Annotated in this window: 54 protein-coding genes and 1 pseudogene (1 of these 55 running past the window's edge); 22 read left to right on the forward strand and 33 right to left on the reverse strand. The window is 71.7% G+C overall.

The features are described from left to right. Both BM430_RS23380 and BM430_RS23385 read right to left on the reverse strand, forming a co-directional pair. Positions 1 to 228: pseudogene (locus tag BM430_RS23380) on the reverse strand (IS110 family transposase); the annotation flags it as partial. Between the two features lie 242 nt (positions 229 to 470). Then, positions 471 to 1,604, reverse strand: a complete 1,134-nt coding sequence (locus BM430_RS23385) for a glycosyltransferase family 61 protein (RefSeq protein ID WP_093569650.1) — start codon at positions 1,602 to 1,604, stop codon at positions 471 to 473. A gap of 108 nt (positions 1,605 to 1,712) precedes the next feature. On the opposite strand from BM430_RS23385, the gene uvrC reads away from it, so the two are divergent. The 4 genes from uvrC (at position 1,713) to BM430_RS23405 (ending at position 6,030) form a co-directional block, all read left to right on the forward strand. Continuing rightward, on the forward strand, positions 1,713 to 3,764 hold the full coding sequence (gene uvrC, locus BM430_RS23390) for an excinuclease ABC subunit UvrC (RefSeq protein ID WP_093569651.1): 2,052 nt from the start codon (positions 1,713 to 1,715) through the stop codon (positions 3,762 to 3,764). A gap of 79 nt (positions 3,765 to 3,843) precedes the next feature. Beyond that, positions 3,844 to 4,443, forward strand: a complete 600-nt coding sequence (pgsA, locus tag BM430_RS23395) for a CDP-diacylglycerol--glycerol-3-phosphate 3-phosphatidyltransferase (RefSeq protein ID WP_177303149.1) — start codon at positions 3,844 to 3,846, stop codon at positions 4,441 to 4,443. 8 nt (positions 4,444 to 4,451) lie between these two features. Next, complete coding sequence (gene moaD, locus BM430_RS23400; RefSeq protein WP_093569652.1) at positions 4,452 to 4,703, forward strand: molybdopterin converting factor subunit 1; 252 nt, start codon at positions 4,452 to 4,454, stop codon at positions 4,701 to 4,703. A gap of 280 nt (positions 4,704 to 4,983) precedes the next feature. Beyond that, positions 4,984 to 6,030: a DUF3616 domain-containing protein gene (locus tag BM430_RS23405; protein WP_143132108.1), complete on the forward strand. Its 1,047-nt coding sequence runs from the start codon at positions 4,984 to 4,986 to the stop codon at positions 6,028 to 6,030. An 8-nt stretch (positions 6,031 to 6,038) separates the two neighbouring features. On the opposite strand, the gene BM430_RS23410 is transcribed toward BM430_RS23405, so the two are convergent. The 8 genes from BM430_RS23410 to BM430_RS23445 form a co-directional block, all read right to left on the reverse strand. After that, positions 6,039 to 6,968 (reverse strand): metal ABC transporter solute-binding protein, Zn/Mn family, encoded by a 930-nt coding sequence (locus BM430_RS23410; protein ID WP_093569653.1) that lies wholly within the window; start codon positions 6,966 to 6,968, stop codon positions 6,039 to 6,041. Between the two features lie 442 nt (positions 6,969 to 7,410). Continuing rightward, positions 7,411 to 10,158 carry a phosphoenolpyruvate carboxylase gene (locus tag BM430_RS23415; protein ID WP_093569654.1) on the reverse strand — a complete coding sequence of 916 codons (2,748 nt, stop codon included), beginning with the start codon at positions 10,156 to 10,158 and terminating at the stop codon, positions 7,411 to 7,413. Positions 10,159 to 10,260: 102 nt separating this feature from the next. Continuing rightward, positions 10,261 to 11,160 carry a succinate--CoA ligase subunit alpha gene (gene sucD / locus BM430_RS23420; RefSeq protein WP_093569655.1) on the reverse strand — a complete coding sequence of 300 codons (900 nt, stop codon included), beginning with the start codon at positions 11,158 to 11,160 and terminating at the stop codon, positions 10,261 to 10,263. Between the two features lie 13 nt (positions 11,161 to 11,173). After that, on the reverse strand, positions 11,174 to 12,343 hold the full coding sequence (locus tag BM430_RS23425) for a malate--CoA ligase subunit beta (protein WP_093569656.1): 1,170 nt from the start codon (positions 12,341 to 12,343) through the stop codon (positions 11,174 to 11,176). A 219-nt stretch (positions 12,344 to 12,562) separates the two neighbouring features. Then, positions 12,563 to 13,192 carry a methenyltetrahydrofolate cyclohydrolase gene (fchA, locus tag BM430_RS23430; protein WP_093569657.1) on the reverse strand — a complete coding sequence of 210 codons (630 nt, stop codon included), beginning with the start codon at positions 13,190 to 13,192 and terminating at the stop codon, positions 12,563 to 12,565. After that, the gene (locus BM430_RS23435; protein WP_093569658.1) at positions 13,192 to 14,052 is read right to left on the reverse strand and encodes an NADP-dependent methylenetetrahydromethanopterin/methylenetetrahydrofolate dehydrogenase; all 861 of its coding nucleotides are present in this window, start codon (positions 14,050 to 14,052) and stop codon (positions 13,192 to 13,194) included. Before BM430_RS23435 ends, fchA begins: the two co-directional genes overlap by 1 nt. An 80-nt stretch (positions 14,053 to 14,132) precedes the next feature. Next, positions 14,133 to 15,071, reverse strand: coding sequence for a D-2-hydroxyacid dehydrogenase (locus BM430_RS23440; protein ID WP_093569659.1), 939 nt, complete (start codon positions 15,069 to 15,071; stop codon positions 14,133 to 14,135). A 277-nt stretch (positions 15,072 to 15,348) separates the two neighbouring features. Beyond that, positions 15,349 to 16,539, reverse strand: a complete 1,191-nt coding sequence (locus BM430_RS23445; RefSeq protein WP_093569660.1) for an aminotransferase class V-fold PLP-dependent enzyme — start codon at positions 16,537 to 16,539, stop codon at positions 15,349 to 15,351. A 446-nt stretch (positions 16,540 to 16,985) separates the two neighbouring features. Here BM430_RS23445 and BM430_RS23450 point away from each other — a divergent pair, with 446 nt between their 5' ends. Further along, a complete protein-coding gene (locus BM430_RS23450; RefSeq protein WP_244539633.1) occupies positions 16,986 to 17,300 on the forward strand; it encodes a hypothetical protein in 315 nt (104 codons plus the stop codon). A gap of 89 nt (positions 17,301 to 17,389) precedes the next feature. Next, positions 17,390 to 17,680, forward strand: coding sequence for a hypothetical protein (locus BM430_RS23455; protein ID WP_093569746.1), 291 nt, complete (start codon positions 17,390 to 17,392; stop codon positions 17,678 to 17,680). Positions 17,681 to 17,850: 170 nt separating this feature from the next. Here the strand turns inward: BM430_RS23455 and BM430_RS23460 are convergent, their stop codons facing one another. The 6 genes from BM430_RS23460 to BM430_RS23485 form a co-directional block, all read right to left on the reverse strand. Next, positions 17,851 to 18,639 (reverse strand): ATP12 family chaperone protein, encoded by a 789-nt coding sequence (locus tag BM430_RS23460; protein WP_093569661.1) that lies wholly within the window; start codon positions 18,637 to 18,639, stop codon positions 17,851 to 17,853. 145 nt (positions 18,640 to 18,784) lie between these two features. After that, positions 18,785 to 19,447, reverse strand: a complete 663-nt coding sequence (locus BM430_RS23465; RefSeq protein ID WP_093569662.1) for an HAD-IA family hydrolase — start codon at positions 19,445 to 19,447, stop codon at positions 18,785 to 18,787. Between the two features lie 51 nt (positions 19,448 to 19,498). After that, positions 19,499 to 19,927 carry a hypothetical protein gene (locus tag BM430_RS23470; protein WP_093569663.1) on the reverse strand — a complete coding sequence of 143 codons (429 nt, stop codon included), beginning with the start codon at positions 19,925 to 19,927 and terminating at the stop codon, positions 19,499 to 19,501. Between the two features lie 142 nt (positions 19,928 to 20,069). Then, positions 20,070 to 21,626 (reverse strand): RluA family pseudouridine synthase, encoded by a 1,557-nt coding sequence (locus BM430_RS23475; protein ID WP_093569664.1) that lies wholly within the window; start codon positions 21,624 to 21,626, stop codon positions 20,070 to 20,072. Between the two features lie 79 nt (positions 21,627 to 21,705). Further along, a complete protein-coding gene (locus BM430_RS23480) occupies positions 21,706 to 22,536 on the reverse strand; it encodes a ParA family protein (protein ID WP_093569665.1) in 831 nt (276 codons plus the stop codon). A 104-nt stretch (positions 22,537 to 22,640) separates the two neighbouring features. Continuing rightward, positions 22,641 to 23,957 carry a replication-associated recombination protein A gene (locus BM430_RS23485; RefSeq protein ID WP_093569666.1) on the reverse strand — a complete coding sequence of 439 codons (1,317 nt, stop codon included), beginning with the start codon at positions 23,955 to 23,957 and terminating at the stop codon, positions 22,641 to 22,643. Between the two features lie 162 nt (positions 23,958 to 24,119). Here BM430_RS23485 and BM430_RS23490 point away from each other — a divergent pair, with 162 nt between their 5' ends. Next, positions 24,120 to 25,169, forward strand: a complete 1,050-nt coding sequence (locus BM430_RS23490) for a hypothetical protein (RefSeq protein WP_143132109.1) — start codon at positions 24,120 to 24,122, stop codon at positions 25,167 to 25,169. 335 nt (positions 25,170 to 25,504) lie between these two features. Here BM430_RS23490 and BM430_RS23495 read toward each other — a convergent pair whose 3' ends face one another. Then, entirely contained in the window at positions 25,505 to 25,867 is a 363-nt protein-coding gene (locus BM430_RS23495; RefSeq protein ID WP_093569668.1) for a winged helix-turn-helix transcriptional regulator, read from the reverse strand. A 135-nt stretch (positions 25,868 to 26,002) separates the two neighbouring features. On the opposite strand from BM430_RS23495, the gene BM430_RS23500 reads away from it, so the two are divergent. Then, on the forward strand, positions 26,003 to 26,611 hold the full coding sequence (locus tag BM430_RS23500) for an NAD(P)-dependent oxidoreductase (protein WP_093569669.1): 609 nt from the start codon (positions 26,003 to 26,005) through the stop codon (positions 26,609 to 26,611). A gap of 299 nt (positions 26,612 to 26,910) precedes the next feature. Here the strand turns inward: BM430_RS23500 and meaB are convergent, their stop codons facing one another. Beyond that, positions 26,911 to 27,888 (reverse strand): methylmalonyl Co-A mutase-associated GTPase MeaB, encoded by a 978-nt coding sequence (meaB, locus tag BM430_RS23505; RefSeq protein ID WP_093569670.1) that lies wholly within the window; start codon positions 27,886 to 27,888, stop codon positions 26,911 to 26,913. Positions 27,889 to 28,102: 214 nt separating this feature from the next. On the opposite strand from meaB, the gene BM430_RS23510 reads away from it, so the two are divergent. Further along, a complete protein-coding gene (locus BM430_RS23510; protein ID WP_093569671.1) occupies positions 28,103 to 29,125 on the forward strand; it encodes an alpha/beta hydrolase in 1,023 nt (340 codons plus the stop codon). Positions 29,126 to 29,419: 294 nt separating this feature from the next. Here BM430_RS23510 and BM430_RS34850 read toward each other — a convergent pair whose 3' ends face one another. From BM430_RS34850 to BM430_RS23570, 13 genes are all read right to left on the reverse strand, one after another. After that, the gene (locus BM430_RS34850; RefSeq protein WP_177303150.1) at positions 29,420 to 29,596 is read right to left on the reverse strand and encodes a hypothetical protein; all 177 of its coding nucleotides are present in this window, start codon (positions 29,594 to 29,596) and stop codon (positions 29,420 to 29,422) included. 278 nt (positions 29,597 to 29,874) lie between these two features. Beyond that, entirely contained in the window at positions 29,875 to 30,921 is a 1,047-nt protein-coding gene (gene pufC, locus BM430_RS23515; protein WP_093569672.1) for a photosynthetic reaction center cytochrome PufC, read from the reverse strand. Next, positions 30,918 to 31,898: a photosynthetic reaction center subunit M gene (gene pufM, locus BM430_RS23520; protein WP_093569673.1), complete on the reverse strand. Its 981-nt coding sequence runs from the start codon at positions 31,896 to 31,898 to the stop codon at positions 30,918 to 30,920. Before pufM ends, pufC begins: the two co-directional genes overlap by 4 nt. Positions 31,899 to 31,947: 49 nt before the next feature. After that, entirely contained in the window at positions 31,948 to 32,772 is an 825-nt protein-coding gene (gene pufL / locus BM430_RS23525; RefSeq protein ID WP_093569674.1) for a photosynthetic reaction center subunit L, read from the reverse strand. A 107-nt stretch (positions 32,773 to 32,879) separates the two neighbouring features. Next, complete coding sequence (pufA, locus tag BM430_RS23530; RefSeq protein ID WP_093569675.1) at positions 32,880 to 33,062, reverse strand: light-harvesting antenna LH1, alpha subunit; 183 nt, start codon at positions 33,060 to 33,062, stop codon at positions 32,880 to 32,882. 16 nt (positions 33,063 to 33,078) lie between these two features. Further along, positions 33,079 to 33,309: a light-harvesting antenna LH1, beta subunit gene (pufB, locus tag BM430_RS23535; RefSeq protein ID WP_093569676.1), complete on the reverse strand. Its 231-nt coding sequence runs from the start codon at positions 33,307 to 33,309 to the stop codon at positions 33,079 to 33,081. Between the two features lie 151 nt (positions 33,310 to 33,460). Then, entirely contained in the window at positions 33,461 to 33,670 is a 210-nt protein-coding gene (locus BM430_RS23540; protein ID WP_093569677.1) for a hypothetical protein, read from the reverse strand. A gap of 89 nt (positions 33,671 to 33,759) precedes the next feature. Continuing rightward, the gene (gene bchZ, locus BM430_RS23545; protein ID WP_093569678.1) at positions 33,760 to 35,220 is read right to left on the reverse strand and encodes a chlorophyllide a reductase subunit Z; all 1,461 of its coding nucleotides are present in this window, start codon (positions 35,218 to 35,220) and stop codon (positions 33,760 to 33,762) included. After that, entirely contained in the window at positions 35,220 to 36,752 is a 1,533-nt protein-coding gene (gene bchY, locus BM430_RS23550) for a chlorophyllide a reductase subunit Y (RefSeq protein ID WP_093569679.1), read from the reverse strand. Before bchY ends, bchZ begins: the two co-directional genes overlap by 1 nt. Before the next feature lie 2 nt (positions 36,753 to 36,754). Beyond that, positions 36,755 to 37,759, reverse strand: coding sequence for a chlorophyllide a reductase iron protein subunit X (locus BM430_RS23555; protein WP_093569680.1), 1,005 nt, complete (start codon positions 37,757 to 37,759; stop codon positions 36,755 to 36,757). After that, positions 37,756 to 38,691 (reverse strand): chlorophyll synthesis pathway protein BchC, encoded by a 936-nt coding sequence (bchC, locus tag BM430_RS23560; protein ID WP_093569681.1) that lies wholly within the window; start codon positions 38,689 to 38,691, stop codon positions 37,756 to 37,758. Before bchC ends, BM430_RS23555 begins: the two co-directional genes overlap by 4 nt. A gap of 85 nt (positions 38,692 to 38,776) precedes the next feature. Beyond that, positions 38,777 to 39,955 carry a methyltransferase gene (locus BM430_RS23565; RefSeq protein ID WP_093569682.1) on the reverse strand — a complete coding sequence of 393 codons (1,179 nt, stop codon included), beginning with the start codon at positions 39,953 to 39,955 and terminating at the stop codon, positions 38,777 to 38,779. A gap of 217 nt (positions 39,956 to 40,172) precedes the next feature. Continuing rightward, positions 40,173 to 41,048 (reverse strand): polyprenyl synthetase family protein, encoded by an 876-nt coding sequence (locus BM430_RS23570; RefSeq protein ID WP_093569747.1) that lies wholly within the window; start codon positions 41,046 to 41,048, stop codon positions 40,173 to 40,175. A gap of 113 nt (positions 41,049 to 41,161) precedes the next feature. Here BM430_RS23570 and crtD point away from each other — a divergent pair, with 113 nt between their 5' ends. The 13 genes from crtD to BM430_RS23630 all read left to right on the forward strand — a co-directional run bounded on the left by crtD (position 41,162) and on the right by BM430_RS23630 (position 53,425). After that, positions 41,162 to 42,733 carry a 1-hydroxycarotenoid 3,4-desaturase CrtD gene (crtD, locus tag BM430_RS23575; protein ID WP_093569748.1) on the forward strand — a complete coding sequence of 524 codons (1,572 nt, stop codon included), beginning with the start codon at positions 41,162 to 41,164 and terminating at the stop codon, positions 42,731 to 42,733. Then, the gene (locus BM430_RS23580) at positions 42,730 to 43,554 is read left to right on the forward strand and encodes a carotenoid 1,2-hydratase (protein WP_244539634.1); all 825 of its coding nucleotides are present in this window, start codon (positions 42,730 to 42,732) and stop codon (positions 43,552 to 43,554) included. Before crtD ends, BM430_RS23580 begins: the two co-directional genes overlap by 4 nt. Before the next feature lie 48 nt (positions 43,555 to 43,602). Further along, entirely contained in the window at positions 43,603 to 44,130 is a 528-nt protein-coding gene (locus BM430_RS23585; protein ID WP_093569683.1) for a phosphate-starvation-inducible PsiE family protein, read from the forward strand. A 431-nt stretch (positions 44,131 to 44,561) separates the two neighbouring features. After that, the gene (locus tag BM430_RS23590; protein WP_093569684.1) at positions 44,562 to 44,894 is read left to right on the forward strand and encodes a hypothetical protein; all 333 of its coding nucleotides are present in this window, start codon (positions 44,562 to 44,564) and stop codon (positions 44,892 to 44,894) included. Then, the gene (locus tag BM430_RS23595; protein ID WP_093569685.1) at positions 44,891 to 45,208 is read left to right on the forward strand and encodes a cell wall-binding protein; all 318 of its coding nucleotides are present in this window, start codon (positions 44,891 to 44,893) and stop codon (positions 45,206 to 45,208) included. The genes BM430_RS23590 and BM430_RS23595 overlap by 4 nt, the downstream gene beginning before the upstream one ends. A 470-nt stretch (positions 45,209 to 45,678) precedes the next feature. Continuing rightward, complete coding sequence (locus tag BM430_RS23600) at positions 45,679 to 46,296, forward strand: glutathione S-transferase family protein (protein WP_093569686.1); 618 nt, start codon at positions 45,679 to 45,681, stop codon at positions 46,294 to 46,296. A 60-nt stretch (positions 46,297 to 46,356) separates the two neighbouring features. Continuing rightward, positions 46,357 to 48,429 (forward strand): pyridoxamine 5'-phosphate oxidase family protein, encoded by a 2,073-nt coding sequence (locus tag BM430_RS23605; RefSeq protein WP_093569687.1) that lies wholly within the window; start codon positions 46,357 to 46,359, stop codon positions 48,427 to 48,429. A gap of 91 nt (positions 48,430 to 48,520) precedes the next feature. Next, complete coding sequence (locus tag BM430_RS23610) at positions 48,521 to 48,856, forward strand: hypothetical protein (protein ID WP_093569688.1); 336 nt, start codon at positions 48,521 to 48,523, stop codon at positions 48,854 to 48,856. A gap of 306 nt (positions 48,857 to 49,162) precedes the next feature. Then, entirely contained in the window at positions 49,163 to 49,453 is a 291-nt protein-coding gene (locus BM430_RS23615; RefSeq protein ID WP_093569689.1) for a co-chaperone GroES, read from the forward strand. Positions 49,454 to 49,484: 31 nt separating this feature from the next. Continuing rightward, the gene (gene groL, locus BM430_RS23620; RefSeq protein WP_093569690.1) at positions 49,485 to 51,107 is read left to right on the forward strand and encodes a chaperonin GroEL; all 1,623 of its coding nucleotides are present in this window, start codon (positions 49,485 to 49,487) and stop codon (positions 51,105 to 51,107) included. 62 nt (positions 51,108 to 51,169) lie between these two features. After that, the gene (locus BM430_RS35590) at positions 51,170 to 51,295 is read left to right on the forward strand and encodes a hypothetical protein (protein ID WP_280142288.1); all 126 of its coding nucleotides are present in this window, start codon (positions 51,170 to 51,172) and stop codon (positions 51,293 to 51,295) included. Between the two features lie 12 nt (positions 51,296 to 51,307). Next, positions 51,308 to 52,687, forward strand: a complete 1,380-nt coding sequence (locus BM430_RS23625; protein ID WP_093569691.1) for an FAD/NAD(P)-binding protein — start codon at positions 51,308 to 51,310, stop codon at positions 52,685 to 52,687. Between the two features lie 132 nt (positions 52,688 to 52,819). Next, positions 52,820 to 53,425, forward strand: coding sequence for a TetR/AcrR family transcriptional regulator (locus BM430_RS23630; protein WP_093569692.1), 606 nt, complete (start codon positions 52,820 to 52,822; stop codon positions 53,423 to 53,425). A gap of 334 nt (positions 53,426 to 53,759) precedes the next feature. On the opposite strand, the gene BM430_RS23635 is transcribed toward BM430_RS23630, so the two are convergent. Both BM430_RS23635 and BM430_RS23640 read right to left on the reverse strand, forming a co-directional pair. Next, positions 53,760 to 54,038 (reverse strand): PqqD family peptide modification chaperone, encoded by a 279-nt coding sequence (locus tag BM430_RS23635; protein ID WP_093569693.1) that lies wholly within the window; start codon positions 54,036 to 54,038, stop codon positions 53,760 to 53,762. A 20-nt stretch (positions 54,039 to 54,058) separates the two neighbouring features. Continuing rightward, positions 54,059 to 54,323, reverse strand: partial view of a GNAT family N-acetyltransferase gene (locus BM430_RS23640; RefSeq protein ID WP_093569694.1) — the 3' end only. Its footprint extends 311 nt past the window's final position; only the last 265 of its 576 coding nucleotides appear in the window; its start codon lies off the right edge, out of view; the stop codon is at positions 54,059 to 54,061.

Raw genomic sequence — 54,323 nt, forward strand, 5'->3', positions numbered from 1 at the left:
CGGCAGCAGGCGCACCTCGTGGCCCAGAGCCCGGATCTGGCGCGCCCAGTGATGGGCGGTGGCGCAGGCCTCCATCGCCACGATGGTGGCGGGGATCTTCTTGAGCGCCGGCAGCAGCTTGTCGCGCGAGACGCGCTCGGTGCTCACCACGGCGCCCTGCGCGTCCTGGGCCTCGAACTGGAAGACGGACTTGGCGATGTCCAGGCCGATGATGCTAATCTGCGTCACGGACGGTCTCCTCGGTTGGGTGTCAGACGACCTCAACCTGGCACTTATGATGCCGGCGGGGGCCGTCCACCCCAACATCCCGGGGCTCGCCGAAGGCGAGAATCCGGGATCCATAACCGCTGACGTTCCAAGATTAAGGCTACAAGCGTTCCACCTCATCCGGCGCCGTCGGCGGTTATGGATCCCGGGTTCCGCTGTCGCGGCCCCGGGATGACTCGGAGGGGTGGGGATCGTCGCCAGAATTACGCAGTCCAGCGCCCGGCCATCCACCCGAGCCGCGACCACGCCGCCGACAGTACGCCCGGCCCCTGATCCGGCATGGCCGCCATCCTGGCGATCCCCCGCAGCAGCCCGTCCGCGGCGGCGCGCGGGTCGGCGAGGGCCTGCTGGCTGCCGAAGGCGCCCGGCTCCGCCTCCGCCGTGCCGGGCTGATGGAGGTAGGTCACCGCGTTGCCGCAGAGCGCGTCGACGAGCAGGAAGGTCGGGTTGATCACCGGGCCGGGGCTCAGCGCCAGCACCCGCCGGCCGGGCGGCGCGAACAGAGCGGTGTGCAGGGCCGAACCGAGCGAGCCGGCGACGACCCGCCGGCGGGCGAAGAGCCGGACCTGCTCGGCAAAACTCATCGCCTCCGGGTGCAGGATCTCGACGCCCTCCCGGGCCAGGATCTCGGTCACCGCCTCCTCGTTGGCGAAGCGGCGCACCCCGCCGGCGAGCCGCGTCTTGGCGAGGTAGGCCGGGCGGTCGTCGACATCGATCTCGTCCGGGGCGTAGCAGCCCGCCCCGATCTCCCGGCACAGGTCGCGAAACACCGTGTGGGCGAAGCCCTCCTCCTGGAAGGCGGGAGCCGGCACGATCGCGCGGCTCAGGCGCATCGGCGCCTCGAAGGCGTGGATGTCGCGGACCTCGAGGCCGAGCCGCGCCAGGATGTCGACGGCGAAGCGGTAGGGCTGCCACAGGCTCTCATGGGCCGGGGCGTAGCACAGGATCGGCGCTTGGGCCGGGATAGGCGCTTGGGCCGGGATCGGCATCTGGGCCCGCGCCCGCAGCAGCGGCCAGAACCGCGGCAGGGTGGTGACAAGGAAGTGCCCGTAATGCAGGTGGGCGCCGCCGAGGAACAGGTAGGTCTCCTCCGGCGCGTGCGGGACGATCGCCGGCAGATCCTGCGGCCAGTCGGTGCGCTGCCAGGACGGCGTGGTCCCGGGACCCCGGTAATCCACGCTCTCGGGGATGAAGCGGCGCGCGGCGTCGAACAGGGAAGAGGGTTGGCCCCGCGCCTCGCTGTGCGGCAGGTAGAGGACGTCCTCGACGATCCGCACCGCCGGCAGGTCGGTCCGGAGACGCGGGATCCGGGGCGTTCGGCAGGCGCGGAGCGTCATGCGGGGCGGGGTGTCACGGGGGCGGTCCTTCGGCGCGGGCGTCGGGTAAGCCTTTTAGCGCCCGGACGCGGTCTTTCCAGCGGCGGGAAGGCCGCCTACATCGCCCCTATGAGCCGACAGCCTGGGAACGACGTGCCGCCCGACGCCCTCGACACGATCGAGGACGACGACGAGGCGGTGGACGCCCTCGACACCGCCCCCGAGATCGACTTCGATCTCGATGCCGGCGCCGGCGCGATCCAGGCCGGCACCGCGGTGATCCGCCGGTTCTGGACCACACTGCCGACCTCGCCGGGCGTCTACCGGATGTTCGACGCCAAGGGCGACGTGCTCTACGTCGGCAAGGCCAAGAACCTGAAGAACCGGGTCGGCTCCTACGCGCGGGGCCAGGCGCACACCAACCGCATCGCCCGGATGATCGCCGAGACGGCCTCGATGGAGTTCGTCACCACGGCGACCGAGACCGAGGCGCTGCTGCTCGAAGCCAACCTCATCAAGCAGCTGAAGCCCCGCTTCAACGTGCTGATGCGGGACGACAAGTCCCTGCCCTACATCCTGCTCACCGCCGATTCCGACGCGCCGCAGCTCGTCAAGCATCGCGGGGCGCGGCGGCGGGCAGGGCACTATTACGGTCCCTTCGCCAGCGTCTGGGCGGTGAACCGCACGGTCAACGCGCTCCAGCGCGCCTTCCTCTTGCGCTCCTGCTCCGACAGCTACTTCGAGAACCGCACCAGGCCCTGCCTGCTCTACCAGATCAAGCGCTGCTCGGGCCCCTGCACGAACGAGATCTCGGTCGAGGATTACGCCGGCCTCGCGGCGGAGGCGCGGGGTTTTCTCTCGGGCAAGTCCAACGCCGTGAAGGAGCGCATGGCCGCCGAGATGCAGGCCGCCTCCGACGCCTGGGAGTTCGAGAAGGCGGCGCGCTACCGCGACCGCATCGCCGCGCTCGCCGCCATCCAGGGCGTGCAGGGCGTGAACACGCAGGGCATCGAGGAGGCCGACGTCTTCGCCCTCGACGAGCAGGCCGGCCAGTTCTGCATCGAGGTGTTCTTCTTCCGCAACTGGCAGAACTGGGGCAACCGGGCCTACTTCCCGAAGGCCGACCGCAGCATGAGCCCGGCTGAGGTGCTGGCCTCGTTCCTGGCCCAGTTCTACGACGACAAGCCGGCGCCCCGCCTCGTGCTGACCTCGCACGAGATCGAGGATGCGGAGCTGGTCGCCGCCGCGCTTTCGACCCGGGCCGAGAACCGGGTCGAGATCCACACCCCGAAGCGCGCTGAGCGCAAGAACCTCGTCGACTACGCCGCCCGCAACGCCCGCGAGGCGTTGGGCCGGCGCCTCGCCGACACCGCCTCGCAGGGCAAGCTGCTCGCCGCTTTGGGCACGTCGTTCAACCTCGCCGCGGCGCCGCGGCGGATCGAGGTCTACGACAACTCGCACATCATGGGGACGAACGCGGTCGGCGCGATGATCGTCGCCGGCCCCACCGGCTTCATGAAGACCCACTATCGGACCTTCACCATCAAGTCCGAGGAGGTGAAGCCCGGCGACGATTACGGCATGATGCGCGAGGTGCTGCAGCGCCGCTTCGCGCGCCTGGTCAAGGAGCATCCGCGCACCAAGGCGGAAGCCGCGATCGCCGCCGCCGAGGGCGGGCCGGCGGAGCCGGAGCCGGCGCCCGATCCGGCCGATATCGAGGCGTTTCCGGCCTGGCCCGACCTGGTGCTGATCGACGGCGGCCGCGGCCAGCTCGAAGCGGCGCGCAAGGCCCTCGACGAGGTCGGGGTGACCGACGTGCCGCTCGTCGGCATCGCCAAGGGGCGCGACCGGGATGCCGGCCGCGAGACCTTCTTCGTGCCCGGCCAGGCGCCGTTCCGGCTGCCGCCGCGGGACCCGACGCTCTACTTCGTCCAGCGCCTGCGCGACGAGGCCCACCGCTTCGCCATCGGGGCGCATCGGGCCAAGCGCAAGCGCGAGATGGTGAAGAACCCCCTCGACGAGATCCCGGGGGTGGGGCCGACCCGCAAGCGCGCCCTCCTGCACCATTTCGGGACGGTGAAGGCGATCGAGCGGGCCGCCCTGGAGGATCTCGCCAAGGCGCCCGGCGTCAATGCCGCCACCGCCCGGGCGGTCTACGACTTCTTCCACGCCGATGCGTGACGAATCGCCGATGCGTGACGTCGAGTCCGGGCCGAGTTCGGTTGACGCCCCCTCCCCCCGCGTGGTTTCACCGACGGTGATGACCATGGTCGTACCCCGGCGCCGCTCGACGGCCCTGAACCTCGCGAACCTCCTGACCTACGGCCGCCTGGTCGCGGTGCCGGTGGTGGTGGCGCTGCTGTTCTGGCCGCAGGACGACACCGCGCGCTGGATCGCCGTCGCGGTCTTCGTCGCTGCCGCGATCACCGACTATCTCGACGGCTACGTCGCCCGCACCTATGCCCAGAGTTCGGCGCTCGGGCGGATGCTCGACCCGATCGCCGACAAGCTGCTCGTCGCCGCGAGCCTGCTGATGCTCTGCGCCGACGGGACGATCCGCGGCTGGTCGCTCTGGGCGGCGATCGTGATCCTGTGCCGCGAGATCCTGGTCTCGGGGCTCCGCGAGTACCTGGCCGAGCTGAAGGTCGGCGTGCCGGTGAGCCGGGTCGCCAAGTGGAAGACCGCGGTGCAGCTCGTGGCCCTCGGCGTGCTGATCGCCGGCCCCGCCGGCGAGCGGGTGCTGCCGGGCAACGGCACGCTCGGGCTCGTGCTGCTCTGGCTCGCCGCGGCGCTGACGCTCTACACGGGCTACGACTACATGCGCTCCGGCATCCGCCACGTCATCGACGACGAGAGATGAGCCCCCCGATGAAGCTCGTCTATTTCGCCTGGGTCCGCGAGCGGATCGGCCGCCCGGAAGAGACCCTCGACCTGCCGCCGGAGGTGGCGACGGTCGCCGACCTCGTCGCCTGGCTGAGAGGCCGCGGCGAGGAATACGCCTACGCCTTCGAGACCGACGGCGTGGTCCGCGCCGCCGTCGACCGGGTCCATGCCAAGCCCGGGACGGCGCTCGCCGGCGCGAGCGAGGTGGCGTTCTTCCCGCCGATGACCGGCGGGTGAGAGGCGGACCGCCGAGGTTCTGTCCCTCAGCGAGGCGCCTTCCCTTCGCAGCAACAGCCTCGTCTCCCTCCGCGTCATCCCGGGGCCGCGCAGCGGAACCCGGGATCCAGAACCGCGGAGCGTGCAGACTGAGACGGAACGCCGCCAGCCTCTTCCTGAACCATCCGAGGTTCTGGATCCCGGGCTCCGCTACGCGGCCCCGGGATGACCCTGAGAGTCGTTGGTCGGGGCGCCCATCCGACCGGCTTCCGCATTTCGACCGGATACCGAGAGACCCCCGATGCCCCGCCCCCTGCCGCTCCTCGCGCTCCTGGTCTCGTCCCTCGCGGTCTCCGCCGCCTCGGCCGAGCCGGTGAAGGTCGGGCCATTGCTGGAGCATCGCGGGATGTGCGAGGCCTCGGGCGCGGTGCCGTATCCGCGCGGGAGCTTCGGTGACCGGTTCCTGGTGGTCGACGACGAATCGACGGTGGTGATGCTCTACCGGGCCGGCGCGAGCGGCGACGCGCTGCCGCTCAGCGGTGCCGACCTGGGTCCGCAGCTCGGCCTCGCGCCGGAGGACCGCAAGGCCGACCTCGAATCCGCGACCTGGCTCGGCTCCGACCTCTACGTGCTCGGCTCGCACAGCCGCCGGCGCGGCGGCAAGCAGAGCCCCGGCCGCGGCCGCCTCGCCGCCGTGACGGTGACGGACACCGGCGGCGCCCCCGGCCTCGCCCCGAAGGGCCGCGCGGTGAAGGGACTGCCGCAGGCCTTCGCCGCCCTGTCGCCGCTGTTCGCGGCGCGGATCGGCCTCGACGTGGCGGCCCGGGACGATCTCGACCCCAAGCGCAAAGGCTTCAACATCGAGGGGATGGCGCCGCGGCCGGACGGCAGGTCGCTCTGGCTCGGCCTGCGCAACCCCCTCGACACCGATGCCAACGCCCTGCTGGTGCCGCTGGAGAACCCGGCCGAGGCGGTGGCCGGCGCCGCCCCGCGCCTCGGCACCCCGGTCGCCCTGGATCTCAAGGGCCGCGGCATCCGGGACATCGCCTACGCGCCGCAGGCCAGGGCCTACTTCATCCTGGCGGGCGGGGCCGGCGGCGGCGGCGAACCGTTCGACCTCTACCGCTGGTCGGGCGATCCGGCGGACAAGCCCGCGCGGGTCGAGGGCGCCGCCGCGGCCTTCGCGCCGATTCCCGACTTCCAGCCCGAGGCCCTGCTGGTCGGCCCGGCCGGCGACCGGGTCCAGGTGCTGAGCGACGACGGCGAGGCCCTCGGCTCCGACGGCAAGCCCTGCGAGGAGTCCCGGGACGGCAAGCGGTTCCGGAGCCTGACGCTCGACCTGAGGTGAGGCGCACCTCAGGTCCCCAAAGCCGCCACGAACTCCTTCACGTTGTGGCGCATCATCTCGAGATAGGTCGGCGCGGGGCCGCCGGGCTCGGACAGGGCGTCGGAGAAGACCCGGCCGCCCGCCTTGGCGCCGCCCTCGCGGGCGATCTGCTGCATCAGCCGCGGATCGGAGATGTTCTCGAGGAACACCGCCGGGATCTTGTCGCGGCGGACCTGCCGCACGATCGCCGCGACGTCGCGGGCGGTGGCCTCGCTCTGGCTCGACACGCCCTGCGGGGCGAGGAAGCGCAGGCCATAGGCCTTGGCGAAGTACCCGAAGGCGTCGTGGGTGGTGACGATGCGCCGGCGCGCCTCCGGAATGCCGGCGACCGCCTTGCGCACCTCGGCCTCGAGGGTGTCGAGCTGCGCGAGGTAGGCCGTGGCGTTGGCCTGGTAGGCCGCCCTGCCCTCGGGATCGGCGCTCGCCAACCCGTCGCGGATATTGGCGACGTAGGTCCGGGTATTGGCGACGTTCTGCCAGGCATGCGGATCGGCGGCATGGGCGTGACCGTGGCCGTCGTCCTCCTCCTCGATCGGGACGATGCCCTTCGCAGCGACGACGACCTTGGCCTTGGTGCCGGAGGCCTTGATCAGCCGGTCGATCCAGCCCTCGAAGCCGAGGCCGTTCACCACCACGAGCCGCGCGGCCGCAACGGCCTGGGCGTCCGCCGGGGCCGGCACGAAGCTGTGCGCGTCGCCGTTCGGCCCGACGAGGGTGGCGACGGCCACCCGCGATCCCCCGACCTGCCGCACGAGATCGCCGAGGATCGAGAAGGTCGCCACCACACGGACGGGCTCTTGCCTGGCGGGTTCTTGCCCGGCGGGTTCTTGCGCCCGCGCCGGGGCGATCCAGGCGAGGCCCAGAGCCAGCAGCAGCGTTCCGATTCCAAGCCTGCCCATCACCACAATCCCTCGCTCGACGACGCGCCTCACCTAGGCCGGCGCGAGAGAGATTGCAACATTGTTACATTGTTGGTCGGGCGGGAGTCTGCCGCGGAGTTAACCTGGAGCGAGGACAGGGCGGGGCGGCGCGTCCAGGGTCGCGGCCGTCACGCCGTTCCTGCCGCTCCCGCTCGGACGGTGTCACCGGCGGGCCGGACCATCATGCGCGAGCGGGATGCCCCGGCCCGCTGCTCTCTTCCGGCGCAGTCTTGTCCAGTCGCAGCAACGTCCCCAGCAGCCAGGCACAGGCGTGAGCATGCCGAGCGGGTCTCTCAAGCCGCCCTTTCCCGGACGACTGCAGCGTCAGCGGAGGGAGATCCAGGAAAGGGGTGGGGCAAACCGGAACCGCTTGCCCAACAAGGAGTGCCCCCAGTCACTGCCGTGAAGCCCGCTCGCCCCTTCACCCCGTCGCCCCGAACCCGGTGGCGACGCAGTTGATCGACAGGAGCAGGGCGGATTTCAACGCCTCGCGCGCCGTCTCGTCGGTCTCGGCGCGGAAGCGGCGCAGGAGGTTCACCTGCTCGCGGCTGACCTGGTTGAGCACCGGCAGCCGCTCGGCGAGGCGGCCGCGGTAGAGCGGGAAGCGCTCGGCGAGGGTGCGGTCGCCGCTCACCGCGAGGGCCATGGCGCAGGTGAGCCGGTACTCGGCCTCGATCATCGCAAGGACCGTCCCGCGCGCGCCCTCGTCCGGACACAGGCCGGCGAAGTCGCGGGCGATGTCGAGATCGACGGTGAGGAGGGTCTTCTCGACCTCGTCCATGATCAGGCGGAACAGCGGCGACTCCGAGAACATCCGCCGCAGCAGCGCCCCGCCGGCCTCCCCCCGCACGTCGAGGAGGCTCTTCAACCCGCTGCCGACCCCGTACCAGCCGGTGATGCCGTGCCGGTTCTGGCTCCAGGCGAAGACCCAGGGGATCGCCCGCAGGTCGGCGAGGCTGCGGGCGCCGAAGCGGCGGGCCGGGCGCGAGCCGATATTGAGGAGCGCAATCTCATCGAGCGGGCTCGCGGCGCCGAAATAGGTCACGAGGTCCGGGTGGGTCAGGAGCCGGGCATAGGCCGCCCGCGAGGCACCGGACAACGCCTCCATCGCGTCGTCGAATTCCGGGTTCGCCGCAGGAATCCCGGGGGCCGCGCCGTCGAGGGCGTGGGCGAGGACCGCGGAGGCCAGAAGCTCCATCTGGTAGGCGGCGGTGCCGCGGTTGGCATACTTGAACGACACCACCTCGCCCTGCTCGGTGGTGCGGAACCGGCCGCGGATCGAGCCCGGCGGCTGCGCGGCGATGGCCCGGGCGGTCGGCGCGCCGCCCCGGCTGACCGAGCCGCCGCGGCCGTGGAAGAACGCGATGCCGATCCCCGCCTGCTCGCCGACCTGGGTCAGGAGCCGTTGCGCCTTCGCCAGCTCCCAGTTCGAGGCGACGAAGCCGCCGTCCTTGTTCGAATCCGAGTAGCCGATCATCACCTCCTGCACCCCGCCCTGCTGGCGGGCGGAGCGGCGGACCACCGGCACCTTGAGCAGCGCCCGCATGATCGCCGGCGCGGCGCGCAGGTCGTCGATGGTCTCGAACAGGGGCACGATCGGCAGCGGACAGATCTCGGTCCCCGCCGCGTCGAGGAACACGCCGGCGGTCTTCGCCAGCAGGTAGACGCCCAGGATGTCGGGCACCGAATGGGTCATCGACAGGACGAAGGCGCCGAACGCCTCGCGGTCGAGGCTGCCGCGCATCTCGGCCACCAGCCGGAAGGTCGCGAGCGTCTCCTGGGCCTCCTCGGGCAGGCCCGAGAGGTCGGGCGGGTCGTCGAGGGGACGGGCGAGTTCGGCCTCCAGCCATTGCGTCCAGGCCGGGGCGTCGACGTCCGGCGGCTCGCCCTGATGGGTCCGGTGCCACAGCGCCTGGAGCGCCCGGGTGGTGCGGGTGGTGTTCTCGCGGATGTCGAGCCGCACGGTCGAGAAGCGGAAGATCTCGACCATCCGGCGCACCGGCCGCACCCGGTTGGCGGCGAGCGGCGGGCAGCCCGCGGCGGAGAGACCCTCCTCCAGGGCGCGCAGGTCGGCGATCAGCGCGTCGGCGTCGGCGTAGCCGGGACCCGTGGGATCCTGTCCGGGCTCGTCCTCCAGCCCGGTGATCGTCGCGGCGAGCCGCCGGCTCAGGCAGGTCAGGAACTGGCGGTAGGGCTCGCCCGGGTTGCGCCGCGCGATTCGCCCTCCGTCCGGCTGGAGCGCGAGCTGGCCTTCGAGCGCGGCCGCGAAACCGCCGGTGACCGGCAGGGCGCGGGCGCTGATCGAGAGGGTGCGGGCGAGCCCGTCGATGCGATCGCGGTAGCGCCGGAGGCTGGCGAGCGCGTTCTGCCGGAGCGTCCGCCGCGTCACCTCGGCGGTGACGAAGGGGTTGCCGTCCCGGTCGCCGCCGATCCACGAGCCGAACTGGAAGAAGGCCGGCACCTCGACCTGCGCGCCCGGATAGGCGCTTCCCAGCGCCTCCTCCAGGGAGGCCAGTGTCTCGGGCAACATCTCGAACAGGGTCTCGTCGAAGAAGTGCAGCCCCCAGGCCACCTCCCGGTCGACGGTCGGCTTCTCGAGATGCAGCTCCCCGGTCATCCAGACCAGCTCGATCTCGTCGCGCAGGTCGTCCATCAGGGCCTGGCGCTCGCGCTCGGTCCAGCGCGGCATCTCCAGTTCCTTCAGGATCAGGTAGATCCGCCGGAATTTCTCCAGCACCGTGACCCGCTTGGCCTCGGTCGGGTGGGCCGTCAGGGTCGGGCGCACGCGCAGCGACGCCAGCAGCGCGTGGACGGTCTCCGCCGGCACGCCGCGCGCGGCGGCGCGGGCGAGGACGGCGCTGAACGAGTTCTTCAGCCGGTCGCGCCCGGCCTCGCGCTCGACGTGGCGGCGCCGGCGCATCGCGGTGTTCTGCTCGGCGATGGCGATCAGCTGGAACCAGATGCCCCGGACCTGCAGCGCCCGGGCGGTCAGTTCCGGCGACAGGCCGGCGATGTCCGCCTGCCCGCGCAACACCGCCTCCAGCTCCGGCTGGTGGCGCCGGCAGACATCGACGAGAGACCGGAACAGCACGTCGAGGGCGACCCGGTCGTCGGTGCCGGTGATGAGCGGCGGGACGAAGGGGGATTCGGGGATGGGGGTGTGGATCATCGGAGGGCTCCCCGTGGGGATCGAGGGAGGGATTTTTCGATGCGCGCGCTGTCTCCCCTCTCCCGAGTGGGAGAGGGGATCCCGCGGCTTGTGAGCGGGTGCTCACGCCGCCTTGCGCCGCTCCGCCATCACCTGCGCCATGGTGGTGCCGAAGGCGCCCGGGCTCGGCGCCACGGTGAGGCCGAAGGAGCGCATGATCTCGGCCTTCTCGGCGGCGCTGTCGCCGGCGGCCGAGATGATCGCGCCGGCATGTCCCATCTTGCGGCCCTTGGGCGCCGTGAGCCCGGCGACGAAGCCGACCACGGGCTTCCTCATGTTGGCCTGGATCCAGGCGGCGGCCTCGGCCTCCTGCGGCCCGCCGATCTCGCCGATCATCAGCACGGCGGCGGTGTCGGGGTCCGCCTCGAACAGGGCGAGGTGGTCGAGGAAGGACGAGCCGTTGATCGGGTCGCCGCCGATGCCGACCGAGGTCGAGATGCCGAGGCCCACCGCCTTCATCTGCGCAGCGGCCTCGTATCCGAGGGTGCCTGACCGGGAGATCACCCCGATATTTCCTTTCAGGTAGATGTGGCCCGGCATGATGCCGAGCATCGCCTTGCCGGGGGAGATGATGCCGGCGCAGTTCGGCCCCACCACCATCGGCCGGCGCTCCTTCGGGTAGCGCCGCAGGTAGCGCTTGACCCGCATCATGTCCTGGGCCGGAATCCCGTCGGTGATCGAGCAGATCAGCCGGATGCCGGCATCCGCCGCCTCCATGATGGCGTCGGCGGCAAACGGCGGGGCGACGAAGGTGATGCTCGCCTCGGCCCCCGTCTCCTGCACCGCCTGGCGCACGGTGTCGAAGACCGGCACGCCGTGCTCGGTGCGCCCGCCCTTGCCCGGGGTGACGCCGGCGACGACTGTGCCGCCGTACTCGATCATCTCACGGGCGTGGAAGCTGCCCTTGTCCCCGGTGATGCCCTGGACCAGGATCCGGGTCGTCTCGTCGATCAGGATGCTCATCGGACGCCTCTCCTCAGTTTTGGGTGCGGATGGCGGCCACCGCCTTCTCGGCGGCCTCCGTCAGGGTGTCGGCGGTGATGAGGTCGAGGCCGCTCTTCTCCAGGATCGCCTTGCCGGCCTCGACGTTGGTGCCGGCGAGCCGCACCACCAGCGGCACGCCGATCTTCACCTCGCGGGCGGCCTGGACGACGCCCTCGGCGATCCAGTCGCAGCGGTTGATGCCCGCGAAGATGTTAACCAGGATCGCCCGCACGTTCGGGTCGGAGAGGACGAGGCGGAAGGCCGTCGCGACCCGTTGCGGCGAGGCGCCGCCGCCGACGTCGAGGAAGTTCGCCGGCTCGCCGCCGGCATGCTTGATCATGTCCATGGTCGCCATGGCGAGGCCGGCGCCGTTGACGATGCAGCCGATCTCGCCGTCGAGACCGATGTAGTTCAGGTTGTGCTCGGCGGCCTGGGCCTCGCGCGGGTCGCTCTGCGAGGGATCGTGCATGTCCGCGATGTTGCGGCGCCGGAACAGGGCGTTGTCGTCGAAGGACATCTTGGCGTCGAGCGCCAGCACCCGGTCGTCCCGGGTCACGACCAGCGGGTTGATCTCCAGCATCACGGCGTCGCAATCGCGAAAGGCCCGGTAGGCGCTCATGATCGTCTTCACGGCGGCGCCGACCTGCTTGATGTTGAGGCCGAGCCGGAAGGCCAACTCCCGCGCCTCGAAAGGCTGGAGGCCGACCGCCGGCTCCACCACCACCTGGAGCAAAGCCTCCGGATCGGTCGCGGCGATCTCCTCGATGTCCATGCCGCCGGATTTCGAAGCCACGACCCGCACCCGCTCGACCTTCCGGTCGAGCACGATGCCGAGATAGAGCTCGCGCTCGAACGGGTCGGCAGTCTCGATGTAGACCCGCTGCACCGGCTTGCCCTCGGGGCCGGTCTGGTGGGTGACGAGGCGGCGCCCCAACAGGTCGGTCGCGGCGTCGCGGACCTCGTGGGTGTTGCGGCAGAGCCGGATGCCCCCGGCCTTGCCGCGGGCGCCGGCATGGATCTGCGCCTTCACCGCCCAGTGCCCGCCGCCCAGCTCTGTCGCGGCGTAGACCGCCTGATCCGGGCTGAACGCCACGGCCCCCTTCGGGATCGGCACGCCGAAGCTCGCGAGCAGCTCCTTGGCCTGGTACTCGTGCACGTCCATGGCGTCCTCCTGGGTTTTGGCAAAGGCTCCCTGTTCCGGGCGCGAGGGGATTCCCCGCGCCCGGCTGAAAGCTCGGTGCGTTGCTTTGAGTATTGGGCCCGATTACTTCATCAGGCCCGTGCCGACCTCTAAGCAGATTTGCACGGGGCAACTCTGCTTAGATTCTTGTTTTCGCATCATTTTCGTCGCCGAACCGGTGACCACTTCGGCGAATGATGCTTAGGTCAGCTTCGACTTCACCAGGCCGTAGACCCGCTCGGTCAGGGCGTCGGCCCCGTCGAGCGCGCGGGCGAGATCGGCGAGGCGATCCTCCGCAAAGGTCCGGTCCTCGATGGCCTTGGCGTTCACGTAGACGTTGAGGGCGGCGCTGCGCAGGCCGGCCTGGGCGGCCAGCACCGCGACGCCCGCGTCGCTGACGACGTTGAGGTTGCCGCGCTCGGCGATCCCCTCGCAGAGGTCGATCACCGCCCGGCAGGTCCTGGCGCAGGCGAGCGGCACGTCGGTGGCGAGCCGCAGGGCGTCCTGGATCGCGGCGGCGCGGGCCGCCTTCTCGCCGTCGGTCGCCTTCGGCAAGCCGTAGGCGCCCATCACCGCATTGAAGGCGCTCACGTCCTCGGCGATCATGCCGGTGAGTTCGGCCCGCAAGGCTTCGGCGCGGTCGCGGGTCGCGATCATCTCGGCCTCGACCTCGGCGTACTTCTTCTTGCCGATGGTGAGGTTGCAGACCATCGAGACCAGGGCGGCCCCCATGGCACCGGCAATCGCCGCAGCGCCACCGCCGCCGGGGGTCGGGCGCTCGCTCGCCAGCGCGTCGAGGAAGCCCGGGATGGTATCCTCGGAAGCCGTCATCACGCCATCTCTTTTGCGAGCGCGTAGATCTCTTCCGCGTCGAGGACCAGGTCGGTGCTCTCGAACAGCTTGGCGATGCAGGCCCGGTGCAGCTTGAGCTTCAGGCCCCCGATGCCGAGCGCGCCGAACACGGTCTTGCCGTGGCGCTCCTTGCCCTTGTCGGTCGCCTCGATCCCGCCGAAGCCGAGCGGCGGCTGGGCGTTGTAATCGGCGGTGAAGGCGAGGCTCTTGGCGGATTGCCACTGCGCCTCGGAGACCAGCTCCAGCCCGATCGCTCCGGCCGAGAACGCGACGTCGGCCTCGCTGACCGCCGCACCGCGGGACTCGGCGTCCGGGGTCTCGATCGCCCGGATCGCGACCTTGAACCGGGTCTCGATGGCCTTGGCGGCCTCCTCCGCCTTGGCGAGGTTACGCCCGGCGAGGGTGACGCTGGCGCCTTCCTTGGCGAGGAGCGCCGCCGAGCGCATGCCGACCGGGCCGGTGCCGGCGAGCACCACCGCGTGCTTGCCCTGGAGCGAGCCCGCCGCCTTGGCGACGAGGGCGACGCCCGCCGCCGCGGTGGTGTTCGAGCCGTTCGAATCGAGCATGCACGAGACGCGGAACGGGCCGAAGAAGCGCTTGCGCACCGCCTTGAACACCGCCTCGCCGGCCGCCATGCTGCCGCCGCCGACGAAGATCGCGGTCGATTTCTTCTCCGCTCCGCCGCGGGTGTAGATCGTGCCGTCGACGAGCGCCCCGACGGTCTCGGGGGTGACGTTGGGATAGCCGGTGATGATGTCGGCGCCGCCGTCGTAGCCCACCACCACGTCGAACACGCTGGGCATCGGGTCGGTGTCGAACTGGAACAGGAGTTTCTTCATCGTCGTCCTCTCCGCCGCGGGCGTGTTGCCGGCGCGGGGTATCCATCGGTCGCGATAGCGGGTTAGCGCCCCCGCCCGCCCTACTCCACCACGTTCTGCGGCCGGCCAGCCACGAAAGCCTCGATGTTGTCGATGACCTGGTCGGCGAGGATCTGCATACCCTGCTTGCTCGCCCAGGCGACGTGGGGGGTGATGATGAGGTTCGGCAGGTCGAGGGCGAGCAGCGGGTTGTCGTCCCGCGGCGGCTCGCTGGTCAGCACGTCGAAGCCGGCGCCGCCGATCGTCCCGCCGGTCAGCGCCTCGGCCAGCGCCGCCTCGTCGACGAGGCCGCCGCGGGCGGTGTTGATCAGGATCGCGTCGCGCTTCATCCGCGCCAGTTCGTCCCGGCCGATCATGTTGCGGGTCTCCGGCGTCAGCGGCGCGTGCAGGGTGATCACGTCGCTCTCGCGGATGATCGTGTCGAGGTCGACGAGGCCGGGTTGGGGCATCACGTCGTAGGCGATCACCCGCATGCCGAGTGCTTCGGCCCGCTGGCCGATCGACTTGCCGAGCGCCCCGTAGCCGACGATGCCGAGCGTCGAGCCGGCGACGTCCCGGATCGGGTAGTCGAAGTAGCAGAAGTGCCGCGCCCGCCCCCAGTCGCCGCGCCGGACCGAGTTGGCGTAGGGAACGATCGCCCGGCGGAGCGCGAAGATCAGCCCGATCACGTGCTCCGGCACGGTGTTGAAGGCATAGTTGCGGACATTGACCACCGTGATGCCGCGCGCCTTGGCGGCCGCCTTGTCGACCACGTCGGTGCCGGTGGCGGCGACCGCGATCAGCTTCAGGTCCGGCAGCCGGCTCAGGGTGTCTTCCCGCATCGGCACCTTGTTGATGATGGCGATGTCGGCGCCCTGCAGCCGCGCGACGATCTCCCCGGGCTCCGTCACGGCGTGCTCGACGTAGTCGTGCGGGAAGCTCGGGCGCCGCAGCTCGGCATCCAGGGTCTCGCGGTCGAGGAAGACGATGCGGTGGGACATGTCGGTCTCCGGCACCCCGGTTCGGCGGGGCATGGCACGGCAGAATGGCACGGTGGGTGGGGGTGGGGCAGTTGGTCTAAGGGGCAGAGCGCTCCGCCCTCCCCCCTCTGCGGGGGAGGGTGCCCCGCGGATGCGGGGCGGGAGAGGGGAAGCCGCTTCCGGAGAGGTCGCGACCGTTCTGACGGGCGCCACCTGGACCAACGTCGCGCTGCCCCTCTCCCGGCTCACTGCGTTCGCCACCCTCCCCCGCAGAGGGGGGAGGGAAGAAACCCAATTCTCACTCCCCCACCCACGTCTCCCGAAAGTGCTCCTGCGCCGCCGCGACGCCGCTGCCGGGCTCGATGCGGATGCCGGCGTCGCGCATCGCCATCTCGGCCCCCGAGAGGGCGCCGAGCAGCATCAGCTCGTTGAGGTCGCCGAGATGGCCGATGCGGAAGAGCTTCCCCGCCACCTGCGACAGGCCGGCTCCGAGGGCGAGGTTGTAGCGGCGATAGGCGAGGCTGATCACCTCGGCTCCGTTGATGCCCTCCGGCACCATCACGGCGCTCACGGTGTCCGAGTGCCATTGCGGGTCCTTGGCGCAGAGATTCAGCCCCCAGGCCCGCACCGCCGCGCGGACGCCGTCGGCGAGCCGCCGGTGGCGGGCGAAGACCTGTTCCAGCCCCTCCTCCTCCAGGCAGCGCAGGGCCTCGCGCAGGCCGTAGAGCAGCGGCAGCGGCGGCGTGTAGGGGAAGTAGCCGGTGGCGTTGGCCTTGGTCTGGTCGGAGAACTCGAAATAGGCGCGGCGGCACTCGGCGGTCTTCGCCGCCTCCAGCGCGCGCTTGCTGGCGCAGACGATGCCGAGGCCCGCCGGCAGCATCAGCCCCTTCTGCGATCCGGTGATGGCGCAGTCGACGCCCCACTCGTCGGCCCGGAAGTCGATGCTGCCGATCGACGAGACGCCGTCGACGTAGAGCATCGCCGGGTGGCCCGCCGCGTCGATCGCCCGGCGCACCGCGCCGATATCGGAGGTGACGCCGGTGGCGGTCTCGTTGTGGACCACGAGCACCGCCTTGATCCGGTGCTCGCGGTCGGCCCGTAGGGCCTCCTCGATCCGGGCCGGATCGGCGCCGGTGCCCCAGGCCTCGTCCTGGACCACGACGTCGAGGCCGACCCGCTGGGCGAGGTCGATCCACAGGGTGCTGAACTGGCCGAAGCGCGGCGCCAGCACCCGGTCGCCGGGGGAGAGCGTGTTGGTCAGCGCCGCCTCCCAGGCGCCGGTGCCGCTCGACGGGAACAGGAAGACCTGGCCGTCGCGGGACTTGAAGATCTTCTTCGTTTCCTCGAACAGCGGCAGGACCAGCTCGGGGAAGACGGGCGAGCGATGGTCCTCCATCGGCACGATCATCGCGCGCTGGACCCGCTCCGGCACGTTGGTCGGGCCCGGAACGAAGAGGAAGTTGCGTCCCGGGCGTCTCGATCCAGCCATGGTGTCTCCTCCGGCCCTGCGGGCTGACCCATCCGGACGTGGCGCGCCCGGTGTCGTGAATTGGTTGCGCGCCGCCGGCCATCTCGTGACGGATCGCTCGGATCCGGTCGGCGCGGGCGCGGCAGACCGGAAGAGCAGGCGGCGTCACGCCACCGCCCGCTGCCCCGGATCGCCGTGCCGAGCGAGACTATGCGGGCGCCCGCGCGACAAGGAAAACTGAAAAAACTGAGCCTCACCTTCCAAAAATTTGAAGCCCCCTTGGACAGCTTGGCCGAAAGGGGTAGGCGGCTGCGCCTTCTGCCGCACGGCCTAATCTAGGCTTCGCCGTATCGGCAGTATTGCTCACAAAAGCCGCAAACATTATCGAATGTGATCAGCGGTTCCGATCACGACGGATATGCATCGGCCCAACGATGCAACGGGTCGGACCCGGGGGGAGACTACACATGACCGCGACCAGCGTGGGCTCGGGATTCACACGCGCGCGGCCGCGCACGGTGCGGCGCTGGCCGACCTACAACCTGTTTCGCCGGCGCGCGGAGCCGGACCTGGTCTGCGCGGTGCCGAACGACTTTCCGGTGCCGGCCTTCGTCACCGGCGAGGCCTGGACCTTCGCGGGCAGCATCGACGCCCCGTCCGCGGCGCCGCCCGGCTTCTCGGCCGAGATGGCGGAGCGCGGCGCCGAGACCTGCGGCTTCCACCTGTTCCACCAGCTGCCGGCCGCTGCCGCCACCGTGGACGCGTGGCGGGCCGCCGGATAAGCTTTTTCGTGAGAACCGGAGCCGGGGTTCGCGCATTGTCTTCGCAAGCAACGCTTTCGCAAGACACGCCCCGCACCGGAGTGCTCGAGATGCTTCTCAAGACCGTCATCGCGGCCGGCCTCGTCCTGGCCGGCTCAGCCGCCCCGCGCGCCGAGGGCACCAGCCTCGACCAGGCCGGCGTCCCGGCCCTCGACGTCCCGGGTTTTTCGGACCGCGTGCCGGCCGGCATGCCGCTCTTCGCCGCCCTGCCCCGCATGGCGCCGGGCGCCGAGGTGGACGTGCGCGGCATCGACACCAGCGGCCTCGTGGCCTTCGGCCCGTCCGTGCCGCAGATGATCGACCCGAACGCCGACATCGCCACCGGTACGCTGAAGAAGTGACGAAGTTTGACCAGGGCGCTTCGCTCGGGTCACCCGGAGACCGTCTGACGGGCTGCGTCGGTCGAACCGATACGCATACCGACATCTCTCACCGTCATCCCGGGGCCGCGCAGCGGAACCCGGGATGACAGGGAGGGCTGCATTGCGGTCCGCCCCCATTGAGCGGAGCGTCAGGCGCTGAGCGCCGCCACCCGCGCCGCTGCCTCGAATTCCGCCCGCCTCTTGGCGAGACGCTCCTCGGCCTCCGCATCCTGCCCCCAGACCTCGGCCTGGAAGATCTCGTCGACATGGGCGGCGGCCCACCCCTCCTGCGGCGTCAGGCGGCCGTGGAGGACGGCGAGCGCGATCAGCAGCGAGCCTGTCAGCGTCGTCATCGAGTGCAGGCCGGCGAGCGCGGTCGGGGTTGCCACCGCCTCGATGGCGCGGCGCAGGGCCGCGACCGAGTCCGCCGGCTGGGTGACGTGCATCACCCCCTCGCTCAGGATGAACCGGGCGCCGAGCGCCTCCCTGGCCCAGTCGAGCACCGGGTCCCAGGCCGCGGCTTGCGCCGCCACGAGGCGGGCCGGATCGCCGGCGCGGTAGACGACGAGGTCGGTCCCCGCATAGGCCGAGAGGTCGTCGATCACCGCCTCGCGCCGCTCGGCCACCCCGTCGAGGGCCGAGTTGACGAGGCGGGTGAGCGGCATCCGCGCCGGATCGATGAATTCCTCTTGCGCGCCCCATTCCTCGGCGAGCGCCGCGGCGAGGGCCGCCTGCGGCACCGCGAGGCGGCGGCGGGCGGGGGTGTGGGCCGGGCGCCCGTCGAGGACGAGGCGGTAGCCGTCCTCGGCCTCGGCGATGCCGGCCTCGGTGTAGAAGCGCTTCGGCAGCGCGGGCTTGGCCGATTGGCGGGCGGCGCGGACCGGATCGGGCTGAGCCTCCGGATCCCCGAGCCAATCGCGGGTCACGTCGTTGGTCATGGGACGAAGATAGAACATTTTCCGACGAAGTGGAAACCGGTTCGTCGCAGAAAATGCGGCAAAATCAATGATATAGAGCACTTCACGATTGCAACGCGATCGTGAAGTGCTCCAGTGCCTCCGGGCGGCGGTTGCGAGACGGCCTTCAGGCCGCCGCGATCCGGGCGAGTAGGGCGGATTCGAGTTCCGAAAAACTCTCCATCACCGCATGCGCCCCGGCGGCCCGCAGGGCGTCGGGCGTGTGGTAGCCCCAGGAGACCCCGAGGGCCGTCACGTGGGCGCCCCGCGCCATCACCATGTCGTAGGTCGAATCGCCGATCATGATCGTCTCGGCCGGCGCGGCGCCGGTCTCGGCCATCGCCTGTTCGAGCATCGCCGGATGCGGCTTCGAGGGGGCGTCGTCGGCGGTCTGCACGGTCGCGAACCAGCCCTCCCAGCCGTGGAGGCTGAGAAGGTGGTCGACGCCGCGGCGGGACTTGCCGGTGGCGATGCCGAGCTGCACCGCCAGCTCGCGGTTGAGCCGCGCGAGCAGCGCGGCGGCACCGGGAAACAGCGTCTCGCGGATCTCGGCCCGCGCTCGCAGCCGGCCGAAGGCCTGCTTGTAGGCCTCGGAGAGCGCCGCCACCGGCCCGTCGGCACCGACGAGGGCGGTGAAGGCCTGCGGCAGCGACAGCCCGACCACCGACAGCGACCGCTCCCGGCTCGGCGCCGGCAGGCCGACCGACGCGAAGGCCTCCCCTTGCGCCGCCACGATCATGTGCTGGCTGTCGACGAGGGTGCCGTCGACGTCGAAGACGATGAGGATCATGGGTGTTTCAGGCCGCCTCGCTGTCGCGCCGGGGGCGGCCCGAACGGCCGCTCAGGGCTTAGGCCGGGCCGGCTGCTGGCCCGGCTGGATCCGCTCATAGCCCAGGCGGCAGCGGATCAGGAAGCGGCGTCGCGCGCCGCCCTTGAGGCTGCGCCTTTGCGAGGCGCGGTTGCAGGCGGCGTAGCTCGGGCGCCGCCGCCGGGGCGTCGCCGCGCGCTCGGACGCCGCCGGCCGGGCGGCCGGCGCGCTCCCCTCGGCCGGCGCGGCGCGGCCGTCCTGGTGGCGCCCCTCGGGCCGGGCCGCGGCGGGCTTGCCGTCCGGGCGGGCGGCAGGCCCCGGCGGGGAGACAGAAGGCGCCGCCGGGGTCGCGGCCGGCGCCGGGGTGGGTGCAGGCGTCGCGGGAGCGGTCTGGGCCGGCGCCGTTCCGGCGCAGGCGAGGAATCCGATCAGGCCGAGGCTGGCGAGCGCGGCGGGTCTCATCTGGCTTGTCTCACTCCCGGACGGGTCGCCTGCGGCCCGCGCTGGTGCCGCGACCGCGGCGGCCCGCCTTGAGAATAAGGCGCGCGGCCGTCCTGCCAAGGGCCGGTCCCGACGGGCCGGCCTATGCTGGACGGCCGCCACGTCACGCCTCCGGCGCCTCGACGATCGGGTCGTAGCGGGCGGCGTCGAAGCCGAGCAGGTTCCAGCTCTGCGCCATGTGCGGCGGCAGCGGCGCCGTCACGTCGATCGGCTTGGCGGTGCGCGGATGCGGGATGACGATGCGCCGAGCGAGCAGGTGGAGGCGGTTCTGCAGCCCGCCGGGCAGCTCCCAGTTCTCGATGTCGAAGTATTTCGGGTCGCCGACCAGCGGGTGGCCGATATGGGCGGCGTGGGCGCGCAGCTGGTGGGTGCGCCCGGTGACCGGCTTCAGCGACAGCCAGGCGAGCTTCTGCCCGGCCTGGTCGACCACCGCGTAGTAGGTCAGCGCGTGGCTCGCCCCCTCGTCGCCGTGCTTGGCGACCCGCATGCGGGCATCGGCGTCGCCGATCTCCTCCTTGGCGAGGTAGGTCGAGATCCGGCCCTGGCGCACCTTCGGCACGCCGGCGGCCAGCGCCCAGTAGATCTTGCGCGCCGCCCGCGACCGGAAGGTCTTGGCCAACGTCGCGGCGGCGAGCCGGGTCTTGGCGATGATGAGGCAGCCCGCCGTGTCCTTGTCGAGGCGGTGGACGAGGCGCGGCTTCTGGCCGTCCTTGTCGCGCATCGCCTCGAGCAGGCCGTCGACGTGGCGGGTGGTGCCCGAGCCGCCCTGGACCGCGAGGCCGAAGGGCTTGTTGAGCACCATCATGTCCTGGTCCTCGTAGAGGATCAGGGAGCGCAGGAAGGCGAGGTCGCCCTCCGCCCGGGGGGAGTTCGGCGCCGGCGGGCGCGCCTCCAGGCTCAGCGGCGGCACGCGCACGCTGGCGCCGGGCTCGACCCGATCGGCGGCCTTGGCGCGCTTGCCGTTCACGCGCAACTCGCCCTTGCGCACCAGGCTCTGGATGCGGGTGAAGGGCAATTGCGGAAAGCGGGCCGACAGGAAGCGGTCGATCCGCATCCCGGCCTCGTCCGGCGTCACCTCGAGGGTCTGCACGCCGGTCGCCAGCGCCTCGGCGGTCGCCTCGCGCAAAGCGCGCCGGGTCGGGGCCTTGGCGCCAGGGGCTGTGGTTGCGGCGGCCTTCGGCTCCGCAGGCCCACGGCTGCGCGGGACTTCGGCGGAATCCGGGCGCTCGTCGCGGCGCGGCCGGGCCGGGGCGCGGTCCTCGGTCGCCGCGCCGGTGCGCGGACGATCCGATCTCGGCTTGTCGGATTTGGGCTTGTCCGATTTGGGCTTGGCCGGAAACTTGCCGGCCGGCGCGCGGGCCGGGCCCTCGTCCCGCTCCCAGGGCGAGGCGTCGCCCATGTCGCGGCCGAAGGCGGGGCGCGCAGGAGCGGCTCCGGCGGGAGCGAACTTCGCGGGCGCGAATTTGCCATGGCCGGACTTGCCCTGGGCGGACTTGCCGGGCGCAGCCCGGTTGGAGACCACCAGGCCGGCGGCGCGCTCGGCGGCGTCGCGGGCGGTGTTGCGCGGTCCGGTGCGGGCCCGCGGCGGGCGGCCCGAGGCGGGTCCGCCCGGGCCGGTCCGCGACCGCCCGGAACCGCCGCGAGAAGGAGGCTTCGTCATGCGCCGGCTCGTAGCATCCGCCGCCCTCCCCGTCACGCCCGGCGAATCACCACCCGCCCTTCGACGCCGGGATATTCCGTCAGCGCCAGGAGATTCCGCGCGAGAACCCCTCCTGGCGACCGTAGGGCGGCTCCGCGAAGGCGGCGGTGCAGTCGATGCCGAAGCGCTGCACCAAGTCGTCGGTGAGGCCGGAGAAATCCTCGGCGGCGCGGGCGCGGGGGCGGTAGCGCCGCACCGGCCGGCGCTGGGCGAAGGCCTCGCTCACCGCCACGTCGGTGCGCACGCCCCGCACCATCTGGCCCGGCCCGAAGGCGGTGCGGAGCGCCCCCAGGGTCTCCCGCTCGACGTTGGTGCGCAGGTCGATGCGCATCGGCGCGATGGCGAGCCCGAGCGGCGCGGCGCGGAAGCGCAGCATCGTGTCGTGGTAGGAGCGGGCGAACTGGCGCACGCCCTCGAGGCCGAGAGGATCGAGGGTGGTGGGCACGACCACGCCGTCGCTCGCCATCAGGGCGCAGACCGTGAGCGCCGCCGCCGACGGCGGCACGTCGATCAGCACCAGGTCGTGGACCTGGCGCAGGGGGGCGAGGGCGTCGGAGAGGCAGCGGATGTCGCCGTGGCCGAGCTGCCCGTCGAAGCTCCGGTCGGCCGGCACCACCGCGACGTTGTCCTCGTCGGTGACCTGGGCGGCGCCGTCGAGGCTGGTCTGGCGGCGCAGGAGCGGCGTGTGGGCGTTGGGGGAGCCGAGCCGCGCCGTGACGCCGAGCCCTAGTCCCGAATGGCCCTGCGGATCGAGATCGACCACCAGGACCCGGTAGCCGCGGGCGCCGAGCTCGGCCGCCAGGTTGACGGCCGACGTCGTCTTGCCGGTGCCGCCCTTGCAGTTGGCGATGGAGAGAACGCGCGCGGTCATCCTGCCGGACCGGGCGAACGGGAAAGATTCGGTCTCATGCTTTCAAGGTGAACGAGGGGCGAGCGCTACGTCAACGGCTGTTTGTCAGGTTGTTCACATAACCGTCACGAATCTTCGCCGCTGCGCTCCCGGCGCCGCGCCTCCCACCAGTCCAGTCGCTCGGCGACGCGGCGCTCGAAGCCCCGGTCGGTCGGCACGTAGAAATTCTGTCTGCCGAGGCGCTCCGGCCAGTAATCCTGGCCCGAGAAGGCGTCGGGCTCGTCGTGGTCGTAGCGGTAGCCTTCGCCGTAGCCGAGCTTGCGCATCAGCTTGGTCGGCGCGTTGAGGATGGTGCGGGGCGGCGGCAGCGAGCCGTGCTCCTTGGCCGCGCGGGTCGCGGCCTTGTAGGCGGTGTAGACCGCGTTCGATTTCGGCGCGGTCGCGAGGTAGACCGCCGCCTGCGCCAGTGCCAATTCGCCCTCCGGCGAGCCGAGGAAGTCGAAGGCGTCCTTGGCGGCATTCGCCACCGCCAGCGCCTGCGGGTCGGCGAGCCCGATATCCTCCACCGCCATTCGCACCAGCCGGCGGGCGATGAACAGGCGGTCCTCGCCGGCGTCCAGCATGCGGCAGAGATAGTACAGGGCGGCGTCCGGATCGGAGCCGCGGATCGTCTTGTGCAGGGCGGAGATGAGGTTGTAGTGGCCCTCCTGCGCCTTGTCGTAGACGGGGGCGCGGCGCTGGATCAGCTCCTGCAGCAAGGCCGCGTCCAGGGTCTCGTCAGGTCCAGTCGAGCGCCAGACTTCCTCGGCGAGGGTGAGCGCCGCCCGCCCGTCGCCGTCGGCCATCCGCACCAGCACCGCCCGGGCCTGCGCGTCGAGGGGCAGCACCCGGCCGGTCACCGCCTCGGCACGGTCGAGGAGCCGGGCGACCGCCGCCTCGTCGAGGGCGCGGAAGACCAGCACCCGGGCGCGGGAGAGGAGCGCGGCGTTCAGCTCGAAGGACGGGTTCTCGGTCGTGGCACCGACGAGGGTGACGGTGCCGTCCTCGACCACCGGCAGGAAGGCGTCGAGCTGGGCCCGGTTGAAGTGGTGGATCTCGTCGACGAAGAGCAGCGTGCCCCGGCCCGCCGCCCGGCGGGCGCGCGCGGCCTCGAACACCTTTCTGAGTTCGGCGACGCCGGAGAAGATCGCCGAGATCTGCTCGAAATGCAGGTCGGTCTCGCCGGCCAGCAGCCGCGCCACCGTGGTCTTGCCGGTGCCGGGCGGGCCCCACAGGATCAGCGAGCCGAGGTTGCGCCCGCGCAGGAGCCGGGTCAGCGCACCCCCCTCCCCCGTCAGGTGCTCCTGCCCCACCACCTCGGCGAGGCTCGTCGGCCGCAGGGTGTCGGCGAGGGGGCGGGGCGCGTCGCGGTCGAGGCCGGCGGAGGCGAACAGGTCGGACATGGCCGCATCAACACCCGCCGGCGCCGGCGCCGCAAGGCCCTCCGTCCGGCTGCCCACCGCGAGGATGATCCCGCTGCCGGAGCCGCCGGCGCGCAGGCGCTGGTCGCGCCGGCATGCACGGCGCGACCTTGCCGCGACGCCGTCTTCAGCCTAGCAAGCAGCATGCGATTCAACTTCAACGTCGTCGGCCCGGCGAGCTTCGAGCTCTGGATCGCCCCCGACGACATGCGCCGCACGCCGCGCGTCCGCGTGGTCATGGACCGGACCCGGGAAACCGTGATCGAGGCGTGGGTCCACTACCCGCAGCTGAAGGAGTTCGGCTGGCACGCCCACGGCACCTGCGGCTTCAAGCTCGACGGCGCGAGCTGCCCCGGCCTCGACCAAGCCGGGCGCTACGACATCTACGACGCCGACACCAACATCCTGCTCTACCGCCACCGCGCCGACGCCGCCTACCGCCCGGCCCGCGTCCTCGCGCTCGACTACACGATCAACCAGGACAACGCCGCCCGCGACATGCTCTTTCCGGAATTCGCCATGGCGTATTTCGGCGTCCACGACATCCATTTCGACCTGCTGCGCTGCATCATCGACATCAAGTACAGCGACTCGATGCTGCTGCAGGGCAGCCTGCTCGTGAAGCGCTACGAGGACGTGATCCAGGCCGGCGAGTACGTGAAGACGATCCTGGTCGTCGATCCGTATGTCGAGCTCGCCAAGCGCATCCTGTACCTGCGCCGGATGGCCGAGATCGGCAAGGACCCGGTGCAGAGCTGGCGCGTCGACCACCTGCAGGGCCCCTGCGCCTTCGCGGCCGGCCTCGAGCTCGGCAGCCTCTCGACCCTGCGCAAGGGCTTCGACCGGATCGACCTCGAGACCTTCGCCTGGCTGGAGAATCCGCTCACCCGCGACCTCTCCTGCACCTTCCCGGGCGAGGCGATGAAGCCGGGCCACTGGACGCTGGCGATCGAGGCGCTGTCGCGCTTCCACGTCATCGGCCACCAGCATTTCTGGGGCGCCTACACGGCGATGCTGACCGACGTGCTTCAGATCTCGGGCGCCGCCGTCCCCGAGCGCCGGGTGCCCGAGCCGGTGCTGGAACTCGCCGAGACCCTGAGCCGGGTGAAGGCCACGCTCGGCCTCGTCGAGATGGACATCAACCTCAGCGACAAGGTCTACACCATCATCGAGAGCCAGTGGGAGAAGGCGTGAGGGCCTCGCCCGACCACGCGCGACATGGCACCGGCATGGAGAAGGTTCGATACGGCTGAGGCTGGGAACGGCCCAGATTCATCGCGGAGACGTTCTTTTCCGCCCCCCTTTCCCGGACGACTGCAGCGAAGTGGAAGGAGATCCGGGATCCAGCATGAGAAGTGCCGCGAAGCGGCTCTGAATGCTGCACCGTTGCAGACACATGGACGCTTCGCGACTTCCTTTCCTGGATCCCGGATCTCCTTCCACTTCGTTCCAGTCGTCCGGGAAAGGGAACACGCGGACGCGGGTGCGCTGATCGAGGACTCTTCGCCGCCCGGAATCGGTCCCTCGGGCTACCGCGCACCCCGCCGCGCCGCCACGATCGCCGCCTGGTTCGCCTCCGCCCAGCGGATCAGCCCCCGCATCGGCTCCAGGAACGAGCGCCCGAGCGCCGTCAGCCGGTACTCGACCCGGGGCGGTACCTCGGCATGGACCTCCCGCGCCACGAAGCCGTCCTGCTCCAGCCGGCGCAGGGTCTTCGAGAGCATCTGCTTCGAGATGTCGCCGATCTCGCGTTCGAGCTGGCTGAACCGCTTCACCCCCGGATCCAGCGTCGCCAGCACCAGCAGGCTCCACTGATCGCCGATCCGGTCCAGCACATCGCGGATCGGGCAAGAGTTTTTCTGTGCGTCGGCCGTCCTGATCTCGTCGAGCACGTCTCTCGTCCCATGGTCACCGCCCGCTGACCTGGTCCCGCGACGATGACGTCTTGCGCGGCCGGTCGCAGCGGACTAGCTCTGTCCTCGGTCTCGAACATAGACCAGATCGCGAAACCGAACCAAGAGTGGATCATGGCCAAGGTTGCCGTCATCGGCGCGACCGGGAATGTCGGCGCGCGCCTCGTCGCCGAGCTGGTCGCGCGGGGTCACCGCGTCACCGCAATCAGCCGCACCCCGGGGGAAAGCGACTCCCCGCAGGTCGAGGCCCTCGCCGGCGACGTGCGCGAGCCCGAGGGCCTGAGCCGCCTGCTTGCCGGGCACGACGCGGTGGTGAGCGCGGTGCGCTTCGGCGACGCCGATCCGCAGGCGCTGATCGGCGCCGTGCGGGAATCGGGGGTCGCGCGCTACCTCGTGGTCGGCGGCGCCGGCTCGCTTGAGGTGGCGCCGGGGCAGCGGCTCGTCGACCAGCCCGACTTTCCGGCCGCCTACAAGGACGAGGCTCTACGCGGCGCGGCCTTCCTCGACGCGCTGCGCGGCGTCACCGACCTCGACTGGAGCTTCCTGTCGCCCTCCGCCCTGATCGGACCGGGGGAGCGCACCGGCCGGTTCCGCCTCGGCGGCGACCAGCTGCTCGTCGGCGAGAACGGCAGCCGCATCTCGTACGAGGATTACGCCGTCGCCCTCGTCGACGAGATCGAGCGTCCGGCACATATCCGCCGGCGCTTCACCGTCGGGTACTGATGCCGGAACCTATTTGATTGCGCCCCACGTCGGTGACACCCTGCGTGTCATCCCGGGGCCGCGCAGCGGAACCCGGGATCTATAACCGCTGAGGGTCGAGAACGAAGCGGAGGACTTCTCACTTCATCCTGGAGCGTCAGCGGTTATGGATCCCGGGTTCTCGACTGCGTCGAGCCCCGGGATGACGTCGAGAATTGTCCGGGTGCGTAGCGAATCGACCAATGCGACCGGTCAAATAGCTCCAAGCTTTTTTCAAAATTTCCTGCGACGAGCCGGTTTCCGATTCGTCGGACAACGGGCTACAGCCCGACCGTCTCGGCGATCAGGTCGGCCCCCGCGGCGGGCGAGCGCTCGCCCGCCGCCACCATCCGCTCGGCCTCAGCCGTCTGCCGGCGCACCTCGGCGCTGCCGGTGAGGCGCTGGTGCAGCCGCTCGTGGACGAGCGCCCACATCCACTTCACGTCTTGGCTCCGGCGCTTCGCGGCGATCTCGCCGGTGGCGGTGAGCTTGCGGCGGTGGTCGAGCACCGCATCCCACAGGGCGTCGAGCCCCTGGCCGGAGAGCCCAGAGATCGTGGTGACCGGCGGTGCCCAGGTGGCGCTCGCCGGGGTCAGGATGTGGAGCGCCGCCCGGTACTCGGCGGCGGCGGCGGTGGCGCGGCGCATCCCCTCCTCGCCGTCGGCCTTGTTGACGGCGATCATGTCGGCGAGTTCGAGGATTCCCTTCTTGATGCCCTGCAACTCGTCGCCGGCGCCGGGCAGCATCAGCACCAGGAAGAAATCCGTGAGGTCGGCGACCGCGGTCTCGGACTGGCCGACGCCGACCGTCTCCACCAGTACCACGTCGAAGCCGGCGGCCTCGCAGAGCAGCATCGTCTCGCGGGTCTTGGCGGCGACGCCCCCGAGGGTGCCCGAGGAGGGCGAGGGCCGGATGAAGGCGTTGGGGTCGACGGCGAGCCGGGCCATCCGGGTCTTGTCGCCGAGGATCGAGCCGCCGGTGCGCGACGAGCTCGGATCGACCGCCAGCACCGCCACCTTGTGGCCCCGCGCCGTCAGGGCGGCACCCAGCGCGTCGATGGTCGTGGACTTGCCCACCCCCGGCACGCCGGTGATGCCGACCCGCACCGCCTTGCCGGCATGCGGCAGGGCGGCGTCGAGGAGGTCGCGGGCCGCGGCCCGGTGATCGGCCCGCTTCGATTCGGCCAGCGTGATGGCGCGGGCGAGGGCGGCGCGGTTGCCGGACAGGAGCTGGGCGAGGTCGGGGGCCGGAACGGTCATGACAGCGTTCTGCCGGCTCGCCGCCCGTCCGTCGAGGGCTCAAGGCTGTGGACGAAGGACCGACGACGCGTGACCTGCGGGCAACAGGCGCGGTTTCGCCGAGGCGCGACGCGCCATTCTCCCGGGGGGCGACGCGCCACGGCCACGATCATGCCGCATCGCCGGCCTGAAAGCGCGGGCACAAGGCCGGCGTGCCGGCGACGAGTGGGACGACATGACAGCGAAAGCCGCGCCGACGCGCCGGACCCTGGCCCGCCTCGGCCTCTCCGCCCTTGCCGGCCTGTCGCTCGGCGGCTGCCTCGGCGACGGGCTGATCGGCGATTCGGCGGGACCGGAGAAGCAATCGGCCCTCGACGTCAGCCCGGTGCTCCTCGTCGCCACCACTCGCCGCCCGGCCGATCCCGCCGGCCGCCCGCCCTACTTCACCGACCAGCGCGGCCGCGGCCTCGCGTTCGCGACCGTGCGCCTCTCTGCGCCCGACCGCTCGCTGATCGGCAAGGTATCGTCGGTGGTCACCGGCGACTGGCGCATCGCCTCCGCCCCGCGCGTCGTGACCGGCCCCGAGGCCGCCACCGCCTTCGCGGAGGCCGCGCTCGGCCGCGACGTGCTGCTCTACGTCCACGGCTACCGCGAATCGTTCGAGACCGCGGCGGTGAGCGCGGCGCAGCTCTCCGACGGCATCCGCTTCCGCGGCGTCTCCGGCCTGTTCACCTGGCCCTCGGCGGGCAAGACCTTCGATTACGGCTACGACCGCGAGAGCGCCCTGTGGTCGCGCGACGCCTTCGAGGACCTGCTGCGGGCGCTCGCGACCGCGCAGGGCGGGCGCATCCAAATCGTGGCGCATTCGATGGGCACGCTGCTCACCCTCGAGACCCTGCGCATGCTGCGGGCCGATGCCGGCGAGGCGGCGCTGGACCGGATCGGCGCGATCGTCCTCGCCGCGCCCGACATCGACATCGATCTGTTCACCAACGGCATCGAGCGCCTCGGCACCGCGGCGCAGAAGATCACCGTGATCTCCTCGACCAACGACCGGGCGCTCGAACTGTCGAGCACCATCGCGGGCGGCGTGGTGCGAGCGGGCGCGGCGGACCGCAGCCGGCTGGAGGCGCTCGGCGTGCGCGTCGCCGACGCGTCCGAGTACGGCAGCGGCCTCATCAATCACGACCTCTTCCTGTCGAACGTCGAGGTGCAGCAGGTGATCAAGCGCGCGGTGGCGCGGGCGGACGGACGGTGAGAGACGTCCGGGACTCCAGGACCCGATGATCGGCTGCATCGATGAATCCGGCAGCCCTGCCGATAATTCTCGACGTCATCCCGGGGCTCGACGAAGTCGAGAACCCGGGATCCATAACCGCTGACGCTTCAGAAGAACTCGGAACGCAACCCGCCTGATTCTGCATCGTCAGCGGCTATGGATCCCGGGTTCCGCTGCGCGGCCCAGGGATGACGATGGAGGGTGTCAAGACCATCGAGAAAGCCGGGCTGACTCCGAGCGTCATGACGGGCGCGAGACACTTCACGGCGTCCCCTACCGCGGATCCACCCCCTGGTGCGGCCGCGGCGCGCCGCCGTGGTGGTCGGTGAAGCTCGACCGCTCGCCGGTCTCCTTGGCGCGCTGGACGCGCATCCGCTGCCAGATCAGGAACAGGATGACCAGCGCGAAGGTGGTGAAGGCGAGCATGTAGATCAGGCCGGAATCGCCCATGGCCGTTGCCTCCGTGAGACGCCCTCGAACGGGCGCGGGTTGACGGGCGCACGGGCGAGAGACCGCCGTCGCACGTGTCAGTCCAACTCCGCGAGACCTGGATTCCGCCGATGCGGCAAATCGTCATGAGATGAGCGACAATCCGCGGGCGATGCCGGCCCCTGGAACTACATTCCGATCGCAGGCAATCGATTGGCGTCATCGCCCCGAAAGATGCAGGAAGGCCCCGGCTCCTCTCGGAACCGGGGCCTTTTCGGTGTTTCACGCGGAGGCCGGCCTCACGGCGCCTTCGGCATCGGCCCTCCGGCGAGCTCGGGGTAGTCCTTGAGCATCTGCGCACCGTTGAGGGGCTTGGCCAGGCCCTGGTGGCAGGTGGTGCAATTGGCCTTCGGCGGATCGCCCTCCGGCCCGAGCCGGGCCTCCGGCAGCACCGGCGTCAGCGGCTCGATGAAGTTGCCGTTGATGTCGCGCACCATCCGGATGCCGTGCCAGGCGGTGACGCGCTTCGGCGTGCTCTCCTCCCAGGAGGAGAAGGCGCGGCTGTTATGGCAGTAGGTGCAGTTGACGCCCAAGCCCTCCGCCATGTGGATCATCAGGGCGTAGGTCCGCTCGGTGGTCTGGAGCGGCTTCGAGGGGCTGGTCGGCAGGGCGGTCTTCGCCGCGACCCGCACGGCGTTCTGGTCGATGTCCTTGTCGCCGAGCAGCTCCTTGTAGGGATCGTAGTTCAGCGAGGTCAGGCCGGCCTCCGGCGCCGGGTGGTTCTGGCCGCCGTCGCGCGCCGCGAAGCCTTGCGCGTGGGGAGGGCCGGGATTGTTGTGCCAGACCGCCTGCGGCACCGGGTTGCCGCGGTGGCAGGTGTAGCAGGTCACGCCGGTCTCGCCGACGTGGTTCTTCCAGTCGGCGTTGATGTGCCGGACCATCCGGAGCATCGAGCGCGCCACGGTCTTCGCGTAGACGCTGTCGTCCGCCATGTTCTCGACGTTGTGGCAATAGGCGCAGCCCTGCTCGGGGGCGACCCACTCGGTGATCGAGGCCATCACGCGGTTGAACTGGTCGGTCGAGAGGTCGGTCAGCACCTTCACGTTCTGATAGGTCTGCGTCGCCGGCTCGCCGCCGGGCGGGACGGGGTCCTGCGGCGCGGGCGCGGCCTGGGCCTCGATCTGGGCGGCCAGGGTGCGGGGATTCTGCACCTGCACCATGCCGGTCCCGCGGAATCCCGTCTGTTCGGAGCGGACCGGGGGCCGGGTCCAGCCCGCGGTGCCGAACATCGCCCCGGTGAGCAGCACCGCCACCACGACGCCGAGGAGTTGGAGCGCTAATCTCATGGCGTGCCTCCCGGGTTGGCGAGCGGATCCACCACCGGGCCGTAGATCTGCGGGTAGTGCGGCGCGACGCCGTGCTTGACCGCCCAGAGGTACCAGTTGTCGACGACGGTGCCGGTGAGCAGGATGCCGATGCCGCCGGTCAGGGTCGTCAGGAAGGCGAACCACCACAGCCAGCGATGGACCGATTCCATCGTGGCGTTGAAGCCCATGGTCCAGCGCCAGAACAGGGCGGCGCGCTCGGTCGCGGTGCCGCGATCGACGATCTGCTCGATCTCGCGCTCGCCGCCGTAGCGGCTGACCGCCAGGATGGTGGCGCCGTGCATGGCGAACAGCATCGTCGATCCGTACAGGAAGACGATCGAGAGCATGTGGAACGGGTTGTAGAACAGGTTGCCGTAGCGCAGCGAGAACGCCGCGGTCCAGTCGAGGTGCGGGAAGATCCCGAACGGCACCGCCTCGCTCCAGCTCCCCATCAGGATCGGCCGTATGAAGCCGAGCACCAGGTAAAGCCAGATCGCGGAGGCGAAGGCCCAGGGCACGTGGTAGCCGAGGCCGAGAGCCCGGGCGCGCCGGAACAACCGTACCCACCAGAGCAGGATCGAGGCGGTGAGGAAGAAGCCGGCGAGCAGCCACCAGCCGCCCTCGGCGAGCGGCGGCAGGATCTTGAGCCCGTATTCCGGTCGGGGCGGCTCGAGGGCGAGCCAGGGCAGCTGGCGGATGAACTGGACCGGATCCCAGTTCACCGAGGCCCACATGTTGAGGCCGATGATCTCGAAGGCGATGAACCCGCTCGCGAGCGACAGCGTGCCGAGGGTGCCGAGATAGATCGGCCCGATCTGCGCGTTGCCGACGAGGCCGGCGAGATAGTTGAAGCCGCCCTTGCCGACGCGGTTCTCGATCTCCGGGATCTCGACGCCGGCCTCCGGGTGGAGCGGGTGGACCTGCACCTGCGTGTAGATGTTCTGGTAATACCCCATGGCGGCGGATGCCTTCTGAAGGGTGATGTCGCGGGGAGGCAGACGGGACTCAGCGCCAGATCGGCAGGCTCAGCCACCAGCCCCACCATTCGGGCCAGCCGCGGGTCCAGAACGGACCGCTGATGACGATGCAGACCGCGCTCCAGAACCCGGCCGAGAGGGCGAGGAACAGGCCGAGCCGGTGGATGCCGATCGTGCCGATCGAGTAGCCGATCGTGTCGCGGAAGAAGGTGTCCTCGTGCTCCGGCGTCTTGACCACCTCGCCCTTCGGCGGATTGGTCGAGGACAGGATCAGGGAGCCGTGCAGCGACAGCGCGAAGGTCGTCGTGAAGAAGAACGTCACGCCGAGCATGTGCGCCGGGTTGTAGTGGAAGTGGAGATACTGGTAGCCGACGTTCGACACCCAGTCGAGGTGGCTGAGGATCCCGTAGGGAAAGCCGTGGCCCCAGGCACCCATCAGCATGGGCCGGACCACCACCAGCGTGACGTAGGCGAAGATCGCGACCGAGAAGGCGAAGGGGACGTGGTAGCCGATGCCGAGCTTGCGGCAGATCTCGACCTCGCGCAGGGCCCAGGAGCCGAAGGAGCCGATGGCGCAGAAGGTGATGATCTGCCACAGGCCGCCCTCGCGCAAGGGCGCGAGCGCCAGCCCGTATTTGAGGTCGGGCGGCGCGATGTTGATCTGCCAGACGTTCCAGGTCGGGCCGAGCGCCGCGCCCCAGACGATCAGGCCGGTGCCGAGCAGGGTGAAGAACAGGCCCGTCACCCCAAAGAAGCCGACGTAGAACGGGCCGACCCAGAAGTCGAACAGGTCGCCGCCGAGCAGAGTGCCGCCGCGGACCCGGTATTTGCGCTCGAAATTCAGCATGGCCATGGGCGCGGCCCTCCCCGTCCGCGAAAGCGTGGTGGCCGCGGGCGGGGCGTGACGCCCGTCCGCGGTGCGAGGGCGCCCTCACGCGAGGGCGCGGATCCGCCGGCCGCTCAGGTCGGCAGGACGAGGCTGTAGGGGATCGCTTCCGCCTTCTTCACCGCCGGGCCTTCCAGCCAGTTGAACCGGTTGGTGCTGAGCAGGATGAAGTGGATCAGGATCGCGAGCACGAACAGGAAGGTGGCAAGCGCCACCAGCGTGCGGCGCGGGTCGAACAGAAGCCAGACCTTGTGCATGGCGGAAGTCCTCGCCTTAGGAAATGAAGGGCAGGATGCCGTGGGCGGCGACCTTCACGCCGTCCTCGAGCGCGGAATAGCCGTTCGGCCCGGGCAGCCAGGGCCGCCACAGCCAGACGAGGAAGTGCGCGACGACCGCGATCGCCGTGAAGATGATGAAGCTGGTGACGAAGATTCCGTGGAACTCCTTCGCCTCCTCTTCGGTGAGTCCTGACAGTACGCTGGGTTTGTCCATGCCGTTGGCCATTGCCGAACCTCCGGATGCGGATCCACGCGGGGGCTCCCGCGCGGGGTTGCCCGGCCGCGATGGACGGGCGGTCTCTCCGCCGCGCATGATGGCGGCGGAAACTCGGTCCCGAGGGAGCTGGCCCGGATCGGGGGCCCGGCTCCGGGGGCTCTCATCCCATGAAGGCGAAGGGGATCGCCGAGAGCGCCATCACCCGCGCCTCGCCGAAGACCGAGCGCCGCGGCCCGAGGGCGGCGGGCCCCGGGCGCAGGCGCTGCAGCAAGGCGGCGACCAGGAAGACCGGGTAGGTCGCCGCCAGGATGGCCCGGAACTGGACCGCTTCCGAACGGGACCGCGAAACCGTGACGAACGGACGGGACATGGTCTCGGCTCTCCTCCCTCACCCGCGGGGATCCGCGAGGCGTCTCGATGGCCGGCGCGGCGGGGGCCGCGCCGGATGGGTGTCGGCGCTCAGGCCGCCGCGAGCGCGGCGCGGGCCCGCTCGACGCAAGGGCCGGTCACGCGCTCGGACCCGGCCCGGGTCGCCTCGCGCTCGGCGGCGTCGCGCAGGCGCTTGGCGAAGGAGATCCGCACCAGGACCGGGCTCGCCTCGACCGAGGCGTCGAGGCGCAGGCGCGCCTCGTCGTCCCAGGGCAGCGTCCGATGCGGGCGGGCGGGCGTCGCCTCGACGGCGTCCATGTCCCGCGACAGCGGCAGGATGTGGAAGAGCGCGTCGAACAGCGCGTTGCAGACCTCCTGCACGAGGTAGGTCGCGCCCGAGTAGCCCATGAACGGCGTGCCGGTGTGGCGCCGCACCACCGCGCCGGGGAACGAGGCCGGGACGAACACCGCTCGTCCCCCGCACTCGGCGAGGTAGAGGCGCTCGTTGTAGGAGCCGAACAAAACGAGCGGCGGCGTCTCGCGGATGGCCTTTCGGACCGCCGCGTTGTCGGGCTTGGCGCCGGCCTTGCGCGAGACCGCGAACCGGCACGGCAGGCCCATCTCGTCCTCGAGGAAGTGGCGCAGGCCCCGCGCGTAGGTGTCGGTCGCCACCACCCCGAAGCTCGCCGAGGCGAAGAAGTCCTGCGTCACCGAGCGCCAGAGGTCCCATAGGGGCTTCAGCGTCGTGTGCTTCTCGCGCTCGATGAACGGCTCGGGATCGACTCCCAAAATCTCGCCGAGCGCGCGCAGGAACTTCGTCGTGCTGTGCACGCCGATCGGCGCCTGGAGGTAGGGCCGGTCGAGGGCCTCGCAGAGGAGCCGCCCGAACTCGCGGTAGAGGCAGATATTGGCGTCGGCCTGAACCAGGCGCGGGATGTCGGCGAGATGCGTGCCGAGGGGGAAGACCAGGTTCACCTCGGCGCCGATGCCCTCGACGAGGCGCCGGATCTCGGCGAGGTCGGAGGGCATGTTGAAGGTGCCGTAGGCCGGGCCGATCAGGTTGACCCGCGGCTTGACCCCGGGCGCGCGCACGGGCCGCGGCGGGATCACGCCTTTCTTGGCCGCCTTCTTCGCCCCGTATTCGTGCCAGAGCCAGGACATCGCCCGGTCGGCCGCCTGCCACTGGTCCTCGTCGATGGTGCGGGGCAGGAAGCGCTGGAGGTTGGTGCCCTCCGGCGTCACGCCGCCGCCGATCATCTCGGCGATCGAGCCGGTGACGACGACGCTGGGCTGCGTCGGGTCGAGCGTCGCGTGGGCGCGGCGCATCGCGCCTTCGGTGCCGTGGCGGCCGAGTTCCTCTTCCGCCAGCCCCGTGACGACGATCGGGAGTTCGTGCGGCGGCAGCGCGTCGGTGTAGTGCAGCACCGAGGTGACCGGCAGGTTCTCGCAGCCGACAGGGCCGTCGATGACGACCTGGAGCCCCTTCACCGCGGTGAAGACGTAGACGGCGCCCCAGTAGCCGCCGGCGCGGTCGTGATCGAGGACGAGCATCAGATCGTCTCCCCGATGGGTTTCTCGGGCGCGGCGCGCTTCGGGGCGGCGCGCTTCTGCGGCACGTCCTCCCAGATCCCGGCGGCGTGGCCGGTGCCGACGCCGGCGAAGAACGAGCGCATCGCGTCGAAGCGCTCGCGCTGCCCCATGGCGCCGTTGACCACCTGGGCGAGCGACCCGGCGCCGGCGACGCCCATCAGAGGGCGGGCCGAGATCAGGTTGGTGAAGTAGAGCGCGGGAATCGCCCGCTCCTTGGCCTTCTGCACCACCGGCGTCGTGCCGACGGCGAGGTCGGGCCGGAACTCCTCGACCGCCGCGAGGTCCTGCTCCAGGGAGGCGCGGAACTGCACGCGGCAGCCGCGCGCCTCGAGCCAGTCGCGATCGGCCGCGGAATGGGACGTGCGCGGGCAGGCGGTGCCGACGTAAGGAACCTCGGCGCCGCTCTCGACGAGGAGGCGGGCCACCAGCAGTTCCGAGCCCTCGTAGCCGGTGAGCGTGATCCGGCCGCGGATCGGGTTCGCCGACAGGGCGCCGCGGATCGCCGGCAGGAACCGGTTCTTGGCCGCCGCGACCGCGGACGGGGCGACGCCGCAGGCCTGCCCGATCGCGTCGAGCCAGGCGGCGGTGCCGTCGTGACCGACCGGGGCGGAGGCGACCGCCGGGCGGCCCGCCGCCTCGAACTCGCGCAAGGACGCGGTGTAGAACGGGTGGATCGCCGCCACCGCCGCGCAGTCGAGGGCGGCGTAGAGCTCGCGCCATTCCCGCGTCGGGACGACCGGGCCGGCGGCGAGGCCCAGCGGTTCGAGCAACGCGCCGATCTGCATCGGATCGGCCGGGAACATCTCGCCGAGGAGCGCCACGGTCGGGCGTCCGTCCCGGGGCTGGCGCGGCGCCGCGACGGGGCCGTGCTCGGCCTCGGCCCGCGCGACCTTCAGCATCGCGCCGGCGAGCACGTCCTTGGCCTCGGCGTGGGTCGGCACGCCGAAGCCCGGCACGTCGATGCCGATGATCCGCACCCCGTCGATCTCCCGCGGCAGGAGCCGCAGCGGCACGCCCGACGCCGTGGGCACGCACAGGTTGATGACCACGACCGCGTCGTGCAGCGCCGGATCGGCGGTGGCGTGGACCGCGTCGCGGATGTCCTCGAACAGCTTGCCGGTGACGAGCGTCTCGGAGTTGAACGGCACGTAGCCGACGGTCCGCCGCGCGCCGTAGAAATGCGACGTGAAGGTGAGGCCGTAGACGCAGCAGGCCGAGCCCGACAGGATCGTGGCGGTGCGGCGCATGCGCAGGCCCACCCGCAGCGAGCCGAAGGCCGGGCACATGCTCTGCGGCTGGTCGTGCGGGCCGACAGGATAGTCGCGCTTCAAAGCCTCCAGGGTCTCGCCCATGCCGGCGGCCTCCGCTGCCTGGCGCATCGTCTCCTTGCCGGAATGGCAGCCGAGCCCGTCCTGGCGCGTCGCCGCGAGGTTGACCGGAGTCTCGACGGGTGTTCGGGCCCGCAAGGCCGCGAGATCGAGGGAGGCGCCCATGGTCAGACCGCCTCGTAGACGACTTCGAGGGACGGCTTCTGCACGACCGGACGGCCGCGCATGTCCTCGTCGCTCGCCGGGTCCAGCACCACGCCGCGCCCGACCGCCTCGCCCTTGAACAGGCCGAGGAGCGCATCCTGCGAGAGCGGCTTCGGCTGGTGCGGCAGGGCCGTACCGATATTGTCGGCGAGCTCGGCGAAGAGCGCGCCCCAGCGCCCGTCCGGCCGGCCGATGATCTCGTAGTTGGCGCTCTTCTTGCGGATGTCGTCGTCGGCGGGGATCGAGGCGAGGACCGGGATGCCGGCGGCTTCAGCGAAGGCCTGCGCCTCCCCGGTGCCGTCGTCCTTGTTGATGACGAGGCCGCCGACGCCGACATTGCCGCCGAGCTTGCGGAAATACTCCACCGCCGAGCAGACGTTGTTGGCGACGTAGAGCGATTGCAGGTCGTTCGAGCCGACGACGATGACCTTCTGGCACATGTCGCGGGCGATCGGCAGGCCGAAGCCGCCGCAGACCACGTCGCCGAGGAAGTCGAGCAGGACGTAGTCGAAGCCCCATTCGTGGAAGCCGAGCTTCTCGAGCAGCTCGAAGCCGTGGATGATGCCGCGCCCGCCGCAGCCGCGGCCGACCTCGGGCCCGCCGAGCTCCATCGCGAACACGCCGTCGCGCTTGAAGCAGACGTCGCCGATCGCCACCGATTCTCCGGCGAGCTTGCGCTTGGTCGAGGTCTCGATGATCGTCGGGCAGGCCCGGCCGCCGAACAGCAGCGAGGTCGTGTCGCTCTTCGGGTCGCAGCCGATCAGCAGCACCCGCTTGCCCTGCTGCGCCAGCATGTAGGACAGGTTGGCGAGCGTGAAGCTCTTGCCGATGCCGCCCTTGCCGTAGATCGCGATCACTTGCGTCTCGCGGGTCGTGGAGGTGGAAACCGGATCCGGCGGGATCGCGGCCTCGGCGCGCAGAAGGGTGGCGGAGGCCTGGAGAGCGGCGCCGTTGAGGACTGCGTTCATGAGCGGGCGCTCCAATCGAGGACCATCTTGAGGCAGGCGGGATCGCCGAAGGCGGTGCGGTAGGCGCTCTCTGCCTCCGCCGCCGGGCGGCGGTGGGTGACGAGGCCGTCGAGGGACAGGGCGCCGCTGCCGGCGAGCGCCGCGACGGCGTCGAGGTCGCCGGGCTGCCACTGCGCCGCGACGCGGATGCGCGCCTCGCGCAGGAAGGCGGGCGGAAAGGCGAAGGAGAGCGGCGCCTCGTAGAAGCCGGCCAGCACCACCTCGCCGCCCGGCGCGAGCCGGGCGATCAGCGTGTCGAGGAGGCCGGCATCGCCGCTCGCGTCGATGATGCGGGTGTAACGCGTCTCGTCCTGCGCCGGATCGATCACCGTGTAATCCCCGGCGCCGTCGCGGCGGGCGGGATCGCGCTCCCACACCACCAAGTCGAGGCCGTCGATCCGCGCGAGGCGGGCCAGCAGGCGCCCGAGGGTGCCGTGGCCGACGATGAGCTGGCGCCCGGAGCCTGCGCTGCCGGCCAGCGCGTGGCGGGCGGTGGCGGCGAGCGCCAGCAGGATGCCTTGTGCGCCGAGCGTCCCGGGGATCGGCCGCAGCCGGCTGCCGGCGGAGACGAGGTGGGAGGCCGCGCCCCCGAACAGCCCGCGGACCGGCCCGAAGCAGCGCGCGCCCGGCACGAACACCGTCTCGCCGATGCGGCGGCCGGATTCGGGGCCGGCCTCGACCACGCGGCCGACGGATTCGTAGCCCGGGACCAGCGGGTAGCCCATGCCGGGGAAGTCCGGCATCCGGCCCGACCAGAGCAGGCGCTCGGTGCCGGTGCTGATGCCGCTCCAGGCGACCTCGACGGTCGCGTCGGCGGGTCCGGGTGCGTCGAGAGCGAGCCAGGCGAGGCCGAGCCGTTCGGGACGGTCGAGGATCACGGCCTGCGCGTGCATGCGGTACGGCCCCCTCTCGCGAAAATCGGCCGCTTCGCGCGGCATTCGTCATCTTAGATGGACAACAACGTGCGTCAAGTTTGCTTTACACTTTTGAGACGGATGATCCGTCAGGGGCTGTCGCGACGAGCAGGCGGACCAGCATCGGGCGCCGCGTCCGGCGTTCGCGCACCCGCGCGAAACCGGCAGTTTCGAGCATCGCCGTGAGTTCGGCGGCCGTTCTCGGCCGGCCGCTGCCCATGGCGAGGAGGTAGAAGCCGAAATAGGCGTCGCCGACCGGCTCGGCGCCGGGGGTGCCGGCTATCGGCTCGGCGAGGAGCAGCGTGCCGCCGGGCGGCAGGGCCGCGCGAGCCGCCTTGAGGAGCGCGAGGGCGGGCCCGTCGTCGTGGTCGTGCACGACCCGCACCAGCGACACCGCGTCGGCTCCCGGCGGCAGCCCATCGTGAAAGCTGCCGCCGCTCGCCGTGGCGCGCCCCGAGAGTCCTTCCGCAGCGAAGCGGCGCCCGGCGCGGGCCGCGACCGGCGGCAGGTCGAACAGGGTGACGCGCAGGGACGGGGCGCTCCGCGCCGCCTCGATCGCGAAGGCGCCCTCGCCGCCGCCGACATCGAGGAGATGGGCGTGAGGGCCGAGCGGATAGGCCTCGAGGATGTCGCGGGCGACGAGGGCCTGCGAGGCGCCCATCAGCGCGCCGTAGGGGGCGACCGCGTCCTCGTCGATCCCGGCCGGATCGTCGGTGCCCGCATAGGCCCAGTAGCCGGAGAGCCGCGTGGGTCCGCCGGTGCCGCGCAGCAGCGCCACGGGATCGCGCAGGTCGTCGTAGAGCATGGCGTGGTGGGCGACCATCGCGGCGACGGACGGGTTGCCGAGGAGCGCCGCGCCGAGATCACCCAGGGCGAAGCGCCCGTCGCGCAGGGCCGTCAGGAGACCGAGGGAGGCGGCGGCGCGCAAGAGGCACAGCGCCCGGTCCGGCGGCAGGTCGAGGCGGCGGGCCAGGTCCTCGGGCGCGAGCGGGCCGTCGGCGAGGATCCGGAACAGGTCGAGGCGCAGGGATGCGGCGAGCACCTGCGCGTAGACGAAGCCGGCGCAGAGATCGAACAGGGTCCGGGCGTTGCGCTGCGCGATCCCACGGGTGGGCGGGAAGGCGGCGGCGAAACGCTGGAAGCGGGGGCTGGCGATCAGGCGGTGGCGCCAGGCGAGGTAGCGCTCGTGCCAGGGGGGGGAGACAACCGGGGTTGCCGGAAGGGCGTGCGGGCCGGGGCTCATACCCCTCCCCCCTCTGCGGGGGAGGGTGGCGAGCGAAGCGAGCCGGGAGAGGGGAATACGCTTCCGGAGAGGTCGCGCGCGTCATGAGGGGCGCCCTCTGGATCAGCGTCGCGCTGCCCCTCTCCCGCCCGGCTCCGCCGGGCACCCTCCCCCGCGGAGGGGGGAGGGTTCAGGGCGCGCGAGCCCATCCAGGCGGAGGCACGTCCGGCCATCGCGCTCACGCCACCACCAGGCTCTGCGCCAGCCGCGCCGGCAGGAAGAGCCGGGTCTGGGCCAGGATCTCCTCGCGCAGGGCCGCGACGCCGGGGCAGTCGGGGATCACCGCCATCGCCTCGTGGGCGAGGTCGGAGAGGCGGCGAAGCGCCCCGTCCATGCCGAGCAAGGCCGCCGCGTTCGGCCGCCCGAGGGTGACGTCGCGCCCGACCGGCTTGCCGATCTCCTCCTGGCGGCAGGCGACGTCGCGCAGGTCGTCGGCGACCTGGTAGGCCTCGCCGAGATACTCGCCGAGCAGCCGCCAGCCCCTCGCCTCGGCCCCGGCGGCGGCGGCGCCCGTCACCGTCGAGGCGGCGAAGAGTGCGCCGGTCTTGGCCTGCTGGTAGACCGAGAGCCCGACCTGCGGCTCGGATTCCCAGGCCTGGCCCGCCACGATGCCGGCGGGCGAGCCCACCGCCCGGGCCACCAGCCCGACCAGGGCCGCGAGCCGCGTCGGGGTCCGCGCGGCGCCGCGGGCCAGCGTCTCGAAGGCGAGCACGATCAGGGCGTCGCCGGTGAGAAGCGCCACCGGCTCGCCATAGGCGACGTGGACCGTCGGCTTCTGGCGCCGGAGCGCCGCGTCGTCGAAGCAGGGCAGGTCGTCGTGGACCAGCGAGGCGCAGTGCAGGAGCTCGATGGCGGCCGCCGCTGCGTCCGAGGCGGCCGGGTCGTCGTCGCCGCAGGCGCGGGCCACCGCGAGGCAGAGGCGGGGCCGGATCCGGTGCCCGCCCGGGAAGACCGCGTAGCGGATCGCCTCCGCCAGGCGCGGCGGCGCGCCCGGCGCCTCCGCGTAGGACACGGCCATGTCGAGCGCCCGCTCGATACGCCGCCCGTGGTCCACGGCTCCCGTCGCTCCGATTCCCGCGATCATGACGTCTCTCCCGGATGTCATTTCGTTTGAACATCTCAGACTGTCAATTTAGATTGACACTGTTGCCGCGGGAGATCAACGGCGTGGCGGACGAACGCGTGGTGGTGATCGGGGCGGGGATCGGCGGGCTCACCGCCGCCCTGACGCTCGCCGCCGCCGGACTGCCGGTGACGCTGGTCGAGAAGGAGCGTGCGCCCGGCGGCAAGATGCGCCGGGTCCCGGCCGGGCCGCTCGCGGTCGAGGCCGGTCCCACCGTCTTCACCATGCGCTGGGTCTTCGAGGAAATTTTTTCGGAGTGCGGCGCCGAGCTCGCCTCCCGCGTCGCCCTCGCGCCTGCGTCGGTGCTCGCCCGCCACGCCTGGAGCGGGAGCGAGCGCCTCGACCTCTTCGCCGATCCGGCCCGCTCCGAGGCGGCGATCGCCGATTTCGCCGGCCCGCGCGAGGCGGAGGGCTTTCGGCGCTTTCGCGAGCGGGCCGCGGAGATCTACCGCACCCTGGAAGGCCCGTTCATCCGCGGCCAGCGGCCGAGCCCGGTCGACCTCGCGATGCGGGCCGGGCCGCGGGGCCTGGGCGGGCTGATGCGGATCCAGCCCTTCACCACGCTCTGGGCCGCGCTGGGCGAGCATTTTCGCGATTCCCGCCTGCGCCAGCTCTTCGGCCGCTACGCCACCTATTGCGGCTCCTCGCCCTACTCCGCCCCCGCGACGCTGATGCTCGTCGCCCATGTCGAGATGGAGGGGGTCTGGACCGTCGCGGGCGGGTTGTCGCGGCTGGCGAGCGCCGTCGCGGATCTCGCCGCCGAGCGCGGGGCGGCGTTGCGCTACGGCGTCGCCGCCACCGACATCGTCGTCGAAGGCGGGCGCGTGACCGGCGTCGCCCTCGACACCGGCGAGCGGCTGCCGGCCACCCGCGTGGTGGCGAATGCCGACGCGGCGGCGCTCGCCACCGGGCTGTTCGGGAAGGAACCGGCCCGGGCGGTCGATCCGGTGCCCGCGGGCGAGCGCTCGCTCTCGGCCGTGACCTTCGCGGTGGCGGGCCGGCCTGCGGGCTTCGACCTCGTGCGCCACAACGTGTTCTTCTCGCCCGACTACGCGGCCGAGTTCGCCGACCTGACCCGGGCCGGCCGCCTGCCCCGGGACCCCACCGTCTATGTCTGCGCGCAGGACCGCCACGACGAGGCGGTGCCGTCGCAGTCGCCGGAAGCCCTGCTCTGCCTCGTCAACGCGCCCGCCCGCGGCGCCGCCTTTTCCTCCGAGGAGATCGCCCGATGCCACGACACGATGAGCCGGCGGCTCTCCGCCTGCGGCCTGACGATCGCCGAGACGGCGCGGACGACCACGACGCCGGCGGAGTTCGAGACGCTGTTTCCGGCGACGGGCGGGGCGCTCTACGGCCGGGCCTCGCACGGCTGGATGGCGTCGTTCCGCCGCCCGGGGGCGCGCACGCGGCTGCCGGGGCTGTATCTCGCGGGGGGCAGCGTCCATCCGGGACCGGGCGTGCCGATGGCGGCGCAATCGGGCCGGCTCGCGGCGGCGAGTGTCCTCCAGGATCTCGGGCTCAAGGACCTCGGTTCGACCCGAGCGTTCCGCCCGGCGGCTATGCCTGGTGGTACGTCGACGGCGTCAGCGACGACGGGCAGCACGGGATCACCGTGATCGCGTTCCTCGGCAGCGTGTTCTCGCCCTACTACGCCTGGAGCGGGCGCGGCGACCCGATCAACCACTCGGCCGTCAACGTGGTGCTGTACGGCCGGCCCAAGGCCTGGGCGATGACCGAGCGCGGCCGCGCCAGCGTCGCGCGCGATGCGACCTCGCTGGCCATCGGCCCGAGCGCGATGGAGTGGGACGGCACGGTGCTGACCATCCGGGTCGACGAGGTGACGAGCCCCCTGCCCTCGCGGCTCTCCGGCACCATCCGGGTGCGGCCGGCCGGGATCACGCCGGGCCCCTTCACCCTCGACGCGGAGGGGCGCCACCGCTGGTGGCCGCTCGCGCCGTCCTCGCGGATCGAGGTGGCGCTCGACAGGCCGTCCCTGCGCTGGAACGGCCACGCCTATTTCGACACCAACGACGGCGACGTGCCCCTCGAGGACTCGTTCCGGAGCTGGACCTGGTCGCGCTCGACGCTCCGGCACGGCGCGGCGATCCTCTACGACGTCGAGCGCCGCGACGGCACTCGACAGGACCTGTCGCTGCGCTTCGATCCCGACGGCACCCCGCGCCCGATCGAGCCGCCCGGTCCGGCCGCCCTGCCGCCGACGCTCTGGCGCCTGCCCCGCGCCACCCGCAGCGACGACGGCCGGGCTTCCGTGGTGCGGAAGTTCGAGGACGCGCCGTTCTACTCCCGCTCGCTGCTCTCGGCGCGGATCTGCGGCGAGGCGGTGCGGCCGGTGCACGAGGCTCTCGACCTCGACCGGTTCACCAACCCACTGGTGCGCCTGATGCTGCCGTTCCGCATGCCCAGAGCGCTTCGTTGATCCCCCTGCGCGGACCCCGACACCTCGCCACCCCCTCCGGAGACAGTCATGGTCGAGACCGCGAAACTGGAGAAGGCCGAGGCCGAGGGCGGGCGCCTGACGCGGCTCTCCGCCTTCGTCTTCCTGCACACCGAGCACGCGATCTACGCCGCCCTCGGCGTGCTCCTGGCGCTCACCGCCGTGATGGCGCTGGTGGACGCCGCCGGCATGACCCTGAAGGCGGTCACGTCGGTGGGAGCTGCCGCGCAGCTCCTCGACGTGGTCGACCGGCTGCTGTTCCTGCTGATGCTGGTCGAGATCCTGCACACGGTGCGGGTGTCGATGCGCTCGGGCAAGCTGACCTGCGAGCCGTTCCTGATCGTCGGGCTGATCGCCTCGATCCGGCGCGTCCTCGTCCTCACGCTGCAGACCGCCGAGCAGATGCACGAATCGGCCTGGACCCCGCAGAAGGAGGCGCTGTTCCGCGCCTCGATGATCGAGCTCGGGGTGCTCGCCGGGCTGATCCTGGTGATGGTGGTGTCGATCTTCCTGCTCCACCGCGCCCGGGACACCGACGAGCCGGCCGGGAGCGAGTAGCCCGGCTCTCGTCGCGCGGCCGGCGTGCAACCCCCGGCAGCCGCGCGGCATTGATGGGGTTGAGCGTGACACAACCGAGAGGAGGCTCGTGATGGGCTTGCTGTTCTTCCTGGTGTTCGTCTGTCCGTGGATCGTCGTGGCGTTCCTCTCCACCCGCGGTACGCTGATGAAGCCGAAGCCGTACTGAAGCGCGGGAGCACCATCCGATCGCGTTGCGGTGGGATGGCGCTCCAGGTCTTCGATTGGGCCGCATCGCCTGCGACGAACCGGTCTCCGCTTCGTCGGACGATGCTCTCATGGGCACGCCGGCCGTCCCGGGCCGGCGTGCCGCCCACCCGCGGCGCGGCGATTCCCCGTGAGGGCGCGGACGCTTGACATCGCCGCCGCCCGGCCGATGCTCCCCGGGGCGACAGGCGGAGGCGGACACGGCGATGGACTGGGCAGCGGCGGCCTATCGGGCGCGCCGGCTCTTCGCGGCCCGCAGGCGGATGATCCCGGAAGACCGGTCCCTCGCGCTGATCGACGCCTTCGCGGCGCAGGGCACGCTGGATCCGGCCGAGATGCTGCGGCACGGCACGGCGGAGTCCGTCGCGGCGATCCTCGGCCACGTCACCACGGCGGTCCACGGGCGGGGCCACGTGCCGGCGGCGAACGGCTGGTACCGGCGGGAGGGTGCCGCCTTCGTCATCCATCCGGGCTTCGCGATCGCCTGGGCGGGGGCGCGGGCCTGCGAGGCGCCGCCCCGCGCGGGCGCCGGCCGGTGACCCTGCGCGACGATTACGAGGCCGCCGTGCGCGGATTGGCGGAGCACGTCGCCGCCCTGCGCCGCGCCGGCCTGCCGCCCGAGGCCATCGCCCGGGCGGTCCACGCCGAGCGCCGCCGCCTCGCGATCCACTACAAGGACCTGACGCCGGAGCCGTACCGCAGCCGCATCGCCGCGCGGACGATCCGGGTCTACGGCAACCCGGAGGGGCCCTCGATCGCGTTCCTGCGGGCGCAAGGCAAGACCTGGGAGGCGATCATCGCCGGCGCCACGCGTCCGGGCCCTCCCGTCGGCCTCGTGCCGGAGGAGGGGTGACGGGGCGGTCGCGGCGCAGATGCCAGGGAATATCTGGAGTTTTCGCCGAGGTCGATCGTCGATCGAGAGACAGTCTGCGTTCACCGGCCGAACGTCCATCCTCCGTCGTCATCCCGGGGCCGCGCAAGCGGAACCCGGGATCCATAACCGCCGACAGTTCAGGAAGAAGCGGAACGCTGGTCGCCTTGTTCTGTACCGTCAGCGGTCATGGATCCCGGGTTCTCGACTTCGTCGAGCCCCGGGATGACGTGGACGGCGCGACATCTTTCGGAGACCATCGAGCAGGCTCCGGGCGAGGCAAGCTGCGCAACAGCAGGCGCCCCCATCCCGGGCTTCGACGCTCGGCCTGATTATTCCACTCTCCGCAACGATGAAGTGCAAACAGCGCGCATTCTCCGCGCTGCCCGATGGGATCATCGTGCTCCTCGCGGATCGGGACGGCCCCGATCCCCTCTTCAGGGAGCACGGTCATGAAGCTCTACCACCACCCCCTGTCCGGCCACGCCCACCGGGCGCGGCTGTTCCTGTCGCTCCTCGGCGTGCCGCACGAGGCCGTCGAGGTCGATCTCGCGGCAGGCGCGCACAAGGCGCCGGACTTCCTCGCCCTGAACCCGTTCGGGCAGGTGCCGGTGCTCGACGACGACGGCACGGTCGTCGCGGATTCCAACGCGATCCTGGTCTACGTCGCCAGGAAGCTAGGGCGGACCGACTGGCTGCCGGAGGATCCGGCCGGCGCGGCCGCCGTCCAGCGCTGGCTGTCGGTCGCGGCCGGAGAGGTGGCGTACGGCCCCGCCGCCGCGCGGCTCGTCACGGTGTTCGGCGCCGCGTTCGACCCCGAGGAGGTGATCGGCCGGGCCCACACGCTGCTGCGGCGCCTCGAGACCCACCTCGCCGGCCGGGACTGGCTGGTAGGCGAGCGCCCGACCATCGCGGATGTCGCGCTCTACAGCTACGTGGCGCGCGCCCCCGAGGGCAACGTCGACCTGTCGGGCTACAGGCAAGTCGGCGCGTATCTGCGCCGGATCGAGGCCCTGCCGGGCTTCCTGCCCTTCGCCCAGACGCCGGCCGGCCTCACCGCCGCCGCGTGAGGGCGCCCCGGCGCGCCCCGCCGGCGCGCCCACGAGGAGAACGGAACCGAGGAGGACAGCATGAGCGAAGGTCTCACCCTGCCGGCGCTGCCGGTCTGGCATCCGGGCGAGCGGGCGATCCAGGCGCAGGTCGGCGTCGCCGGCCGCATGGAGGAAGTCGGCCGGCGCGTAGTGCGGGACCATATGCCCGCGCAGCACCGCACGTTCTTCGAGACACTTCCCTTCGTCGTCCTCGGCAGCGTCGACGCAAGCGGCGACGCCTGGGCGACGATCCTCGCCGGGGCGCCGGGCTTCCTCGCCGCGCCGGACCCGCGCACCCTCACCCTGGCGGCGCCGGCGGATCCCGCCGACCCGGCGGGCGCGGGCCTGCGGGCCGGCGAGGCGGTGGGGCTGCTGGGCATCGAGCTGCACACCCGCCGCCGCAACCGGCTCAACGGCCTCGTCCGCGCCGCGACCGACGAGGGTTTGACGATCGCGGTCGATCAGAGCTTCGGCAACTGCCCGCAATACATCCAGCAGCGCGACGCGATCGTCGTCCGCGATCCGCGCGCGCCGTTCACCGGGGAGGTCGAGGAGCGCGACGGGCTCGACGCGGAAGCCCGGGCGACGATCGAGGGGGCCGACACCTTCTTCGTCGCCTCCTACGTCGAGCGCGACGAGGACGGTGAGGCTCGCCGGCAGGTCGACGTCTCGCATCGCGGCGGCAAGGCCGGCTTCGTCCGCGTCGCCGCCGACGGCGCGCTGACGATTCCCGACTTCGCCGGCAACCTCTTCTTCGCCACGCTCGGCAACATCCTGGCGAACGGCAAGGCCGGCTTGGTCTTCGCCGATTTCGCGACCGGCGACCTGCTGCAGATGACCGGCGAGGCCGAGGTGATCCTGTCCTCGCCGGAGATCGCCGCCTTCCGGGGCGCCGAGCGGCTCTGGACCTTCCGGCCGCGCCGGGTCGTGCGCCGGCGGGGGGCGCTGCCGCTGCGCTGGCGCTTGCGGGCGGAGGGCTGGTCGCCGAACGCCCTGGCGACCGGCGACTGGCGCGAGGCCGCCGCGCGGCTGCGCGCCGCCGACCTCGCGACGCGGTGGCGCCCGTTCACGGTCACCCGGATCGTCGACGAGAGCCGGACGATCCGCTCCTTCCACCTCCTGCCGGCGGACGGGGCCGGGCTCGTCCCGCACCGGGCCGGGCAGCACCTGCCGATCCGCGTGACGGTGCCCGGCGCGGACAGGCCGGTCCTGCGCACCTACACCCTGTCGGTCGCGCCCTCGGACGGGATCTACCGGATCAGCGTCAAGCGCGACGGCGCGGTGTCCGGCCACCTGCACGACCATCTGCGGGTCGGCGACACGGTCGAGGCGCGGGCGCCGGAGGGCGGCTTCACCCTCGACCCGCGGGCGCCGCGCCCGGCTCTGCTCCTCGCCGGCGGCGTCGGCGTCACGCCGCTGCTGGCGATGCTGCGCCACCTCGTCCACGAGGGCCTGCGCCGCGGCGACGTCCGGCCGGCCACCCTGGTCCTGGCCGCCCGCAACCGGGACGAGATGCCCTTCGGGCGGGAATTGGCCGATCTCGCCGCCGCGTCGGGCGGACGGGTCGGGATCGTGCGGGTGCTGAGCGACCCGGGCGAGGCGGTCGCGGGCGTCGATTACGAGGAAGCGGGCCGGATCGACGGGGCCCTCCTCGCCGGGATCCTGCCGCCCGGAGATGCCGACGTCTATCTGTGCGGCCCGCCCGCCTTCACGCAGGCGCTCTACGACGCCCTGCGCGGCCTGGGCGTCGCCGATGACCGCATCCACGCCGAGGCGTTCGGGCCCTCGGCGCTGGTGCGGAGCGTCCCGGCCGCCGCCGCGCCGGAGCGGCCGCCGGAAGCGGAGGAGCCGGTGGCGGTCGCCTTCCTGGATTCGTCCAAGGAGGCGCGCTGGTCGCCGGGATCCGGGACGCTCCTGGAGCTCGCGGAAGGCCGCGGCCTCGACCCGGATTTCAGCTGCCGGGCCGGCACCTGCGGCACATGCCGGACCCGGCTCCTCGCCGGGACGGTCACCTACCGGCGCGAGCCCACGGCTCCGGTCGCCGCCGACGAGGTCCTGATCTGCTGCGCGGTGCCCGCCGCGGGAAGCGGCCCCGTCCAGCTGGCGCTGTAGGGCGGCGTGCGACGACGCGCGGGCCGCGCCGACGCTCGTCCGCGACACGCATCTCTCCCACGACGGCAGCTACGATCGGCACGGCTTCGCGATGCTGGCGCCGGGCCCCGGCGGCACGGGATCGGCCGCCTATGACGAGGACCGGGACGGGGTCGCCGTGCAGACCTATTCCGAAGCGCTGTCGCGGTTCCGGGAGCCGGCCGCGGCACGTCGCCGGACCGGCCGTCCCGCCGCACGAGGATCCCGTCCCCTACCCGCGATGATGGCGCGGCAGGCCCTCGCGCGCCTCGCCGGGCGGATCGTGCCGGAGGGCGAAGTCTCTCCGGCGTTCGACCGCCGCCGCCTCGCCCCGGCCGACCCCGCGGTCGTCCGCCGGCCGCACCGGCATCCGCGGGACCGGCACCGCGTGACGCCGGCACCGCCGTGACAGCTCGGGCCACCAATCCCTGGCGCGTTCGAGATACCGAACGACGTGCCATCGCCCGGGTGAGCCGGACGCCACCCCCGCCGTGGGACATCGCGTGCGGGTCCGTCCGCCACGTCGTCGAGCAGGATCACCGCGGAGAATCTTCTCGATACGCCGCCGGTTTCGGGTCGATGATCTCCCTGGTGTCGTTCTTTAAAAAGAACAATCTCGTTGACTTGGCGAATGCTTCCGGACACCTTCGGACCATCGGATGCGGCCCCGAATGCGGGCCCGCCCGATCCAAATTCCCACCAGGAGGCTTCCCCGATGGCCTTTCGGCCCTTGCATGACCGCGTGCTGCTGCGCCGCCTCGACACCGAGGCGACCACCAAGGGCGGCATCATCATCCCCGACACCGCGAAGGAGAAGCCGCAGGAGGGCGAGATCGTCGCCGTCGGCCCCGGCCCCCGGGACGACCACGGCACCCCGACGCCCCTCGACGTGAAGGCCGGCGACCGGGTGCTGTTCGGCAAGTGGTCCGGCACCGAGGTCAAGATCGACGGCGAAGACCTCTTGATCCTCAAGGAAGCCGACATCCTCGGCGTGATCGCGGCTTGATCCCCGGACAATCGAGAAGGACGGAAATCCCATGGCTGCCAAGGACGTGAAGTTCTCGTCCGATGCCCGCGAGCGCCTGCTGCGCGGCGTCGACATCCTGGCCGACGCGGTCAAGGTCACGCTCGGCCCGAAGGGCCGCAACGTCGTGATCGAGAAGAGTTTCGGAGCGCCCCGGATCACCAAGGACGGCGTCACCGTCGCCAAGGAGATCGAGCTGGAGGACCGGTTCGAGAATCTCGGCGCCCAGCTCCTGCGCGAGGTCGCCGCGAAGACCAACGACATCGCCGGCGACGGCACCACCACCGCGACCGTGCTGGCCCAGGCCATCGTCAAGGAGGGTGCGAAGGCGGTCGCCGCCAACTTCAATCCCCTCGACCTCAAGCGCGGCATCGACCTCGCGGTGGCGGCGGCGGTGCAGGACCTGGCCGGCCGCGCCCGCAAGGTGACGGCGTCGGACGCCATCGCGCAGGTCGGCACCATCTCGGCCAACGGCGACGCCGAGATCGGCCGGCTGATCGCCCAGGCCGTCGAGAAGGTCGGCAAGGAAGGCGTCATCACGGTCGAGGAGGCGCGCACCGCCGAGACCGAGCTCGACGTGGTCGAGGGCCTGCAATTCGACCGCGGCTACCTCTCGCCGTACTTCGTGACCAACGCCGAGAAGCTGACCGTCGAGCTCGACGAGCCCTATATCCTGATCCACGAGAAGAAGCTCTCGTCGCTCCAGCCGCTGCTGCCGGTGCTGGAGGCCGTGGTCCAGTCGGGCCGGCCGCTCCTCATCATCGCCGAGGACATCGAGGGCGAGGCGCTGGCGACCCTCGTCGTCAACAAGCTGCGCGGCGGCCTGAAGGTCGCGGCCGTCAAGGCGCCGGGCTTCGGCGACCGCCGCAAGGCGATCCTCGAGGACATCGCGATCCTGACCAAGGGCCAGACGATCTCGGAAGAGCTCGGCATCAAGCTCGAGAGCGTGACGCTGGCCGAGCTCGGCCGCGCCAAACGGGTGCGGATCGACAAGGAGAGCACCACGATCGTCGACGGCGCCGGCGAGGCGTCCGAGATCGCCTCCCGCGTCGCCCAGATCAAGGGGCAGATCGAGGAGACCACCTCCGACTACGACCGCGAGAAGCTGCAGGAGCGCCTGGCGAAGCTCGCCGGCGGCGTCGCGGTGCTGCGGGTCGGCGGCGCCACCGAGGTGGAGGTCAAGGAGCGCAAGGACCGGGTCGACGACGCCCTGAACGCCACCCGGGCGGCGATCGAGGAGGGCATCGTGCCGGGCGGCGGCACCGCGCTCTTGCGCGCCCGCGGCGCGGTCGCGGCGCTCCAGGGCGGCAACCCGGACGTGACGGCCGGCATCAAGATCGTCCTGAAGGCGCTCGAAGCGCCGATCCGCCAGATCGCCGCCAATGCCGGGGTCGAGGGCTCGATCGTGGTCGCGAAGGTGGGCGAGAGCGAGTCCGACACCTACGGCTTCGACGCGCAAGGAGAGACCTATCTCGACCTGATCGAGGCGGGCATCGTCGACCCGGTGAAGGTGGTGCGCACGGCGCTCCAGGACGCGGCCTCGGTGGCGGGCCTGCTCGTCACGACGGAAGCGCTCGTCGCCGACCGGCCGAAGGACAAGGCCGCCTCGCCGCCCCCCGCCGTCCCGGACTTCTGACCCTTCGCCGCGCCCCCTCCCCCGGGGGCGCCACCTCCCCGTTCGTCGCGCGAGGACACCTCATGCCGCAACTCCCCGATCCGGCCGTGCCGTTCCATCCCTCCGAACCGAGCCCCGGCCTCGTCGTCGTCGTGCTCTGCGCCGTGCTGATCCTGGCCGCCTTCGCATTCCTGCTGCGCACCGCCTGACGGATCGTTTCGATGAACCCGGTCATCGCCGTCGTCGGCGCCGGCTTCAGCGGCAGCATGGCGGCGCTCCACCTCCTCTCCGCCCTGCCCCGGTCCTGGTCGGTGCTGCTGTGCGAGAGGGCCGGCAGCTTCGGGCGCGGGCTCGCCTACGGCACCGAGGCGCCGGCCCACCTGCTCAACCTGCGCGCGGCCAACATGAGCGCCTATCCCGACCGGCCGGCGCATTTCTCGACCTGGCTCGGCGGAGTGCCGGAGGACGAGCGGGCGGGCGTCGCGGCGACGCCGGCCGGCACCTTCGCGCCCCGCGCGCTCTACGGCCGCTACCTGGGCGAGTTGCTCACGCAGGCGGTCGTGGCCGAGGGCGTGCCGCGGCTCCACCTCGTCCACGACGCGGTCATCGATCTCGTTCCGGTGGCGGGCGGCTACTCCTTGCGCACCGAGGGCGGCGCCTCCTACGCGGTGGCCGGCGTTGTGCTCGCCATGGGTAACCTGACGGGCCCAGGCGCGCCGCCGAGCCGCCACCGGCTCGATCCGTGGCGGCCCGAAAAATTCGGCCGGCTGCACCCGGACCGGCCGGTGCTCGTCGTCGGGACCGGCCTCACCATGGTCGACGCGGTCGCCTCCCTGCGCGGCCGGGGCTTTTCCGGCCGGATCGTCGCCCTGTCGCGGCGCGGCCTCGTGCCGAACGTCCACGCGCCGACGACACCCTGGCCGGTCCCCGATCTCACGGCTGCCGATCTCGGGTCCCTGACCCGGCTGACCCGTCGGATCCGGGCCGAGATCGCTGCGGCGGCGCGGGCCGGGCACGACTGGCGCGACGTAATCGACGCGCTCCGGCCGATCATCGGCTATCTCTGGCGCAGCCTGCCGGCGCCCGAGCGGGCGCGCTTCCTGCGCCATCTGCGGCCGTTCTGGGACGTGCATCGCCACCGCACCGCCCCGCCGGCCGCCGAGGCGATCGCCAGGGAGATCGCCGCCGGCAGCCTCGACGTGCGGGCCGGGCGCATCCTCGCCATCGCGGACGATCCCGGCGAGGCGGTCGTGACGATCCGGCCGCGGGGCGGCGTCACGGACGAGATCCTGGCGGTGCAGGGGATCGTCGACGCCACCGGAATCGGGCGCATCGACGAGACCGACGACCCGCTGCTGCGCCGCCTCATCGTGCGCGGCCTCGCGCGGCCGGACCCGTTCGGGCTCGGCCTCGCGGCCGGCGACGATTACCGCCTGCGCGCCGGGCGGGCGGAGCGGCTCTGGACGCTGGGCCCGCTCCTGCGCGGCACGCTCTGGGAATGCGTGGCGGTGCCGGACATCCGCAGCCAGGCCGCCGAGGTCGCCGCCCTCGTCGCGGCGGAGGTCGCTTGCCTCGACCGCAGGGTCGGACTCCCGGCGTGACGTGGCGGGGAGCCGGAAGCGAATCCGTGCGGGGCGTGTCTCGCGTCTTGGCGACGGCGAGTTCGTGCCGGTTTTAGTGATCACTATTTCATAGCCTTGACCACGACGGTCGGGCATCTTTTAGTGATCGCTATGAAACAGGATGCGAAAGCGCGCGGCGGGCGGCCGTGGAGTTTCGACCGGGACGCCGCGATCGATACTGCGATGCTGCTGTTCTGGCGCCACGGCTACGAGGGGGTCTCGATCGGCGACCTGACGAAGGCGATCGGGATCGCCCCCCCGAGCCTCTACGCCGCCTTCGGCAGCAAGGCGGACCTCTACCGGCGGGCGGTGGAGCGCTACGAAGAGACCCGGGGGCGTCTGGACCTGGCGGCGATCCGCTCGGCGCCGTCGTTGCCGGAGGCGGTGCGCGTGCTGCTCACCGGGGCCGTAGCCGCCGTGACCGAGCGACGGGACGAGAGAGGCTGCATGATCTCGAGCGGCCTCGTCGCCTGTCATCCCGATCACGCCGACCTGGCCCGCGACGCCGCCGCGCGGCGGGAGGCCCTGCGCGGGAGGATCGTGCAGGCCTTGTCTCCTCACGCTCAGGGCGAGCGGTTGGAGAAGCTGGCCCGGCATCTGGCCGCACTCATGCAGGGCCTCTCGATCCAGGCGCGCGACGGCGTGGCGCCGTCGGAGCTCTCCGACATCGTCGAGGAGGTCGTCGCCGGCATCGCGGCGCGCTTGCCGGGGGGTTGAGGGCGCTGCGCGGGACGGCGGTGGGGCGACGCGGATCGAGCCGGGAGCACGGGGACGGACCGGCTTCAACCGCTCCGGTTTCGTCGGAGGCAGGTTGTCGGGAAGCAGGTTTCTCGGGTCGCGCAACCAAGGCTTGATCGCCGACACGGGCATGATCGCGGGCTTCGGCGGGAGGAACGTTGTCGGTCGGCGCGAGCAGGCGGCGATCGGAGCCTGCTGGAAGCCCGGGGCGGTTCGAGCCTGTTCCGATGCCGCTTGACGAACAAGCCGATCCGGCCGCCACCGGCGGGCGGCAGGAGCACCGACCCGGAATGCGCCGGCATGGCGCGTCCGGTTACGGTTTGATGCGCACCAGACCCTTGTCGGCCATCGTCGTGACGAAGGTCGTCACGTCACGGGCGATGGTGGCAGCCTCCGCGTCGTAATCCTGCGCCAGGGCCGCACACAGCGTGCCGAAACCGATGCCGTCCCCGATCCGGTTCCAGATGTCGGTGCCGATGGCGTCCAGGTTGAAATACTTTCCGGATTCCACGTCCATCATCACCAGTTCCCCGTCGATCTCGCTGGTCAGCGGATCGGGGGAACGGGAGAGGCGGGATTCGGGGGTGAGCATGGGGATGTCCGGACGGTAGGTTACCCAACGGAGCCTAGCATCGGCGCGCCGGGCTGGGCCAGCCCGTTGGAGTCCCCCGGATGGCTCAGCGTCAGCCGCGACGGGCTGCGTCCGGTTTCCCGGAAGCCCAGGCGGCGATAGAGGGATCGCGCACGCTGGTTGAGCGGGTCGACGGCGAGCGTCACGATCCTGCCGCCGGCGGCGGCCTGACCGATCAGTGCCGTCAACAGGGCGGTGCCGAAACCCCGGCCGCGAACGGCAGGCGTCAGGCTGATGTCGATGACA

The sequence above is a fragment of the Methylobacterium sp. 174MFSha1.1 genome, from assembly GCF_900116815.1.
Lineage (GTDB): Bacteria > Pseudomonadota > Alphaproteobacteria > Rhizobiales > Beijerinckiaceae > Methylobacterium.

What these genes read in the sequence shown, in the direction of transcription:
- BM430_RS23385 (WP_093569650.1), bottom strand. Translation starts at nt 1,604, where the DNA reads ATGACGCTCCGCGCCTGCCGAACGCCCCGGATCCCGCGTCTCCGGACC.
- uvrC (WP_093569651.1), top strand. Translation starts at nt 1,713, where the DNA reads ATGAGCCGACAGCCTGGGAACGACGTGCCGCCCGACGCCCTCGACACG.
- pgsA (WP_177303149.1), top strand. Translation starts at nt 3,844, where the DNA reads ATGACCATGGTCGTACCCCGGCGCCGCTCGACGGCCCTGAACCTCGCG.
- moaD (WP_093569652.1), top strand. Translation starts at nt 4,452, where the DNA reads ATGAAGCTCGTCTATTTCGCCTGGGTCCGCGAGCGGATCGGCCGCCCG.
- BM430_RS23405 (WP_143132108.1), top strand. Translation starts at nt 4,984, where the DNA reads ATGCCCCGCCCCCTGCCGCTCCTCGCGCTCCTGGTCTCGTCCCTCGCG.
- BM430_RS23410 (WP_093569653.1), bottom strand. Translation starts at nt 6,968, where the DNA reads ATGGGCAGGCTTGGAATCGGAACGCTGCTGCTGGCTCTGGGCCTCGCC.
- BM430_RS23415 (WP_093569654.1), bottom strand. Translation starts at nt 10,158, where the DNA reads ATGATCCACACCCCCATCCCCGAATCCCCCTTCGTCCCGCCGCTCATC.
- sucD (WP_093569655.1), bottom strand. Translation starts at nt 11,160, where the DNA reads ATGAGCATCCTGATCGACGAGACGACCCGGATCCTGGTCCAGGGCATC.
- BM430_RS23425 (WP_093569656.1), bottom strand. Translation starts at nt 12,343, where the DNA reads ATGGACGTGCACGAGTACCAGGCCAAGGAGCTGCTCGCGAGCTTCGGC.
- fchA (WP_093569657.1), bottom strand. Translation starts at nt 13,192, where the DNA reads ATGACGGCTTCCGAGGATACCATCCCGGGCTTCCTCGACGCGCTGGCG.
- BM430_RS23435 (WP_093569658.1), bottom strand. Translation starts at nt 14,052, where the DNA reads ATGAAGAAACTCCTGTTCCAGTTCGACACCGACCCGATGCCCAGCGTG.
- BM430_RS23440 (WP_093569659.1), bottom strand. Translation starts at nt 15,071, where the DNA reads ATGTCCCACCGCATCGTCTTCCTCGACCGCGAGACCCTGGATGCCGAG.
- BM430_RS23445 (WP_093569660.1), bottom strand. Translation starts at nt 16,539, where the DNA reads ATGGCTGGATCGAGACGCCCGGGACGCAACTTCCTCTTCGTTCCGGGC.
- BM430_RS23450 (WP_244539633.1), top strand. Translation starts at nt 16,986, where the DNA reads ATGACCGCGACCAGCGTGGGCTCGGGATTCACACGCGCGCGGCCGCGC.
- BM430_RS23455 (WP_093569746.1), top strand. Translation starts at nt 17,390, where the DNA reads ATGCTTCTCAAGACCGTCATCGCGGCCGGCCTCGTCCTGGCCGGCTCA.
- BM430_RS23460 (WP_093569661.1), bottom strand. Translation starts at nt 18,639, where the DNA reads ATGACCAACGACGTGACCCGCGATTGGCTCGGGGATCCGGAGGCTCAG.
- BM430_RS23465 (WP_093569662.1), bottom strand. Translation starts at nt 19,447, where the DNA reads ATGATCCTCATCGTCTTCGACGTCGACGGCACCCTCGTCGACAGCCAG.
- BM430_RS23470 (WP_093569663.1), bottom strand. Translation starts at nt 19,927, where the DNA reads ATGAGACCCGCCGCGCTCGCCAGCCTCGGCCTGATCGGATTCCTCGCC.
- BM430_RS23475 (WP_093569664.1), bottom strand. Translation starts at nt 21,626, where the DNA reads ATGACGAAGCCTCCTTCTCGCGGCGGTTCCGGGCGGTCGCGGACCGGC.
- BM430_RS23480 (WP_093569665.1), bottom strand. Translation starts at nt 22,536, where the DNA reads ATGACCGCGCGCGTTCTCTCCATCGCCAACTGCAAGGGCGGCACCGGC.
- BM430_RS23485 (WP_093569666.1), bottom strand. Translation starts at nt 23,957, where the DNA reads ATGTCCGACCTGTTCGCCTCCGCCGGCCTCGACCGCGACGCGCCCCGC.
- BM430_RS23490 (WP_143132109.1), top strand. Translation starts at nt 24,120, where the DNA reads ATGCGATTCAACTTCAACGTCGTCGGCCCGGCGAGCTTCGAGCTCTGG.
- BM430_RS23500 (WP_093569669.1), top strand. Translation starts at nt 26,003, where the DNA reads ATGGCCAAGGTTGCCGTCATCGGCGCGACCGGGAATGTCGGCGCGCGC.
- meaB (WP_093569670.1), bottom strand. Translation starts at nt 27,888, where the DNA reads ATGACCGTTCCGGCCCCCGACCTCGCCCAGCTCCTGTCCGGCAACCGC.
- BM430_RS23510 (WP_093569671.1), top strand. Translation starts at nt 28,103, where the DNA reads ATGACAGCGAAAGCCGCGCCGACGCGCCGGACCCTGGCCCGCCTCGGC.
- BM430_RS34850 (WP_177303150.1), bottom strand. Translation starts at nt 29,596, where the DNA reads ATGGGCGATTCCGGCCTGATCTACATGCTCGCCTTCACCACCTTCGCG.
- pufC (WP_093569672.1), bottom strand. Translation starts at nt 30,921, where the DNA reads ATGAGATTAGCGCTCCAACTCCTCGGCGTCGTGGTGGCGGTGCTGCTC.
- pufM (WP_093569673.1), bottom strand. Translation starts at nt 31,898, where the DNA reads ATGGGGTATTACCAGAACATCTACACGCAGGTGCAGGTCCACCCGCTC.
- pufL (WP_093569674.1), bottom strand. Translation starts at nt 32,772, where the DNA reads ATGGCCATGCTGAATTTCGAGCGCAAATACCGGGTCCGCGGCGGCACT.
- pufA (WP_093569675.1), bottom strand. Translation starts at nt 33,062, where the DNA reads ATGCACAAGGTCTGGCTTCTGTTCGACCCGCGCCGCACGCTGGTGGCG.
- pufB (WP_093569676.1), bottom strand. Translation starts at nt 33,309, where the DNA reads ATGGCCAACGGCATGGACAAACCCAGCGTACTGTCAGGACTCACCGAA.
- BM430_RS23540 (WP_093569677.1), bottom strand. Translation starts at nt 33,670, where the DNA reads ATGTCCCGTCCGTTCGTCACGGTTTCGCGGTCCCGTTCGGAAGCGGTC.
- bchZ (WP_093569678.1), bottom strand. Translation starts at nt 35,220, where the DNA reads ATGCTCGTCCTCGATCACGACCGCGCCGGCGGCTACTGGGGCGCCGTC.
- bchY (WP_093569679.1), bottom strand. Translation starts at nt 36,752, where the DNA reads ATGGGCGCCTCCCTCGATCTCGCGGCCTTGCGGGCCCGAACACCCGTC.
- BM430_RS23555 (WP_093569680.1), bottom strand. Translation starts at nt 37,759, where the DNA reads ATGAACGCAGTCCTCAACGGCGCCGCTCTCCAGGCCTCCGCCACCCTT.
- bchC (WP_093569681.1), bottom strand. Translation starts at nt 38,691, where the DNA reads ATGCACGCGCAGGCCGTGATCCTCGACCGTCCCGAACGGCTCGGCCTC.
- BM430_RS23565 (WP_093569682.1), bottom strand. Translation starts at nt 39,955, where the DNA reads ATGAGCCCCGGCCCGCACGCCCTTCCGGCAACCCCGGTTGTCTCCCCC.
- BM430_RS23585 (WP_093569683.1), top strand. Translation starts at nt 43,603, where the DNA reads ATGGTCGAGACCGCGAAACTGGAGAAGGCCGAGGCCGAGGGCGGGCGC.
- BM430_RS23590 (WP_093569684.1), top strand. Translation starts at nt 44,562, where the DNA reads ATGGACTGGGCAGCGGCGGCCTATCGGGCGCGCCGGCTCTTCGCGGCC.
- BM430_RS23600 (WP_093569686.1), top strand. Translation starts at nt 45,679, where the DNA reads ATGAAGCTCTACCACCACCCCCTGTCCGGCCACGCCCACCGGGCGCGG.
- BM430_RS23605 (WP_093569687.1), top strand. Translation starts at nt 46,357, where the DNA reads ATGAGCGAAGGTCTCACCCTGCCGGCGCTGCCGGTCTGGCATCCGGGC.
- BM430_RS23610 (WP_093569688.1), top strand. Translation starts at nt 48,521, where the DNA reads ATGCTGGCGCCGGGCCCCGGCGGCACGGGATCGGCCGCCTATGACGAG.
- BM430_RS23615 (WP_093569689.1), top strand. Translation starts at nt 49,163, where the DNA reads ATGGCCTTTCGGCCCTTGCATGACCGCGTGCTGCTGCGCCGCCTCGAC.
- groL (WP_093569690.1), top strand. Translation starts at nt 49,485, where the DNA reads ATGGCTGCCAAGGACGTGAAGTTCTCGTCCGATGCCCGCGAGCGCCTG.
- BM430_RS35590 (WP_280142288.1), top strand. Translation starts at nt 51,170, where the DNA reads ATGCCGCAACTCCCCGATCCGGCCGTGCCGTTCCATCCCTCCGAACCG.
- BM430_RS23625 (WP_093569691.1), top strand. Translation starts at nt 51,308, where the DNA reads ATGAACCCGGTCATCGCCGTCGTCGGCGCCGGCTTCAGCGGCAGCATG.
- BM430_RS23630 (WP_093569692.1), top strand. Translation starts at nt 52,820, where the DNA reads ATGAAACAGGATGCGAAAGCGCGCGGCGGGCGGCCGTGGAGTTTCGAC.
- BM430_RS23635 (WP_093569693.1), bottom strand. Translation starts at nt 54,038, where the DNA reads ATGCTCACCCCCGAATCCCGCCTCTCCCGTTCCCCCGATCCGCTGACC.